Annotated in this window: 49 protein-coding genes and 1 pseudogene (2 of these 50 running past the window's edge); 17 read left to right on the top strand and 33 right to left on the bottom strand. The window is 54.1% G+C overall.

All coding sequences use genetic code 11. The features are described from left to right. The 5 genes from FD19_RS06370 to FD19_RS06350 form a co-directional block, all read right to left on the bottom strand. Window positions 1-543, bottom strand: partial view of an ABC transporter ATP-binding protein gene (locus tag FD19_RS06370; RefSeq protein WP_056969389.1) — the 5' portion only. 243 nt of this gene lie to the left of the window's left edge; only the first 543 of its 786 coding nucleotides appear in the window; its start codon is at window positions 541-543; the stop codon falls past the left edge of the window. Then, complete coding sequence (locus FD19_RS06365; protein ID WP_056969387.1) at window positions 540-1,493, bottom strand: branched-chain amino acid ABC transporter permease; 954 nt, start codon at window positions 1,491-1,493, stop codon at window positions 540-542. Before FD19_RS06365 ends, FD19_RS06370 begins: the two co-directional genes overlap by 4 nt. A 9-nt stretch (window positions 1,494-1,502) precedes the next feature. After that, window positions 1,503-2,381, bottom strand: a complete 879-nt coding sequence (locus FD19_RS06360; RefSeq protein WP_056969385.1) for a branched-chain amino acid ABC transporter permease — start codon at window positions 2,379-2,381, stop codon at window positions 1,503-1,505. 170 nt (window positions 2,382-2,551) lie between these two features. Then, entirely contained in the window at window positions 2,552-3,742 is a 1,191-nt protein-coding gene (locus tag FD19_RS06355; protein ID WP_054750484.1) for an ABC transporter substrate-binding protein, read from the bottom strand. Between the two features lie 382 nt (window positions 3,743-4,124). Beyond that, on the bottom strand, window positions 4,125-5,495 hold the full coding sequence (locus tag FD19_RS06350) for an amino acid permease (RefSeq protein ID WP_056969432.1): 1,371 nt from the start codon (window positions 5,493-5,495) through the stop codon (window positions 4,125-4,127). A 204-nt stretch (window positions 5,496-5,699) separates the two neighbouring features. On the opposite strand from FD19_RS06350, the gene mmuM reads away from it, so the two are divergent. Then, window positions 5,700-6,626 carry a homocysteine S-methyltransferase gene (gene mmuM / locus FD19_RS06345; RefSeq protein WP_054750483.1) on the top strand — a complete coding sequence of 309 codons (927 nt, stop codon included), beginning with the start codon at window positions 5,700-5,702 and terminating at the stop codon, window positions 6,624-6,626. Between the two features lie 180 nt (window positions 6,627-6,806). Further along, the gene (locus FD19_RS06340) at window positions 6,807-7,496 is read left to right on the top strand and encodes an aspartate/glutamate racemase family protein (protein WP_054750482.1); all 690 of its coding nucleotides are present in this window, start codon (window positions 6,807-6,809) and stop codon (window positions 7,494-7,496) included. A 58-nt stretch (window positions 7,497-7,554) separates the two neighbouring features. Here FD19_RS06340 and FD19_RS06335 read toward each other — a convergent pair whose 3' ends face one another. Further along, on the bottom strand, window positions 7,555-8,172 hold the full coding sequence (locus FD19_RS06335; protein ID WP_056969383.1) for a LysE/ArgO family amino acid transporter: 618 nt from the start codon (window positions 8,170-8,172) through the stop codon (window positions 7,555-7,557). Window positions 8,173-8,473: 301 nt separating this feature from the next. Between FD19_RS06335 and FD19_RS06330 the strand changes: the two genes are divergently transcribed. After that, the gene (locus FD19_RS06330) at window positions 8,474-9,103 is read left to right on the top strand and encodes a histidine phosphatase family protein (RefSeq protein ID WP_054750480.1); all 630 of its coding nucleotides are present in this window, start codon (window positions 8,474-8,476) and stop codon (window positions 9,101-9,103) included. A gap of 61 nt (window positions 9,104-9,164) precedes the next feature. Here the strand turns inward: FD19_RS06330 and FD19_RS06325 are convergent, their stop codons facing one another. From FD19_RS06325 to FD19_RS06290, 8 genes are all read right to left on the bottom strand, one after another. After that, a complete protein-coding gene (locus FD19_RS06325; protein ID WP_156639652.1) occupies window positions 9,165-10,232 on the bottom strand; it encodes a dipeptide epimerase in 1,068 nt (355 codons plus the stop codon). A 198-nt stretch (window positions 10,233-10,430) separates the two neighbouring features. Continuing rightward, window positions 10,431-12,266, bottom strand: a complete 1,836-nt coding sequence (locus FD19_RS06320) for a cation:proton antiporter domain-containing protein (protein ID WP_056969382.1) — start codon at window positions 12,264-12,266, stop codon at window positions 10,431-10,433. Window positions 12,267-12,459: 193 nt separating this feature from the next. Further along, window positions 12,460-13,581 carry an NAD(P)-dependent alcohol dehydrogenase gene (locus FD19_RS06315; RefSeq protein WP_054750478.1) on the bottom strand — a complete coding sequence of 374 codons (1,122 nt, stop codon included), beginning with the start codon at window positions 13,579-13,581 and terminating at the stop codon, window positions 12,460-12,462. A gap of 93 nt (window positions 13,582-13,674) precedes the next feature. Beyond that, complete coding sequence (locus tag FD19_RS06310; RefSeq protein WP_054750477.1) at window positions 13,675-14,457, bottom strand: metal ABC transporter permease; 783 nt, start codon at window positions 14,455-14,457, stop codon at window positions 13,675-13,677. Beyond that, window positions 14,450-15,148: a metal ABC transporter ATP-binding protein gene (locus FD19_RS06305; protein WP_056969381.1), complete on the bottom strand. Its 699-nt coding sequence runs from the start codon at window positions 15,146-15,148 to the stop codon at window positions 14,450-14,452. The genes FD19_RS06310 and FD19_RS06305 overlap by 8 nt, the downstream gene beginning before the upstream one ends. 30 nt (window positions 15,149-15,178) lie before the next feature. Next, window positions 15,179-15,634 carry a MarR family winged helix-turn-helix transcriptional regulator gene (locus tag FD19_RS06300; protein WP_054750476.1) on the bottom strand — a complete coding sequence of 152 codons (456 nt, stop codon included), beginning with the start codon at window positions 15,632-15,634 and terminating at the stop codon, window positions 15,179-15,181. Window positions 15,635-15,658: 24 nt separating this feature from the next. Next, window positions 15,659-16,564: a metal ABC transporter solute-binding protein, Zn/Mn family gene (locus FD19_RS06295; RefSeq protein WP_054750475.1), complete on the bottom strand. Its 906-nt coding sequence runs from the start codon at window positions 16,562-16,564 to the stop codon at window positions 15,659-15,661. 232 nt (window positions 16,565-16,796) lie between these two features. Further along, the gene (locus FD19_RS06290) at window positions 16,797-17,657 is read right to left on the bottom strand and encodes a metallophosphoesterase family protein (protein ID WP_056969380.1); all 861 of its coding nucleotides are present in this window, start codon (window positions 17,655-17,657) and stop codon (window positions 16,797-16,799) included. A gap of 343 nt (window positions 17,658-18,000) precedes the next feature. Here FD19_RS06290 and fba point away from each other — a divergent pair, with 343 nt between their 5' ends. After that, on the top strand, window positions 18,001-18,882 hold the full coding sequence (gene fba / locus FD19_RS06285) for a class II fructose-1,6-bisphosphate aldolase (RefSeq protein ID WP_054750472.1): 882 nt from the start codon (window positions 18,001-18,003) through the stop codon (window positions 18,880-18,882). 184 nt (window positions 18,883-19,066) lie between these two features. Here fba and FD19_RS06280 read toward each other — a convergent pair whose 3' ends face one another. Continuing rightward, complete coding sequence (locus tag FD19_RS06280; RefSeq protein WP_056969428.1) at window positions 19,067-19,840, bottom strand: ABC transporter permease; 774 nt, start codon at window positions 19,838-19,840, stop codon at window positions 19,067-19,069. A gap of 17 nt (window positions 19,841-19,857) precedes the next feature. Beyond that, window positions 19,858-20,799 (bottom strand): ATP-binding cassette domain-containing protein, encoded by a 942-nt coding sequence (locus FD19_RS06275; protein ID WP_056969379.1) that lies wholly within the window; start codon window positions 20,797-20,799, stop codon window positions 19,858-19,860. Between the two features lie 142 nt (window positions 20,800-20,941). On the opposite strand from FD19_RS06275, the gene FD19_RS06270 reads away from it, so the two are divergent. After that, window positions 20,942-21,448, top strand: a complete 507-nt coding sequence (locus FD19_RS06270; protein WP_056969378.1) for a MarR family winged helix-turn-helix transcriptional regulator — start codon at window positions 20,942-20,944, stop codon at window positions 21,446-21,448. 150 nt (window positions 21,449-21,598) lie between these two features. After that, window positions 21,599-21,940: a thioredoxin family protein gene (locus FD19_RS06265; protein WP_082383852.1), complete on the top strand. Its 342-nt coding sequence runs from the start codon at window positions 21,599-21,601 to the stop codon at window positions 21,938-21,940. 68 nt (window positions 21,941-22,008) lie between these two features. On the opposite strand, the gene FD19_RS06260 is transcribed toward FD19_RS06265, so the two are convergent. Both FD19_RS06260 and FD19_RS06255 read right to left on the bottom strand, forming a co-directional pair. Continuing rightward, complete coding sequence (locus FD19_RS06260) at window positions 22,009-22,593, bottom strand: hypothetical protein (RefSeq protein ID WP_054750471.1); 585 nt, start codon at window positions 22,591-22,593, stop codon at window positions 22,009-22,011. Window positions 22,594-22,750: 157 nt separating this feature from the next. Further along, window positions 22,751-26,479, bottom strand: a complete 3,729-nt coding sequence (locus FD19_RS06255; protein WP_056969377.1) for an MMPL family transporter — start codon at window positions 26,477-26,479, stop codon at window positions 22,751-22,753. A 410-nt stretch (window positions 26,480-26,889) separates the two neighbouring features. Between FD19_RS06255 and FD19_RS06250 the strand changes: the two genes are divergently transcribed. The 6 genes from FD19_RS06250 to FD19_RS06225 all read left to right on the top strand — a co-directional run bounded on the left by FD19_RS06250 (window position 26,890) and on the right by FD19_RS06225 (window position 35,246). Next, entirely contained in the window at window positions 26,890-27,996 is a 1,107-nt protein-coding gene (locus FD19_RS06250; RefSeq protein ID WP_056969376.1) for a low temperature requirement protein A, read from the top strand. A gap of 134 nt (window positions 27,997-28,130) precedes the next feature. Next, window positions 28,131-28,970 (top strand): alpha/beta hydrolase, encoded by an 840-nt coding sequence (locus FD19_RS06245; RefSeq protein ID WP_156321889.1) that lies wholly within the window; start codon window positions 28,131-28,133, stop codon window positions 28,968-28,970. A gap of 264 nt (window positions 28,971-29,234) precedes the next feature. After that, window positions 29,235-30,416, top strand: a complete 1,182-nt coding sequence (locus tag FD19_RS06240) for an MFS transporter (RefSeq protein WP_056969375.1) — start codon at window positions 29,235-29,237, stop codon at window positions 30,414-30,416. A gap of 223 nt (window positions 30,417-30,639) precedes the next feature. After that, on the top strand, window positions 30,640-32,037 hold the full coding sequence (locus FD19_RS06235; protein WP_056969374.1) for an MFS transporter: 1,398 nt from the start codon (window positions 30,640-30,642) through the stop codon (window positions 32,035-32,037). A 283-nt stretch (window positions 32,038-32,320) separates the two neighbouring features. Then, window positions 32,321-33,796 carry a UbiD family decarboxylase gene (locus FD19_RS06230; protein ID WP_056969373.1) on the top strand — a complete coding sequence of 492 codons (1,476 nt, stop codon included), beginning with the start codon at window positions 32,321-32,323 and terminating at the stop codon, window positions 33,794-33,796. 70 nt (window positions 33,797-33,866) lie between these two features. After that, window positions 33,867-35,246: an SLC13 family permease gene (locus FD19_RS06225; RefSeq protein WP_056969372.1), complete on the top strand. Its 1,380-nt coding sequence runs from the start codon at window positions 33,867-33,869 to the stop codon at window positions 35,244-35,246. 117 nt (window positions 35,247-35,363) lie between these two features. Here FD19_RS06225 and FD19_RS06220 read toward each other — a convergent pair whose 3' ends face one another. The 3 genes from FD19_RS06220 to FD19_RS06210 all read right to left on the bottom strand — a co-directional run bounded on the left by FD19_RS06220 (window position 35,364) and on the right by FD19_RS06210 (window position 37,072). Then, window positions 35,364-36,257: a LysR family transcriptional regulator gene (locus tag FD19_RS06220; RefSeq protein WP_054750467.1), complete on the bottom strand. Its 894-nt coding sequence runs from the start codon at window positions 36,255-36,257 to the stop codon at window positions 35,364-35,366. 34 nt (window positions 36,258-36,291) lie between these two features. Further along, on the bottom strand, window positions 36,292-36,702 hold the full coding sequence (locus FD19_RS06215; RefSeq protein ID WP_054750465.1) for a peptide deformylase: 411 nt from the start codon (window positions 36,700-36,702) through the stop codon (window positions 36,292-36,294). A gap of 154 nt (window positions 36,703-36,856) precedes the next feature. Then, window positions 36,857-37,072, bottom strand: a complete 216-nt coding sequence (locus FD19_RS06210) for a P8 family protein (RefSeq protein ID WP_420836030.1) — start codon at window positions 37,070-37,072, stop codon at window positions 36,857-36,859. Between the two features lie 325 nt (window positions 37,073-37,397). Between FD19_RS06210 and FD19_RS06205 the strand changes: the two genes are divergently transcribed. Further along, window positions 37,398-38,264 (top strand): DegV family protein, encoded by an 867-nt coding sequence (locus FD19_RS06205; RefSeq protein WP_054750461.1) that lies wholly within the window; start codon window positions 37,398-37,400, stop codon window positions 38,262-38,264. On the opposite strand, the gene FD19_RS06200 is transcribed toward FD19_RS06205, so the two are convergent. Next, complete coding sequence (locus tag FD19_RS06200) at window positions 38,261-38,944, bottom strand: EAL domain-containing protein (RefSeq protein WP_056969371.1); 684 nt, start codon at window positions 38,942-38,944, stop codon at window positions 38,261-38,263. The genes FD19_RS06205 and FD19_RS06200 overlap by 4 nt on opposite strands. A 681-nt stretch (window positions 38,945-39,625) precedes the next feature. Between FD19_RS06200 and brnQ the strand changes: the two are divergent. Beyond that, window positions 39,626-40,996: pseudogene (gene brnQ, locus FD19_RS06195) on the top strand (branched-chain amino acid transport system II carrier protein); the annotation flags it as partial. 455 nt (window positions 40,997-41,451) lie between these two features. Beyond that, entirely contained in the window at window positions 41,452-42,558 is a 1,107-nt protein-coding gene (locus tag FD19_RS06190; RefSeq protein WP_056969370.1) for an SLC13 family permease, read from the top strand. A gap of 47 nt (window positions 42,559-42,605) precedes the next feature. Here FD19_RS06190 and FD19_RS06185 read toward each other — a convergent pair whose 3' ends face one another. Continuing rightward, a complete protein-coding gene (locus FD19_RS06185; protein ID WP_056969369.1) occupies window positions 42,606-43,184 on the bottom strand; it encodes a uracil-DNA glycosylase family protein in 579 nt (192 codons plus the stop codon). A 603-nt stretch (window positions 43,185-43,787) separates the two neighbouring features. On the opposite strand from FD19_RS06185, the gene FD19_RS06180 reads away from it, so the two are divergent. Next, on the top strand, window positions 43,788-44,927 hold the full coding sequence (locus FD19_RS06180) for a GGDEF domain-containing protein (protein WP_054750457.1): 1,140 nt from the start codon (window positions 43,788-43,790) through the stop codon (window positions 44,925-44,927). A gap of 117 nt (window positions 44,928-45,044) precedes the next feature. Beyond that, entirely contained in the window at window positions 45,045-45,359 is a 315-nt protein-coding gene (locus FD19_RS06175) for a SemiSWEET family transporter (RefSeq protein WP_054750455.1), read from the top strand. 86 nt (window positions 45,360-45,445) lie between these two features. Here FD19_RS06175 and pepI read toward each other — a convergent pair whose 3' ends face one another. The 10 genes from pepI to FD19_RS06125 all read right to left on the bottom strand — a co-directional run. Beyond that, a complete protein-coding gene (gene pepI, locus FD19_RS06170) occupies window positions 45,446-46,324 on the bottom strand; it encodes a proline iminopeptidase (RefSeq protein WP_054750453.1) in 879 nt (292 codons plus the stop codon). A gap of 108 nt (window positions 46,325-46,432) precedes the next feature. Further along, the gene (locus tag FD19_RS06165; protein WP_056969368.1) at window positions 46,433-48,367 is read right to left on the bottom strand and encodes an elongation factor G; all 1,935 of its coding nucleotides are present in this window, start codon (window positions 48,365-48,367) and stop codon (window positions 46,433-46,435) included. Window positions 48,368-49,202: 835 nt separating this feature from the next. After that, window positions 49,203-50,840, bottom strand: coding sequence for a peptide ABC transporter substrate-binding protein (locus FD19_RS06160; RefSeq protein ID WP_054750518.1), 1,638 nt, complete (start codon window positions 50,838-50,840; stop codon window positions 49,203-49,205). Between the two features lie 251 nt (window positions 50,841-51,091). Next, window positions 51,092-51,763, bottom strand: coding sequence for an ABC transporter ATP-binding protein (locus FD19_RS06155; protein WP_056969367.1), 672 nt, complete (start codon window positions 51,761-51,763; stop codon window positions 51,092-51,094). Between the two features lie 5 nt (window positions 51,764-51,768). Continuing rightward, window positions 51,769-52,824 carry an ABC transporter permease gene (locus tag FD19_RS06150; RefSeq protein ID WP_056969366.1) on the bottom strand — a complete coding sequence of 352 codons (1,056 nt, stop codon included), beginning with the start codon at window positions 52,822-52,824 and terminating at the stop codon, window positions 51,769-51,771. A 21-nt stretch (window positions 52,825-52,845) separates the two neighbouring features. Continuing rightward, window positions 52,846-53,352: a TetR/AcrR family transcriptional regulator gene (locus tag FD19_RS06145; protein ID WP_054750451.1), complete on the bottom strand. Its 507-nt coding sequence runs from the start codon at window positions 53,350-53,352 to the stop codon at window positions 52,846-52,848. A 150-nt stretch (window positions 53,353-53,502) separates the two neighbouring features. Then, window positions 53,503-53,982: a 23S rRNA (pseudouridine(1915)-N(3))-methyltransferase RlmH gene (rlmH, locus tag FD19_RS06140; protein WP_056969365.1), complete on the bottom strand. Its 480-nt coding sequence runs from the start codon at window positions 53,980-53,982 to the stop codon at window positions 53,503-53,505. Window positions 53,983-54,062: 80 nt separating this feature from the next. Beyond that, window positions 54,063-55,163: an SLC13 family permease gene (locus FD19_RS06135; protein WP_056969364.1), complete on the bottom strand. Its 1,101-nt coding sequence runs from the start codon at window positions 55,161-55,163 to the stop codon at window positions 54,063-54,065. A 679-nt stretch (window positions 55,164-55,842) separates the two neighbouring features. After that, window positions 55,843-57,159: a S1C family serine protease gene (locus FD19_RS06130; RefSeq protein ID WP_054750517.1), complete on the bottom strand. Its 1,317-nt coding sequence runs from the start codon at window positions 57,157-57,159 to the stop codon at window positions 55,843-55,845. Between the two features lie 175 nt (window positions 57,160-57,334). Continuing rightward, on the bottom strand, window positions 57,335-57,671 hold the final stretch of the coding sequence (locus tag FD19_RS06125; RefSeq protein WP_420836031.1) for an MBL fold metallo-hydrolase. The gene runs 482 nt beyond the window's last position; only the last 337 of its 819 coding nucleotides appear in the window; its start codon lies beyond the right edge, outside the window; the stop codon is at window positions 57,335-57,337.

Genomic DNA, 57,671 nt, shown 5'->3' with positions numbered 1-57,671 from the left:
ATCCAGGAAGATGATCTGGGGCTTCGTCGCCAATGCACGCACGATTTCCACGCGCCGTTGCTCACCATATGGTAGGTTACCCGCACCGGTGTCCGCAAACGGTGTCAGGTCAAAGTCGGCCAGTAAGGCATCGGCCCGGGCCCGTACCTCCGCCTCCTGCTTGTAAAATGACGGGAGCCGCAGCATGGTCGCCACAAAACTTTCGCGGTAACTCGTGGTCATACCCACGGCCACGTTGTCGCGGACGCTCATGTCGGCAAACAACCGGATGTTTTGGAACGTTCGCGACAGGCCCAACTTAGCCACTTTGTACGCGGGCAACTTGTTCAGCTCCACCGTTCCCTCCTGGGTATGGAGCAACACCTGTCCACTAGTGGGCGGTACCACGCTGGTGATGGCGTTAAACAGGGTGGTTTTGCCCGCACCGTTGGGGCCAATCAACGCAACCAGCGCCCCCCGCTCAACGTCGAACGACACGTTGTCCACTGCGGTCAGGCCGCCAAAGACTTCACTGACGTGCTGTAATTCCAGAATCGTACTCATTCGGCACCTCCCGCCTTCCGTTTCTTACCAACCCAGCGGAACGTCAACTCGTGCCGTCCCAACAGACCGGATGGCTTGAAGACCATCAGCAGAATCAGTGCCAACGCGTAAATAACCATCCGCAGCGTACCAAAGTTCTGGAGCACGGTATCGATCACGCCGAGCACCACGGCCGCCACGACGGTCCCGGTCATACTACCAATGCCACCGAGCACCACGATGATGAGGATAGCGATGGTGTTCATGATACCAAAGTCACTGGGGGCAATCATTTGGATATAGCTAGCGTGCAGTGAGCCCGCCACCGCCGCCGTGGCCGCGCCAAAGACGAACGTGGATAGCTTCCACTTGGTCGTGTTCAGTCCCACCGCTTCGGCTGCGATGTCATCTTCCCGCACGGACATCACTGCCCGTCCGGAGCGTGCATGGATGAAATTAACGGTCATGATGACCACGATACACATCACCACGTACACAACCGGCCAGGTCGCGTACATCGGAATGTTGAAAATACCTGAGGGGCCGTTGGTAATTTTGAGGTTGTTAATGACAACGCGGATAATCTCGGACGCCCCCATCGTGGCAATGGCCAGGTAGTCACCCCGTAGCCGGAGCGTCGGTACCCCGATGATGATGGCCGCAATAATAGCAATCACCACCCCCACGACGACCGACAGCCAAAAGCCCACGGCCGTCGTGGCGTACTCAGTGATGATTCCGGTGGCGTATGCCCCAATGGCCATAAACCCGGCGTGGCCCAGGCTGAACTGGCCGGTAAAACCGATGATCAAGTTCAGCCCCGTCGCGAGGATGACGTTGATGCCGATGGTTACCAATGCGTTTTCAATGAAGGTGTTGATCAGGCCGGCGAACTCACACGCATCGATGAGGGCAAAGCCGGCGACCATTATTAATAGCCAAATCGCATTTGCTTTGATATTTCTTTGCATAGTGTCCCCCTAAACCTTTTCCTTCTTGTTCTTCCCGAATATTCCTGACGGCATGACCAGCAGGATGATGATCAGTACCACGTACACCGCTGCGTCCTTGTATGCGGACAGGCCCACCGCCTGCGTGGCCGTTTCCAGGATGCCGATAAGAAAGCCACCGATGGACGCACCGGGGATGGACCCAATGCCGCCAACCACCGCCGCCACAAAGGCTTTGATCCCGGGCGTCATGCCCATGAGCGGGTCAATAGAATTGTAGTAGAGGCCAATGAGCACCCCACCAGCACCCGCCAGGGCAGAACCAATGGCAAAGGTGAAGGAGATCACGTGGTTCGGGTTGATGCCCACTAACTGCGCCGCGTCCGGGTCGTTGGCCACGGCCCGCATGGCCTTGCCCATCTTGGTCTGTTTGATGACCAACTGCAGAGCGACCATCAGGAAAATGGCGGTACCCAAAATAATGAGTTGAATGTTGGAAATGGTGATCCCCGCCACGTGGTAACTATGTTGCTTGATTACCTGGGGGAAGTTACGGGCACTCGCGCCATACAGGTAGGACATCCCGTTTTCCAGGAAGTACGACACCCCGATGGCGGTAATCAGCGCCGCCACACGCGGCGCGTGCCGTAGTGGCCGGTACGCCAGAAACTCGATGATGACCCCCACCAATGCGGTAATAGCCATGGTGGAGATGAGGGCAAAGATAAAGTTAAAGTGCCAATAGTTAATGACATAGTAGCCCCAAAACGCCCCCAACATGTACACATCACCATGCGCAAAGTTGAGTAGTTTGATGATCCCGTAGACCATCGTGTAGCCTAACGCCAACAGCGCGTAAATACTGCCCAGCGAAATACCGTTGATTAATTGTTGCATGACTGTGTGCACAATCAAACCTCCTCGTGATTGCTACCTGGGTGGCTGCCGCCGCGCTGTATGCGCAGGACACCACGCCCACACGTGATTAACTACACGAACGTATAAGCAGTCCCGAGCCGAAACCGACACCGTCGATTCCCGCCCGGGACCACCGATACTGCGTGTTGTGTCGGGCGCTACTACTTAACGGAGTAGGCCTTCACGATCTGCCCATTGGTCATCTGCTCAATGGAAACCGTCTTTTCAGGGTTGTGCTTACTGTCAATACTCATTGTCCCGGTGACACCCTTCATGTTCTTCAGCTTGCCCAGTGCCTTGGCGATATCGACGGAGTTCGTCGAGTTGGCCTTTTCAATGGCAGCTTTGACCATGTAGACCGAGTCGTAAGCCAGTGCGGAGAACGTTGGGGCTTCGGCGTTGAACTTCTGCTTGTAATCAGCCATGAAGTTCTTGACGGTCGTGTTCGTGTCAGCGGACTTAGTGGAGAATGGCGTGCTGTAGTAAACGTTCGTGGCGTTATTGCTACCAGCGATCTTGGGCAGCGACGGGTCACCCATACCGTCAGCCCCAATAATTGGCGTCTTGATGCCCATCTGCCGTGCCTGCTTGATGATCAGGCCAACTTCAGAGTAGTAGCCCGGAACGTACAGAGCGTCAAACTTCTTGTTCTTCAGGCTGGTCAGCGTAGCGTTGAAGTCCTTGTCACCCGCCTGGAAGTACTGGGTGGAGACCACGTCGCCCTTGAAGGTCTTCTTAAAGGCCTTGGTCAGGCCGGTGCCATAGTCACTGGCGTTGTCAGCCAAGATGGCAACCTTCTTCACCTTCAGCGTGTTGTAGGCAAATTTAGCAGCTGCCGTCGCTTGGAAACTGTCCGTGAAGCAAGCGCGGAATGCGTATGGCTGGACCTTGCCGTTCTTCTGTAGCGTGTAGCCAGCATCCGTAGCGGATGGTGTGATCATCGGTACGGACGCCTTAGTCACGTTCGGAATGGCCGCCGTCGAATCGTTGGTCGTGGCCGGCCCGACCACTGCCACCACTTTGTCGTTGTTCACCAACTGGGCGGCAACGGAAGCGGCACTGGTGGTCGATGACTTGTTGTCACGGTAAACCGGCTTGAGCTTCATCTTCTTGCCCTTGACCTTAACGCCACCAGCCTTGTTGATCTTCTCAAAGGCCAGCTCGATCCCCTTCTTTTCCTGCTCACCATAACCAGCCGTCGAACCAGAAAGTTCCATGTTGACCCCCACTTTAATGGTGTTGCCACTGGCACTATTGCCTTTGGCCTTCGCGGAACTGGAACAGCCTGCCATGATGGTCACCATGGCCGCGGCGGCAAATCCCAGTGCGATACGTTTGAAAGTTTTCTTCATCGTCCTAATCTCCTTCTAATCTATTCCCACACTCAATATGTGTAAAACCAACCACAGCAACCTATGTGCGCATCCATCCCGCAAAAAAACGGTGGACCTTCATGCAGCAACTGCTACATCAGGGTCCACCGTTAACTTACCGGATGAGCCCCATTGCCAAAGTGAATAAGGGCTCAATTGACGGCCTATCGCCGTAACCGGGTCCTTTACCTCAACAACAAGGCTAGCAACGCAAAAGCAGGCATCGTCACGGATGTTGTACCGTTAGTAATAATCATGGCGATTCCTCCTTTCGCGCTACCGATTCAATATGGCTATCTTATTAGCGATAGCCATATTTGTCAACACATTTTACAACCTTTCTTTAATTTAACGCACAGAATTAATGCTGGGAACGTGAAAATTTACTGCCACGGTGCCGCCGCCACGCCTCGCGGCCGTAATAGAAACCGTAACAAAGTGCGATAAATGGCAACATGTAAAACAGACTACTACGCTGATTAGGGTCAAAGATAATCAGCACGCACGACAGCAAGCTCATGATCAACGCGGCCCACGGCACCACCGGGTAGCCCGGTGTGCGGAATTGGAGCTCACTGACCGTGTGGCCCTGGGCCAGCCACTGCCGCCGGAAGTTGATTTCGGAGAGCGCAATGGCCATCCAGACGATGACGACTGCCAGTCCTGATACCGACACGAGGACCAGGTAGACGGTGTCCGCCGCCACAACGCTGGACGTGAGAGCCAGGATCCCACCGATCATGCTGACGGCTAGTGCCAGTAGCGGTACACCGCGGCGACTGGTATGCGCAAAGCGGCGGCTGATCATACCCTCATGGGCTAGCGACCACAGCATGCGCGTCGACGCGTACAAACCAGAGTTGGCCGCCGATAGAATCGCGGTCAACACCACGAAGTTCATCAGGTCACCAGCAAATGGTAGCCCAATCTGGTTGAAGACCAGCACGAAGGGACTCTGGTTGACCCCCGCATGCTGCCACGGAATCAGTGCGGCCATCACGAAGATACTGCCGATGAAAAAAATTACCAGCCGCAAGAGTGTGGTCCGAATGGCTTGGGGGATATTGTGGGCCGGGTCCTTCGTCTCCCCGGCGGTGACACCGATCAGTTCGGTCCCAGAAAAAGCAAAGTTAACCGTCAACATCGTCGTGAAGACACCCTTAAAGCCCGTGGGGAACCACCCATCTTTGGTCAGGTTATGCAGTAACGGTGCGTGCTGGGTACCGTTCAGGTGAATGACCCCGATAATCGCCAGGCCACCCAGGATGATGAAGGCAATGATGGCCACGACTTTGATGCTAGAAAACCAAAACTCGGTCTCCGCAAAGAAACGCACGGACAGCGCGTTGGACACCACAATTACCACCATAAACAGCAGGCTCCACACCCACGTTGGTGAATCGGGGAACCATTTGCGCATCATTAGCCCCGCGGCGGTGAACTCCGAACCCAATGCTACCGTCCAGGTCAGCCAGTAGAGGATGGCCACCGTGAACCCGGTGCCCGGGCCGATAAAACGGTCAGCGTAGACGTGAAACGAACCAGTTTCGGGCATCGCCACGGATAATTCGCCCAGGCACAACATGACCAGATACACCACGACCGCCCCAATGGCGTAGGCGAGAATGGTGCCAATTGGCCCCGCTTCATGAATGGTGTAACCCGAACTAAGGAAGAGTCCCGTCCCAATGACCCCACCCAGTGAGATCATCAGTAGGTGTCGGGACTCCATTTTGCGTTTTAACGTTTCGTGCTGTGCCGCCAAGTTGCTACCTCCCAGTGTATGTACTGCCTGCACGCCGAATGCATCAGCGGGATGACACCGATATTACTACGGATAATTTTCAGGTGCCCGCTGGCGTGCTACAATGTCTTTAACGCGCTTGTGATTCACTATCTCACTTTGTGGGCCGAATATGCAAGCATGGAGGTATTTATGCAGAATCCACTAACCACTTTACTCAATCAACGTCACTACCTGGTCGACGACGGCGCCATGGGCACGGAGCTGGACCGGCGGGGTGTTGATACCAACAATAGTTTGTGGTCCGCGCTAGCGTTGACCACGGATCCAGAGGCAGTCCAGGCGGTACACGCGGATTACTATGCCGCGGGTGCCGACATCGCCACTACTGACACCTACCAGGCCACACCACAAGGCTTTGCCCAGCAGGGTATCGACCACGTGGTCAGTAGCAAGCTCATCACCAAAGCCGTCGCGTTAGCCCAAGCCGCGCGTGATCACGCCACCCGTAGCGATGAGCGTCTCGTCGCCGGTAGTGTGGGCCCTTACGGTGCGTTTCTGGCCGACGGGAGCGAGTACACCGGGAAGTACCAGCTGAGCGACACCCAGTATCATGACTTTCACCTGATGCGGATGCGTGCATTAGCTGCCGCTGGCGTCGACCTCTTTGCCTTTGAGACCCAACCAAACAACGACGAGGTCACCGCGTTGGTCGAGCTACTCAGTCAAGAGTTCCCCGACCTCACCGCTTGGGTCTCCTTCAGTATTAGTGACCCCCACCACCTCGCTGACGGTACACCGTTGGCCCGGGCTGCAGCGGCGCTGAACGATAACCCGCAAATTGAGGCCATTGGGGTCAACTGTACTAGCATGGAAACCATCACCCCAGCGTTGCGGGTACTACGTCACGCCACGGAAAAGCCACTGATTGTCTACCCCAACAACGGCGATACCTACGACCCCAGCTCCAAGAGTTGGGTGACCAACCCACACGCTGCCAGCTTCACGGACCTGGTGCCAGAATGGATCACGGCCGGTGCTGCCATCATCGGTGGTTGTTGCCGTACGACGCCGACCGATATCGGCACCATCCGCGTCGCCATTGACGAAGCGGAATAACAATAACATTAGTCTTTGAATTTAAAAACTAGGTGCAGCCAGTTTGGTGGCTACACCTAGTTTTTTGGTTGGCAGCACTATGAGCCCCCTAACTGGTCACGGAGAGTGGGCCCCCCACACTAAATTTTGACCACCCGTCAACAATTTAATGCTAGGATAGTGCCAAAGGAAGTGGTCACATTGAAAACAATCGGTTTACTGGGTGGCATGAGTTGGGAAAGTACCGTCACCTACTACCAGCTAATTAATACGTTGGTCAACAAACGCCTTGGCGGGGTCCACTCCGCCAAAATTCTGATTGCCAGCGTCGACTTTGACGAAATCGCCCGGTGCCAGGAACGCAACGAGTGGGATAAGAGTGCGGACATCCTCGGCCGCGCCGCGCACGGTTTGGAGTTAGCCGGGGCCGACTTTATCCTGATTGGCGCCAACACGATGCACAAAGTAGCCACGCAGATTCAGTCCTACATCAAGATCCCGTTGTTACATATCGCCGACGCCACCATTGCGGCTTTGCAACAACAACACATTACGCGGGTGGGACTGCTCGGGACCAAATACACGGTGCAAGAAGACTTTTACAAGCAGCGGATCGCAGCTGCGAGTATCGAGGTGCTCACTCCCAACGCTGCCGGCATTGATGAAGTCAACCGCATTATCTACGAGGAACTCGTGGTGGGTCAGAAGGAGCCGAGCTCTAAGGCCAAGATGCTGGCAACCATTGAACAGTTACAACAAGCCGGCGCCCAGGGACTGATTCTGGGTTGCACCGAACTGGACTTGCTCGTACAGCCAGCGGATACGGAATTACCGCTATTCGACACAACCCGAATCCATGCGGAGGCAGCGGTGGACTGGGCGTTGCGGTAATCACGGTTAGAGCGGCTGCTCGTTACTCGCGCCGAACAAATATTTCCCGGGAAATACCTCACACCACCATCAGTACCGCGTGTCCAACCAGCGTCACGCCATAGACCATCACAATAGCGCCTGAAATAATGTTGATCCACAACAGGAACCGCCGTGGTAGTCGGTTCTTGAGTATGCCGATAATTAGGGTGACACCAAAAAACCACAGCGCTGTGCTACTTAAAATGCCCAATAAGAACGGCAGCACCTGACTATTGCTGAGCGTACTGCGCATCGCCCCGAATGACACGCTGGTATCAATGATGGCTTGGGGGTTGGCAAAGGCCACCACCCAGGCGCCCGTAAACGCCTCCTTGAGCGGCATGGCGGTATCACCACCACCCAACGTGGTAGCGTTGGCGCTCCGTAAGATTCCCCAACCCATCCAAATTACCACTACGCCGCCGACCAGCAAAATCACTAACTTGAGCCATTGGTAATGGGTAATAATCGTGCCCACGCCCAAAAAGGCCACCACCGTTAACGTGGTATCCGCTACCCACACAAAAGCGGCGATCAACAAGGCCCGCCGGAGTCGGTTGCTCATGGCACTATTGAAGACAAAGAGGTTTTGCATCCCGATGGAACTAACTAGGGCAATGCTAATCAGCATCCCGCGCAAATAAACTGCTAACATGTTGGCCTCCTCACGCTACTATCCACAAAGAAAAAGGCACTCACCACACAATCTTCCAGCGCCATGCGCCGTGCCTACGATCGTGAAGTGAGTGCCTAAGCCAGTTGCCCGACGACAAACTGACCCAATAGCAATTTAACTTAACTAAGATTTTACCCGTGGTAATTGTGGCCGTCAAGTCGCCATCTTTGCCTGGTGTCCATACTGTTAAACACGCCACCGATAACTATGCCTGCTAACAATGGTCACTAATTTATGCCATAATGTGGCCGGACATAAATTGCACAGATGGAGGCTTGCTATGACCACCTTTTATTTTATTCGGCACGGTCAGACCACCGCAAACGCACTTGGCCTGAAGCAAGGCATCATCAATGACGCGCAAACCCACCTTAACACCGCGGGCCAGCAGGAAATACAGCGCTTGCACCAACAATTTGACATCAGCTTTGCCGACCGTATCGTCATCAGTCCGCTTGACCGGGCACGGGAAACCGCCAGCATTCTCAACGAAGATGCGCGCCTGCCCCTAACCACCGATCAGCGGGTCAACGAGATCTCATACGGCTCGTGGGACGGGCAACCTAACGCACAGTTGGAGGCCGAACACCCTTCCGTGTTTGACCCCGTTTTGCACGACGTGTTACCCGACTATGTCCAGTTAGCCAGTGACGGCGAGCAGTTCAGCCATGTACGCCAGCGCGTGGACGCGTTCATGCACGATGCCGCCGACCAGTACCCGGACGACAACATCATCGTGGTGTCACACGGATTCACCATTAAAGCGGCGGCGGTGGTCGCCACCAGTACGCAGGACATGATGAGCATCCCCGAGCCCGATAACTCCAGCGTCACAAAAATCACCCTGAGTGACGAAACCATGCGTTATTACCTGTGGTACTACAACCGTTTTAATACCACCGTATACTAGGAGCACATAAAAACACGCCCAACGCGTTCACGTTAGGCGTGTTTTTTATACCCAGCGGTGCTTAATCGGATACCGTGAGTGGCGTCAGGTAACTACCATCAACCGCGTACCCTGGCGTCTGGACGTTAGCCTCAGGCGCAATCATGTACGCCGCATCAAGGTCAACATACTGCACGTTGCGATGAGCAGACGCAAAGGCCACCGCCGCCGCCAAACTGATGGGGGCTTCAATCATACAGCCGACCATACAATCGATACCGTAGTCGGCGCACAGCTCAGCAATCTTGGTTGCCTGCGATAAGCCGCCCGTCTTCATTAACTTAATGTTGATCAGATCGCACGCATGCATCCGGATCAACCGTAGTGCATCACGGTAGGTGTGCACGGACTCGTCGGCCATCACGGGTAACGCCACGTTGGCCGTCACCCGTGCCAACCCATCCAGATCGTCGGCACGAACGGGCTGCTCAACAAACTGGATGTTCAAGTTGAGGTCGGCAAAACGGTTGATGGCGCTGATGGCCTGTTTCGGCGTCCACCCCTGGTTAGCGTCAAGCCGCAGTGGCGTGAGACCACCAACGGCATTGGCGATGGCCCGCACCCGTTCTACGTCGGTATCCAGGTCACCCGCACCAACTTTGATTTTAAAAGCCGCAAAGCCCTTATCCGCTAGTGCGCGGGCCATCGCCACCATGTGTTCAGTATCCGCAATACCAATTGTGTAGTCGGTCTGGATCGTCACGCCGGTGCCACCCAATAACTGCACCAATGAGGTGTCAAACTGCTGCGAGCGGAGATGATACAACGCAATTTCTACGGCCGCTTTAGCCGCAGCGTTGTGCTGAATGCTACTTTGTACCGTTGCCAATAAGTTCTCCCAATCATCAATGTCCGCACCAATAATGGCCGGTGTAATCCCCTCGCGCACAGCAGACTGCATCGTGCCCATCGTGTCGCCGGTCACCACGGCGTTCGGACTGGCCGCGCCAATTCCGGTGAGGCCATTATCCAACTGAATGCGTACCACCATTGCTTCCAGCTGTGTCACGGCGTGCTGCGACGTGGTAAATGGTTCTGCTAACGGTAACCGCTGGGAATCAACCGTAATACTCTCAATTTTATTACCCATAATGTAAGCCCCTTCACGTGTGTTTACCCTCAATGTACCATGACCGACAGGTAAAGTGAACGGAAAATGTGCTACTTGCACAGACAAACGGTCACGGCGCGCCACACCCTGCCCTGCAGAGAATAAAAAGCACTCACATCACCATGTCTCGGTGACGTGAATGCCAACTAAAAATTTGTTTCACGTGAAACACTGTATTTAGTTACGCGCCCCCAACTGCTGGCGGAGCGTCCGTGCGGCGTCTTTGCTCCCCGTAAAAATTAGGTGGTCGTTTGGCTCAATTAGCGTATCACCATGCGGCGCCACAAAGTGCCCGTTACGGTAGATTCGACTCACGGTAATGGCCCCAATGTCGGGCAAACTTTGCAACGTTTTGCCAGTATACCGGTGGTTGTGCACTTCAACTTCGTACAGGCCAGCTTCGGTATCCGTCAATAGTTTCAGCGTAGACGGTGATTCGATCATCCCGCGCAGCAAACTGGCGTTAACCGTAAAGGTGTTGAATAGCTCCACACCGTCAGCGGCCAGCTCCTCAAGGTGGTCATCACCCGCTTCACGCGTTTCAAAGCGCGCGACCACGCGGGCAACTTTGTGCTCGACGGCCATCCGGGCAATACGGTAGTTGCGGTCCGCGTCAAAGTAGCCGAGTACCAAGATGTCAGTATCAAACACCCCCGCCTGGGTGAGCGCATCATCGTCCAAAGCAGCTAGTAGCTTGACGTTCACCTGGCTGTTGTAAGTCCGGTAATTCTTTTCGGAATCAGTCACCATGGTAATGTCGTACATGCCTTTGGCCAACTGTTGCGCCACAGGAACCGTCAGAATGTTAGCCCCCAGAAAGGTGACGCGCGTCCGTTCCTCATCCTCTGGTTGCGGCCGGTACAACTTGTTAAACACAATGGGCGCAATCACACAGCTCAGAACGGCCGCCAGGGTGAAGGCCCCTGACTGGTCAGACGTAATCGCGTTCAGGTTCCGCGCGATGGTCAATGTAGGAATGACCAGCGTAATCGTCGTGGACGTCAGAACGGCCCCCGCCGCGGAATTCCGCGCGTTAAAGCGTTGGTGGAAGATAAAAAAAGGTATAAGTTTGGCCAGTGCAAAACAAACAAAGAAGACCGGAATCAACATTAATGCCTGTGGGTTCCCCATCATGGTGCGCAGGTTGAGTTTAGCACCCGTCATAATGAAGAAGATGGGAATGAAAAAGCCGTAACCAATGGACGTGAGCTTATCCCGCGTCACCTCGCTGGGCCGCAAGAGTTTCATGACGATGCCAGCTAGGAACGCGCCGAGGATGTTTTCAGCACCCACGTTTTCGGCGATGGTGACCAGCACGAAGATGAGGAAGAACGCCAGCCGAATGTCGAGCTGAGTTGTGGATTTGTCGATGCGGGCAAAGAACTGGTACACGGCTTTAAACCGGCGCAGCAGGATAATGGCGGCCAGAAAAATCAGTAGTACCAACCAAATCCGGGCAGCATGGCCCCCGTTAATGGTGGAGTATACGGTCAGTGCCAGCAACGGGATGATTTCGCCAAGCGCTGCGGTCAGCAGGATGGTCTGCCCTAGTGGCTTACTGAGTAATTCCTGTTCAGTTAGCGCAGCGATCACGACCCCAAGCGCAATGGTCGAAAACAGGATGGTAGCCAGCATGACGTCACTAAACAGGCCCAACATTTTCAGCACCACCGCCAGCACTAACGCGGTGATGACAACGCCCACAAAGGCACTACCCGCGAGAAAGACGGGCGAACGCGGCACCGTACCGTCGCGGTTAGCCCGCGGCTTTTGGACAAACAGTTCAAAGTTGATTTCCATCCCCGACAGGAAGATCAGAACGATCACCCCAAGGCTGGATAAGAAGGTCAGGTCGGTCGTGGTGGTCACGAACCGCAGACCGGTTTTACCCAACAGAATACCGACCACGATTTCGGCCACGGCGGTAGGAATCCCGTTGATTTTAAACCGGGCCATGAACAGCGGGATCATTAGCGCCGCGATCATGACGATTAACATTGAAAGTTGTGGCATAAGATACATCCCTTCACGTAATGTCTTAATTGTCATCAAGTATAACGCACCCTACCGCTGGATTTCATAACAAAATCGGTGGTGGTGACCCCAACCCTGCACCGCGCCAGCTCTGGCTTGCCGCCACCAACTGACAGCCAACCAGAAAAGGCGTGACCCATACAGGTCACGCCTTACTCGTTACGTTGTTAAATTACTTGCCCGGTACATAGTCGGGGTCGATGACCAAAACTGGCTTGATCGTCTTACCACTGCGTGAGTCCGCGTTGGCTTCGTTGATCTGATCGAACGGGTAGAACTTCTCGGTCTTGTCAAAGTCGAACATGCCCATCTGGTAGAACTTGATCAACCGGGGCACGTCGATCTGCGGAATCGAGTCACCCATGTTAACGCCGACAATCTTCCGGTCAGACGTGCACAGGTCGTTCCACGTATCCACGTCGATGTGGTGTGCCGTAACGGCAATAGTTGCGGTCGTACCACCCTGAGCCAAAGCCTGGATGGAACTTTCCATGACCGCCGTAACCCCCGTCGTGTCCACAGCCCAGTCAACACCGTAACCACCAGTCAAGTCGCGAATGGCCTTAACCGGGTCGGTCTCCTTACTGTTGATGGTGTCAGTGGCGCCGAGCTCCTTAGCCAGAGCAAGACGACTGTCGACAATGTCAACGGCAATGACTTTAGTGCAGCCAGAAATCCGGCCCGCCATCATTGCGGCCAGACCAACGGCACCAGTACCAAAGACGGCGATGGTGTCACCCGGATGTGGCTGCAACGTGTTCAGCACGGTGCCGGAACCAGTGACATAACCACAGCCCAAAGGACCGAGGGCCCGCAAATCCAACTCCTTGGGCACCTTCACGGCGTTACGTTCACGCACAACCGTAGTGGTGGTGAAGGAACTCTGGTCAAACATGTCCGCGACGTGCTTACCGTCAATGGTGAAGTGCGACGACCCATCTGGACGCACACCTGAGAGGTTATTGTGCGCGTAGTTCAAGCACTGCGTTGGAATCCCACGCAGGCAGTTAGCACACTGTCCACAAGCGTAGAAGCTCAGGACAACGTGGTCGCCCGGCTTAAACTGGGTGACTTCTGGACCAACTTTTTCCACGATCCCAGAACCTTCATGCCCCAGCACGATTGGATAGTCGATAGTCGCATCGCCAACCCGCAACGCTTCGTCGGAGTGGCAGATCCCGGTCGCAACCATGTGGATCTGCAAATCATCCGGCCCCATCGGACAGAGTTCGACGTCGTCGCGGATTTTAAAGTCCGCGCCCTGATGGTCCACAACTGCAGCAGTGATTTTCATAAAGAAAAACCCCCTCAATTAAAATAATTGCTTACAGGGGTCATCATGGCACTGTTAAGGCGAGAATGCAAAGGCTTACAGAAAATTCGCGTACTACCGGGCACTTGTCGACACAAAGTAGATGGCCGACTCGATCATCGCGATGAAGAAGCTGACCGGCACGTTGGTCCAATATGACAAGGCCAACGCCCCCCAGACCCCAATGAGTGCGAACAAAATTGCTAACCCGATCATCTGGGAGACGCGCCGACCCCAACGCATGGCCGCGCTAGCAGGTAACGTCATCAGGATGAAAATCAGTAGGGAGCCCACGACCTGGGCGGACACCGCCACGGTCGTCGCCATCAAGACAAGAAAGACAACGTCCACAGCTTTGACGTGGGGCAACGAATCCACCGCCGTCGCGTGGTCAAACGCCACGTGCCGTAGCGGCCGGTACAGCAACACGCCTACCAGCAGAACGGCCAACGTCAGTACGATTACATGCACGATGTTCTGATGGCTAATACTAAAGATCGACCCAAACAGAATGCTGGTAGCTGAGCTGGCATTCTTTTGCGATAGTGCAAGGAACGCGATCCCGAGCCCGATCGCCACCGAACTGACCGCCGATACCGTTGACTCGCTGCGCCGTTCATCACCCACGTCCAGTTGGCCAATGCTGGCTGACGATACCAGGGTAAAACCAAGCATCCCCAGTAGTGGCGACCACCCCATGAACAGGGCAAAGGAAGCCCCGGCAAAACCAATTTCACTGAGCACGTGTGCCAGGAAGGACATTCTGCGGGCCACCACAAACACACCGATAAAGCCGCTCACGATGGCAATCAACGTCCCTACCACGTAGGCATTTTGCATAAACGGATAGTTAAACATGGTCGCGTCCCCCTTCCTCAAGTTTGCTAGTATCCAGCGCGTCAATCGGCCCGAACTCGGCCCCATCCGGGCTGAGCAGCAAGTAGTTATCCGAGTACCGTTCCACGATGTCGAGGTCATGGCTCACCATGATGACACTCAAGTCGTGGTGGTCTCGATAATGTTTCACAACATCCATCAACGCAAACTTAGCCACATTATCCATGTTAGCCGTTGCCTCATCGAGAATCAGGACGTCAGGATCCTGGATCATGGCCTGGGCGAGAAAAGCCCGTTGCTTTTCCCCACCAGACGCGCGGTCGATCCGCTCGTTGGCGATTGCCGTTAGGTTAGCCTCCTCCAAAACGTGAGCGAGGTGCTCCTTTTCACTCCGCCGCAACCATGGTAGCAGACCACGGTCATAGCTGAGGCCCACAAAGTCGGCGATGTGCAACGGAAACGCCCCAATATCGTCATGGTACTGGGGTACGTAACCAATGCGCAGGTCCTGTGTGTGGTCATGGATAATTTGGCCCTCCGTGACCGTCCGTTGACCCATAATGGTCCGAATGAGTGTGGTCTTCCCCACGCCGTTATCACCAACTAGGGCCAGAATCTGACTACTATCAAGGTGGAAGTTTACGTGGCGGTATAACCACCGCTTATTGTCGGTAAACTGAATGCCGACGTCTTTGCCAGTAAGAATACGCACTTAAATACCTTCTATCTTCATTAACTTCGGTTACACATCGAGGCAAACGCTCAGTTCCTGGATAAACCGCCCAATGACGGCCTGTTCCGCCGCGGAAAAGTCATCAAGGACGGCCATGTACGCCTTGAGGGTGTCCTGATGGTTACGCGCGTGTGCGGCGGCCAGTTGCTGGCCAAAGTCGGTCAGGGACCATTGCTTACTACGTGCGTCGTCCGGATCCCTGGTGAGTGTCACCACCGCCGGCACCAACTTTTGCAGTCCCCGCATGGCTTTGGTCACGCCCGCCGCCGAAATATCCAGTTCTTTGGCTAACGTCGAGTTAGTCTGCGGTCCCTGCAACAACATCATCAACGCATGCCCCTGGGTGCCGGTGACCTGCCCGGTGCTGTCACCCAACAACACTTCCTGCTGGTTCTCGGGGACGACCCGCCGCACCTCGTTGAGTAATTTAGCTAACTGTTCCGCATACACCTTAGTGTCTGCCATGATTTGCCTCCGTCTTGCTTTCTACTATTGTTGCAGCGCTTTGAGTACCGCCCGCAACTCCTTGGTTTGCCACTGAATATACGTTTCACCAGCCGGCTTAGTCTCGGTAATGTTGACCACCGGTACCCCGTGCTGACGAGCGTAGGCGACGGCGGACTTCACCAGCCGTCCACTGTTCTGGGGGTTGTTGATGACAAAGGCCACCGTGTGGTTTTGGACATCGGTCTGCCACTGCCGAATTTCCGTGGCCGTGGGGTCATTTTCCGCATCGACAGCTTCCGCAAAGGCGTGAGCGTCATTCTGCGCCCCCAGCGCTGTTAGCATGTTGTCGTAGACGGGTTCGGTTGCCAGGTAGCGTTTGCCCGCTAATTGCTGACGGGCTCGGCGTTCCAACCGCCGCAAGCCTTTGAACTTGGCTAGGTACCGCTGGGCGTTAGTCGTGTATTGTCGCTTATGCTGGGGGTCAATTTTGATCAACTGTCGCTCGACCGCCAACACCACTTTGCGTGCCGTTGACGGCTTGTACCACAGGTGTTCGTTGCCCCCCGTCTTGTAGCCGGTCAGCTGCGCCACGGTAATGGCCTTGGCCCCGCTATTTTGCTGGGCGAACTGACTACTCCACTTATCGTAGCCACCACCATTGGAAATAATGATGTCCGCGGCCGCGTATTCCTTGGCCACATCCGAAGTGGGTTCGTAGTCATGGGGATCCACCTTGGTATTTTGAATGACCGAACTGACGCTGGCGTACTTGCCCGCCACGCCCTGCGCCATCTCACCATAAAAATCCAGGCTCGCCACGATGTGAATACTCTTTTGCGTCGTACCCTGTTGCTGCTGGGCTAAACCGCGGTTAATAATGAACCCCGTCACGGCAATAATCAAAACGAGCGGCACAATGACCGTCCACCAGGTATGTTTCTGCTGCATACGTCAATCTCCCTCAACCAGTACGAATTGGGTACCAAAATTTTAATTAACCGGTTAATTAACCAGTTAAATATAATCGAGCCGTGGTTGGCTGTCAACACTTACTAACCAAAAGATAGTATTTTTGCGCAAAAAAATTAACCAACGGTAGCACCGACTAAAATCTGGGTGAGAATAGTAAAGGAGCAACCACCGATCAATCACCCTGATTGCCGTAGTTACTCCTTTGCTTTTAGTGCCTATTCTGACTGTCGTTTGTGCTCAACGGAAAGTAATTCGTCACGTCTGCTGTGTAACCAAATTGCTCGTTAAACCGGCGTAACGTCGCCTCATCGTGGGTACTAGCCAAACCCGTCCGCCGCAATTTAACGTACAGGTCATAGTACGGTAGGGCCCGGGCCCGCGCCAACGCCAGCTCGGCATCCACATCGTAGTCGACGTGCCGCAAATCGATGTCGGTCAGCCCTTGGTTGCCCACCGTCAACAACATGTAGCGCGCCCGTTGATCGCGGCGTAACGGGGCGTATGGCGAGTAGGGTTGCCCAACGGCACCCGGATTAAGCACCAGCTGGCCAGCATCCCCATACCGTACCAACTGGGTATGAATGTGCCCGTATACCGCCACGTCCGTCTGGCCATCAGCAAAGAGGGCCTTAAAATTACTCTGTTCAGCGCGCGGATACAGCGTGTGCCCGTAATTAATATCGGGCAGGTTGTGCTGAATGCCAAAGTGCAGGCCCCCTAACATCCGCGTCATACATAGTGGCCACCTGCCTAAAGCCTGCAGATCTGCGGCTGGCATGCGCTCCAGCAGGTAGCGAACGTTCCGCGCGACAAAGATGTCCATCGGCCGTCGCGGGTGGTAACTCCCCCGCATAATGGCTGCGGCAAAGTCGTCCCAATTACCCCGCACGCGGATGGTGGGGTGCACCGCGTTAATAAGCGTCCACACGTCTTCGGCACCAGGGCCCGGCATGTAAATATCGCCGAGGCACCAATACTCGTCCACCCCCGCTTGCTGCGCATCGGCCAGGACGGCCCGTAACGCGGTCACGTTACCATGAATATCCGAAATAATGGCCACTTTGGTCATCACCGTCACCCCTATTACCATGTAAGTATATAGGGCTAGTATACCCCGGAATGCCTGACATTCCCTCCATCAAGCACCATTCGCTTCATAGCAGTCAGTAAGCTGTAGCGCGTTGTAACTTGTTACACTTGCACACGTAAAACTGTAAGTTCTTGTTGGGTTAGCTATGAAAGCGATGTCACGCAAAATTAAAACCAATTATCGTTGACCAGCATGTCACCTTGCTCGCTTGTGATGCCGAGATACAGCCAACGCGCGTGTAAACGGGTACGACAATCCTTGCAAACTATGTTAGAATGAACGAGTAAAAAAATTTGTTTTCAGTTTTTAGGAGGACTTTATAATGCCATTTGTTAACGGCACAGAACTGTTTGCTGCGGCTCGTAAGGGTCACTATGCTATCGGTGCTTTCAACACCAACAACCTTGAATGGACTCGTGCCATCCTTAAGGGTGCTCAGGAATTGAACGTTCCCGTACTTATCCAGACTTCCATGGGTGCTGCTAAGTACATGGGTGGTTACAAGCTTTGCAAGGCTTTGATCGAACTCGAAGCCGAAGCAATGAACATCACCGTTCCAGTTGTTATTCACCTGGACCACGGTAACTACGAAGCTGCTAAGGAAGCTATTGCTGCCGGCTACAACTCCGTTATGTTCGACGGCCACGACCTGCCATTCGAAGAAAACTTGGCTAAGACTAAGGAAATCGTTGCTTTGGCACACGCCAAGGGCATTTCCGTTGAAGCCGAAGTTGGTTCTATCGGTGGTGAAGAAGACGGTGTCATCGGTGAAGGTGAATTAGCCTCTGTTGAAGAAGCTAAGACTATCGCCGACACTGGCGTTGACTACCTGGCTGCTGGTATTGGTAACATCCACGGCCAGTACCCAGACAACTGGAAGGGTCTGCACTTCGACCGTCTCCAGGAAATCGCTGATGCTGTTGCTCAGCCACTGGTTCTGCACGGTGGTTCCGGTATTCCTCAGGAACAGGTTGAAAAGGCCATCTCCATGGGTATCGCCAAGCTGAACATCAACACTGAATGCCAGATGGCGTTCGCCAAGGCTACGCGTGAATACATCGAAGCCGGCAAGGACCAGCAGGGCAAGGGTTACGACCCTCGTAAGTTGCTGGCTCCTGGTACTCAGGCCATCACGGATACCTTCAAGGAAATCTGTGGCTGGATGGGCACTAAGTCCGTTAAGTTGGTTCCTGAAGAAGTTTAATGACTTCCTCACGTTAGCTATTAAAAAGTCCGTCAACATTTGTTGGCGGGCTTTTTTTACGCAGGCCCTTAGTGCTTTAGCACTTAGGGCCTGCTACTCGGAGGCTTCGCAACGCTAAGCCGAGAGACTGCTGCTCAATAGCTACAGACAAATACAGATCACCACTACCCAGAAGACTAACCGTTCACCGTAACCGCCGGTACGCCCACATGGTCAGCGGCACAAAGGCCAGCATCAACACCCCACCACTCACGAGCACGACGGAAGCGTCAATGCCCCAGGTGCCGGTGCCCATCAGGCCTCGGATAGCAGTCACCGCCATGCTGACGGGGTTGAGCTTGACCAGCGTCTGCATTAGCCGTGGTAACGTCCGGGTAGGAATGAAGGCATTCGAGAGAAAGGTCATCACCAGAATGATAATCATTGATAAGCTACCGATCATTTCCGCATCTTTGGCTAACAGCCCCACCAGTGCGAACACCCAAGAGATAGACCAACCAATGAAAATGGCGAGTAGCAATGCCGCTACAACTGCCGGGAAGCTAGCGGTGGACCGCCACCCCATCATCGTCGCCGTGAGGAGCGCCATCACGCCGGATACCAGTAGCCGCAGCACATCGCCCACCAGTTGCCCGGCTAGTGGGGCCAGCGGTGAAATCGGTAACGTCTTGAACCGGTCAAACACCCCGGAATTAATATCCGTCCGCAGTTGCTGCCCCGAGCCGGACGCCGCGTTCAGAATACTTTGCACCAAAATACCGGGTACTAGCATTGGCAGGTACGCGTGCACGCTACCCGCGATGGCCCCACCAAACAAATAACCAAACAGCAAAGTAAATATTATCGGTTGCACTACCACATCGCTGAGGCTGTCAGGATCATGCACGGTTTTAAGTAGATTACGGTGCGCTAACGTCATCGTGTTCCGCACCACGTGATTAGTAACTTCTGTTTTCATCATTTTTGCGTTGCTCCTTAATTCTTCCCCACGGTCATCCGCAGAAACACGTCATCCAATGAGGGTTCCTGCATGGCAAAGTTGCTCAGTGGCACGCCAGCAGCTTGTAATTGCTGCAAAATGGTGTTCACTGCGGGTAAACCATCCGGACCCAGGTCAGCGGTGACCGTGCGTTTTTCCACCATGACGGGTCCCGACAATACTTTCTGCACTACCGCTTGGGCCGGCGTGGTCCAGGATGCCGCTGGGACCTCCAGTGAGAGCCGTGACCCACCAATCTGCTGTTTGAGCTGGCTGGGCGTCCCCACCGCCACCATGCGCCCATGGTCAATCAACGCAATACGGTCGGCCAACTGGTCCGCTTCCTCAAGGTACTGGGTCGTCAGCACGACCGTTGACCCCTGCTGAACCAGGTCGCGGATGGTAGCCCACATCTGGGCCCGTGTCCGCGGGTCCAATCCCGTGGTGGGCTCATCAAGAAACAGGATACTGGGAGCACCAATCAGACTGACCGCCAAATCCAACCGCCGCCGCATCCCGCCAGAAAATTCGGATAGTCGCTGGTTAGCCGCGTTGGTCAAATCAAAGCTGGCAAGCAGTTCTGCGGCCCGTGCACGCGCAGCGCTGCGACTCAATCCGTTCAGGCGGGCAAAGATGACCAGGTTCTCCGTTGCGGTCAAATCCTGATCAATGGTGGCAGTTTGACCGGTGAGACCAAACTGCCGGCGCACCATCTGCGGCTGAGTTAAAGTATCAAAGCCGTTCACCGTGATGTGACCACCATCCTGGCGTAACAACGTGGTGATCATCTTGAGAGTGGTCGTCTTGCCGGCACCATTAGGCCCGAGCAAGCCGAACACTTCTCCTTGGCGTACCGCGAACGATACATCGTGCACCACCACGCGGTCACCGAACCGCTTCTGTACGTGTGCTACTTCAATTGCATTTTCTTTTTCCAAGCTAAGAGACTTCCTTTGGTTTTCTATCAGGGCCCCTGATTAAATATATAGTAAGGCCCCCTGATTAAAATGTCAACCACGCCGGTGCGCCCTCCTAGGGCGAATACTGTATACTAAAGAAAACGGGAATGGACTGATAGACGTGGCAGACGAAATTAAGGCTGAACTGGCCGCTGGCAAACTGGTCGAGTACGAACAGTTGAGTAAGATCTATGATGACATCGTCAAGCAACCCCGGCCGCGCTTAACGGTCGAGGGCCAGGGCAAAATATTACTGGCACTAGCCGACGAAGACCACCTATCCCAGCGACAGTTGGCGGAACGGTTAGGCATCTCGCCCCAGTCAACCAGCGAGTTTGTCGCCAAATTGGCCAAGCGCGGTCTGGTCAGCCTTTCGAAGTCGGCTACAGACAAACGGGTCAACCTGGTCAACTTGACCGACGCCGGGCGGACCGAGGTTGAATCGGCACCAGCAGAAGTACCACCATTCCTCAACGCCCTTTCCAACGACGACCTTGATCAGCTCTCCCAGCTGCTCGACAAGATCACGACGGCCATGTACAACGATATCGACGTGGCCAACCCCACGCTAGCGGTAAAGTTCCACAAGTTGTTCGCTAGCCGGTACTTGAAACGCTTTCAGCAGTAGTGGTGCGCCTTGGCGCGATACACGTACGCCGCAATCCCATCACCGTTACCAGCGGCCCAGCCAGACGGCTTACAATTTGTAAGCATGTATGCTATAATACTGAGTAAATCAGGTGGTGCTTGAGCACCCACACTTGGAGGTAATTGATTCATGGAAATGTACAAACCAACGGTAGTATCAGACGACGCGGTGCGTACCGAGCTCAACAAGCCCGGCAAGCAGGTCATGTTCATGACGGCCGACTGGTGTGGCGACTGCAAAGCCATCAAGCCATTCGTCCAGCAGATCAAGGAGCACGCCATGAGTAAGGGTGCTGGCTGGGTTGATGTTGACCGCGACGCCAACATTGAAATCGCTAAGGAACAAGGTCTGAAGGGCATCCCCGCCTTTGTTCTCTTCGAAGACGGTAAGCAGATCAACCACATCGGCAACGGTGAACGGCTGAACCCCAAGCAGGTAACCGACTGGGTTGACAGCAACGTCCTCGCCTAACTAAATCTGGATACACAAAACGGCCGCACGTTGAGTGCGACCGTTTTTTTGCGTGCAAATTTTATAACTTACTGGGCTAGCGCTGACTCCACGCTACTCAAGTCGACCCCCTGGCTGGCGGCCAACTGCTGCGCCTGCCGATAAACACCATACCAATTACCCTGCGCGATTTGCGCGCGAACGCCGTCAAGCGCGCTGGTGCTATAAATAGCGTTGGCTGCCGTGTTGGCCTGCGCACTGTCCATACCTTTACTCGTCAGCAGTGCCGCCAACGCCGACTCACTCTTGGCGGCCTGCATCACCGTCGACACACGTGTGGTCTTAATGGTATTAGCCACCTGGTCGATTGCGCCATCAACGGTACTGTTACCCGTTTTGGCTGAATCCAGCTTGCTGACCACCACACTCTTGACGGCCTTATCCGCCACCGTATCGTTGCCGCCCGTCGCCGTGCGCACGGTGTTGTTAATGGGAGTGAAGAAAACCACGCACAAGACCACCACTGCGATGACAATGGCCAGGATAGCGGCCACCCAGCGACCGGGATGGTGCCGCTTCTGGGCGACCGGTGCTGTGGTCCGCCCACGACGCCGAGTAACTGGGCCCGTACGCCGCCGTTGTTGCTGTTCCTGCTTACGTTGCATACGCCCCATGATGAGTACCTCCTCATATACTTACCCCATTATAGCTGACCGCCGCGCGGACACTGCGGCCACCACGATAAACAACAAAGATAATTTATATTTACCAACTAAAACGGCCACCTCCGCGTCCAGCAAAGGTGGTCGTCATTAGTTGATCAACGAATCGTTATTCGTCCTCTTCTTTAGTATCATCATCCGACAACTTACCCCGGTCATACGTCAGGTGAATAGCCGCCGGAATCAAAATTGGGATAATCAGCACTAGGATAATTAACCCGATGATCACGGCCAGAGCCACCTGAATTAGGGTCAGCACCCCTGACGGCATCAAGGCAGCAAAGGTACCGCCCAGAATCAGCGCGGCCGAGAGCACAACCGCCCCGATGACCTCGGAGGCCCGCACGATATTGACGCTTGGCCGCTCCCCGTCGGCACCAAATTCACGGTACTTCATCATCAGGAAGATACTGTAATCAACCCCAAGGGCAATCAGCATAACGAACGCGAAGAATGGTGTGTTCCACGTCAGCATCTTTTCACCCAGGAAGGCCCCACTGACCCAACGCGTAATGCTCAGGGACGTGAAGTAAGCCAGGACGAGCGTACCCAGAATGTACAGTGGCTGCAGAATTGAGCGCGTAATGAACATCAGCGCGAGGCCGATCCCGATGAGCATGATGACTGCGGTCCGCACAAAGTCGGAGGACGCGATGTCATGCGTGTCGGCAATCGTGGCGGTCTGCCCGCCAATGGCAACCGTGGCACCGTCCAAAGCGGTCCCCTTCAGCTCACTTTGTACTTCCTTCTTGATGGCCTTCACTTCCGCCATTGCTTTGGCAGAACTGGGGTTGTAACCCAAGACGATGGTAAGCTGCGTGGCGTGCTTATCCGCCGACATGTACTGCTTGATCGCCGGCTTGAAGGTCTTACTGTGTAGCGTCTTCGTTGGGATGTAGAACTCATCCGCTGCGGCTGACTTACGGAGCCCGGTCAGGTAACTGTTCGACTGGGCCACGCCCTTACTGATGGTATTCAGACCATCGCTGGCACTACCCAGCCCGTTTTGTAGTTGCTGCATCTGCCCCACGACACCCTGCAGGCTGGTGTACATGGTCTTCTGCCCGGCATTGACCTGAAGCAACCCACTTGTCAGCGCCGGCACGTTGTTGTTCAACGTCGTGGCGCCATTAGCTAACGTCGTCGAACCGTTAGCCAAAGTCGTCGCGCCACTAGCAAGCGAACCCGTGCCGGTAGCCAACGTGTTAGCACCATTGGTTAACGTACCCGCACCAGTGGCCAAAGTGGCAGCGCCGTTGGCTAAGGTATTAGCGCCGCCAGACAGCGCGTTAGAACCACTCGCCAAGCTGGACGTCGCCGTCTGTAACTTCTTGAGGTTGGTTTGTAGCGCCGTCATTTGGCTCCCAACCTGACCTAACTGTGAGGACATCGCGGATAACTGCTGGCCCTCACTCATTAAGCTGTTAACTGAGGACAACATCTTCTGCAAGCCCGCAATCTGTGCCTGAATGGCCTTGATCTTGTCTTTGGACGGTAACGCGCTGGCCACTGACTTCAAGCTATTGGCCTGACTAGCTAGCGTACTCATACCACTGACTTTAGAGTTCAACCCCGTCAGCGTACTGATGTTAGGTGCCAAGTAACTGGAAGAACTGGTTTGGGCGGTCGTAATGATCTTTTGCGCGGCTTCCTTAGACGCCACCGAAGCCGATGCGTCGTTGGCAATCGTCTTGGCCGCAGCTATCATCTGCACGTTGGCAACTTCAGCCTTAACATCGTTGCTCCCAACCGTTCCCAACGCAGTCTTCAGCGTATTAATAGTGTTAGTTAGATCACCCGTACCGTTGAGCGCGTTGACCAAACTGTTGATGTTGTCCTCACTGTCAGCCAATTGCCCCAACATGGTGCTCATGGAGGAGAGTTCAGCATTCAAATTAGAAGTATTACCTAACTGTTTTTGCAGGGCGCTCATCTGCGACTGCATGTTGGCCATGGCCGTTTGTGCCCGGCTTAACTGTGCCATTTGGTTGGCACTGCCCGCCACCGCGGCGTTCAGCTGCCCAACAGCGTTGTTGATGGAGTTAGCACCGCTCGCCAGCACGGTCGTCTTGCTGGCTAAGGTCCCCGCACCAGTTGACAGTGTTGTTGCCCCGTTGGACAACGTGGATGCACCATTGGCCAGCGAACGCGTTCCGCTATTCACGGTCTGTGCACCATTAGCGAGCGTCGTGACACCACCCGCTAACGTCGAGGCCCCACTGGCTAAAGTCTTAGTACCGCTTTGCAACGAGTTGGTCCCAGCAATCAGTTTGTTGGTCCCGGTAATCAGCTGGGTCACGCCGTTAAGCCCCGATTGCATGTTACTGTTAGCAATCTGGTTCTTGGCCGACAGCAGACCACTATTAATGGTGCCGAGGCCACGGTGGACCTTAGTTGAACCTTTAGTGACCGTCTGCAACTGGTTCTTGGCGTAAAGTGCGCTGACACGGGAACCCCCTGGTTGGGTGGCCGAGGCCACGGTCTTCACGCCGTCTTTGGCCTGCAGCTTACGCGTGACCCGGTCAATGATCTTCAGGTACTTTTCTTGATCGAGTTTCTTATTATTAGTTTTAATGTACAGGGTGGATGGTTCAGCCGTCCCCTTGGAGAAGTGGTCCTGAACCACAAAGAAGCCCTGCTTGGCCGGTAAGCTGTCGCTTAATTCAGCCAACGTATCGTAGTTCAGGTGGTTGTTATAGGTAAGGAGGAACGGTAGCGAAACCAACCCCACCAACAGGATCCCCAGAAGTGGCCGCAACACGGCGTTCTTGGACAAGAAACGCCAGAGCCGACTGCGGCTCCCACCGGTAAAATTCTTGGTTGGCCAGAACATCTTTTTCCCCAGCGTGGCCATGAAGAACGGGTTCAGGGTCAACAGTACCGCCAGTAACACGGCGACCCCCACGGCCACCCCGACCGCTGACTGGTAGATGGAAAACTTAGCCAAAGCCAACGCCGTAAACCCAATCAGGATGGAAGAACCACTAAACAAAATTGTGTGGCCGGCGATACGCCGCGCCTTGCGCGTGGCGTCAACCGCCGACAGTCCCCCGGAGAGCTCCTCCTTAAACTGATCGTACATTAAAATGTTATAGTCCGTACCGACCCCAAAGAGGACGACGACCATGAAGACCTGAGTAAAGGACGATAGCGGGAACCCGAGGTACTGGACCAGGTTCATAACCACGCTCAACGAGGCCAGCATGGCCACCCCAACGGTGACCAGTGAAATTAGCGGTACGACGGGCGACCGGAAGACGAGCACCAACACGACGAAGATAAAGATGGCCGCGATAATCTCGGTCTTCTTAATGCCTTCCTCGGTCGATTGCTGAAAGTTATCGTTGAGGATGTCACTCCCCGTCACGTACGTCTTCACACCCGCAGTCTTAGCTGCCTTTTTCACGTTTGCGGCCTGAACCCGCACACCCTGATGTTTGGACATATTCAACTGCAGTAACTCCGTGGTGCGGTCCTTGGACACTAACTGGGCCCGCGCCTGCGCGTTATCCTGAGCGGACAGCATCGACTTGATCTGATAATGCCCCTTGTTACGCCGCAAACGGTTAATTGTGGCGTTGATCCGCCGCTTTTGCGTAGCCGTCAATTTGTCGTTGCCGTTGCTAAAGACGACCACAACCTGGCGCGTATTATTCTTACCATGGCCCCAGTGGTTCTGAATCGTGTTAGCCACCTGACTCTGTGCGGAACTTGGAATCTTGGTTTGTCCGTACTTAGTTACTAAAGCCGAAGTATTGGGCATTAGTAACACCGCCGCCAGGACAACCACAATCCATGCAATCAACGCACCGACATGGCGTTCAGCAAATTTCTTCATTTACAAAATCTCCCCAGGTGTTTTCAGTAACTTATGAGTTATACAAGGCCCCATTTTAGTCGCCTCCACAGCATACGCAACCCACTGTTTCTAAGCTTGTGGCTTATGCCACACACGCGGCAAAATTGGTAATTAAATATGGCATGTACTCAACCATGACCAGCAACTTCAGTACGTGCAACCATCCCCACCATCCATCCGGGTGAAGGCCGACTAAGTGTAGGGCCAGCTGATATTTTCCACTTCAATCATTAAATAATCGGCACACCGTACGGGCATAGACCAGCACGCCATTGATGTAAATTAAATAACGTGTAATGGCGGCAAAACGTGCTATGCTGGGGGCATGGTAATTTGCAGCCAATTTTCGCGCGGAAATGCCAGCTGCCCAATGACCGGAGGAGGATACCATGTCAAAACCCGTCACCATGATTGAACTATTCTACGACCTGGTCTTCGTCTACATGATCTCCCGGGCCACCGCCCTCATTCACCACCTGGAGCACGGGGTGATTGCACCGTTAGCCCTGGTGGCCTTCGTCTTTGTGGTGATTGTCTTCATTAACTCCTGGATGGTACAAAGTGTCTTCATCAACCGTTTTGGGCAGTCTTCTTGGACCGACATCGGCTTCACCTTTGTCGACATGATGATTGTTTTATACATGGCTAACAGCTTTTCGGCCCACCTGCATGCCAACCTACAGCCCTTCTACATCGCGGCCGGCCTGCTCTCATTGACCCTTTGCCTGCAATATTTGATTGTCCTCGTACAAACTAACAATGCGGCTGACCGTAACATTGCGCGTGCCTTTGCCGCCATTTTAGGTGGCCGCACGTTAGCCTTCCTGATTGCCGGCTGGTTGCCTGGCCCCCTGGGTACCATCATCGCCGTAGTTGGTGTGGTGGCCAGCTGGATTGCACCAGCTTTTACGGGTCGTTACACCCACCAACACCCAATCATCTTTGGCCACTTACTGGAGCGGTTAACCGAGTTATCAATCGTGATGTTCGGCGAAACCATCGTCGGTATTGCGGGCTTTTTCACCCAGCAGCGATTTTCGATTACTTCCATCATCATTTTTGTCATCGTGGCCAGCCTGTTTTTTGCTTATATCGCCACGTTTGACCACCTAGTCGACGACGCGCGGACCGGTGAAACCGGCAATTTACTAATCTACCTGCACTACCCCATTATTTTTGGTATTAGCATGATCACCGTTTCACTTAACTTCATTACCTTGCCTACCGCCAAGCCGAACTTTGCGGTCACCTTCCTGTACGTCGGTATCACTTTGCTGTACTTGGGCTTACGTTGCGCGCGCCGTTACCAGCGCCCCGAGTTCCAGTGTGCTGACGGCACTTATGGTTGGATCGTGGGTTGCCTCATGGCGGGCTACCTGTTATCGCTAGTGCTTCCGAGCCGCTTTAGTACAATCGTCGTGACGGCCATCGCGACGCTGGCGAGTTGTGCTGCGCTCGTACGCCGGGTGTACCAAGCGCGCAACATAGCCTCATGAACATTCTGAGAAAATTTCATTTACACTATAATTATGCTAATTTCGGTCGCAAGTCCGAGCACCATCTCCGCGCCAACCGCTACAATGATGTTAGTGGGTATTAACAAAAATCATTGACCAAAGGAGGGGGGACCATGATGAACAAGCGTAGTTGGATCATTATACCCCTCATGTTGGTGGTACTGATGCTGGGTGCTGGTGGCCACAACCACGCTGCTGCCACTCAGGCCAGCACCACTGATGGTTACCACCGCCCCACGATTCTCATTCACGGTTTTCATGCTGGCGAGCGCACCTATGATAACTTCATTGACCTGGCCACCCACGAGCACCGCGCGCAGTACGCCCTCACGGCGGTCATTAACGGCCAGCAGATTCACTACTATGGTGACTGGACCCGGTCGATGCAGCACCCACTAATTAAGGTCGTCTTTGCTAATAACCGTGCCTCTTGGGACCGTAACGCTACCTGGTTAAACCACCTGCTGGACCAGCTGCGGTCGCAGTACCACGTACACAGCTTCGACGCCGTAGCCCATTCACGGGGGACGCTGGATCTACTGACGGCGTATAGTCACAGCCAACCGTTGCAACTTCGCCGGGCGGTCCTGATTGCCGGACCATATGACGGCGCATACCGTCGTGACGACTTCCCCCATGCCAACCACTTGCTGCAGAACGGCAAGCCGATGATCAAACATCCTGAATACCGCGAGCTCGTGCATAATGCGGCCTTTTTCCCGCGCGGGGTGCGCGTCCTCAACATCATGGGCGACGACCACTGGCACGGTACCAACAGCGACGGCAAAGTCGCCAATGTTTCCAGCAAGTCACTCTGGCCAGCAATGGGCCCACGCTTCAAGAGCTACCGGCAACTAACGGTGTACGGACACAACGCCAGTCATCACCGGATTATTCGTCATGACAACCAAGTGATGCGCGCAACCATGCGGTTCCTATGGCCAACATCTTAATCGGGATATTTCCCAGGAAATATTCGCTAACAAAAAAGCAACCATGCTGATGGTTGCTTTTTTATTTAGCTGGGCCAAAGATGGGTCACTATTGACCGGTATTACGGTCGCTGCGCGTCAGTACCGCGATGCTACCTGTACGCACCCGCACACGGAACTAATCGCACCACCGCGCACCCCCAGCTATTGCGTCCGGGCGCTCCTTCAACTAGTATAGATGGATAGCTTATTTTCTGTAACCTCTATACTAAGGAGTACGGTATTTTGAAAAATCGGACAATCTTCGTTTGGAGCATCATCCTGCTGGCAGTGAACATGCGGATTCCAATCACCGCCGTGTCGTCGCTGATCCCCGCTTTGCAAAAGCAACTGGGACTATCCACCAGTGCCGCAGGGATGATTACCACCATCCCCATGCTGACCTTTGCTGTTGCCTCCCCACTCTTCCCGCGGCTAGCACGCCGTTTCGGGATCGAGCGCGTAATTTTGTTCTTCACCGCCTTGCTATCCCTGGGGATGGCGCTGCGCATTCTGCCCAACGCGGCTGGTCTGTTCATTGGGACCTTTCTCATTGGGTTGGGGATCGATAGCGCCAACGTGCTCCTACCGGCATCAATCAAGGCCCACTACACGGGTGTGACCACCCGCGGAATGTCCTACTACACCACCACAATGATGGTTGCTGGGGCCCTGGCAACCGGGGTTGTGGGCATGTTCGTTGAAAGTGCATCCCTGACGGCAATTCAGGTTGGTTTATTCGTGGTTTCACTCATTAGCCTCATTGGTTGGCTTCCAGCCGCCACGGTTAAGTTACCCGACGCGGAACCTGAAGTAACTGAACAAGAGGTGCTGGCCGAGAGTAAACGCTCCGTTTGGACTACCAAGACCGGCTGGCTTATTACCATCTTCTTCTCCTTGCAGGCCATTATCTTTTACTCCCTGCTAACCTGGTTGTCATCCGCCTACATTAGCTTCGGCATGACTACCGGCCAGGCGAGCCTACTGGTAACGGTCTTCCAGCTCTGTGGGATGCCGTTCTCCCTCATCGTGCCGTTGATTGCCAACACCAAGTGGGGCGTACAAATTAGTGCCGCCGTCATGGGTGGTGGTCTGATCGTCGGCCTCATCCTGACATTAATTGCTGGCGATAACTACGCCTTCAGCATGATTGCCGCCATCATCATGGGGCTGGGCAACGGGGTCTCCTTTAACCTCGCCGTCGTCTTCTTTGCCCAAAAGTCCGCCAACCACCGCGAAACTGCCGCGGTCTCCGGCATGGCCCAATCGGCTGGTTACCTGATTGCCGCCGTGGGTCCCGTCCTTTTTGGGGTCATTGGTAGCCACCTTGACTGGCACGTCGCCCTAATTCTGGCCGCAGCCTTTGCCGCCCTGATGTGGCTCACGGGAATTGTGATTCACCACCAGAAGGGTCTATTCGTCCATTAAGACTGATCAAAAACGATCCTGCGGGGTCGTTTTTTTTGTCCATTTCTACCGTGACATGCATGGCCAAATTCTGCAATCACTGTTCTCCTTGCCCACAGTTGTCCGCACCGACACTCCGGATTACACTGATAGGTGGGATAACAACTGTTCACTGAACGGCAAATCCTGATCCTACCCGTAATTCGGCGCCCATAGCGCCATTAATGAATGAAGGAGTGATTTTATGGCCATCAATAACAATACTGCACCCATCCCGGTCCGTCACCGTACCGCGTTTATCGCCACGTTGCTTACCGGGACCTTTTCCATGTCCATCTCCCAATCGTCACTAAGCACCGCCTACCCTACGTTCATGCGTAGTTTCCACCTCGGGGCCAGCACCGTTGCGTGGCTGACGACGGGCTTCATGTTGGTGATGAGCCTGATGATTCCGGTGAGTCCCTGGTTGCTCAGCAACGTGAAGTTTAAGGCCCTCTTTCAGGGGGTTGTCAGCTTGTTCGCCGTGGGCACCGCCCTGTGCATCTGGGCGCCAACGTTTACCATACTGATGGTTGGGCGATTGCTCGAAGCCCTGGCGGTGGGAATCATCTTTCCCAGCTACCAAACGGTGCTGTTAACGATTACGCCGACCAACCAACGGGGTCGCGTGATGGGCACCGCTGGCCTGGTCATGGGTTCAGCCCTCGCGGTGGGGCCAATCATCTCGGGTGTCCTGCTCACATGGTTCCCGTGGCAAGCCCTGTTTGCCCTCTTCTTGGTGGTGGCCCTGGTTGTGTTAGCAACGTCCACGGCCACCATTAGCGACGTGATGACTCTGCATCTCACCCGGCTGGACTGGCTATCCGTGGTGTTAGCCGCCAGTTTTCCCGTCCTGCTCTACGTCCTGAGTGCTGCCACCAACGGCCACATGACCATCAGTCTCCTCCTGCTACTGGTGCTGGCCCTCTTAGCAGCCGTCTGGTTTGTCCATCGCCAATTACACCGTGACCAACCGCTCCTTCAACTGCACGTGCTGGCCACGCCCCTCTTCACGCAGTCTGTCCTGCTGACGGGGATTTCGTACATTGGTCTCATCGTAACCACCATCGTGATGCCACTGTACTTCCAGACGGTGCTGCACGTGTCACCACTTGTGTCAGGACTCGCACTCGTGCCGGCCGCTGTGGGCTTAAGTCTGCTCAACCCACGTACGGGGCAGATGCTCGACCGGATGGGCCCACGCAAAGTGGTGGTGATCGGGATGACCCTCATCGTTGGTGGTTTTGCCGCTATGGCGTTATTGGTGGGCCACCTACCACTATGGCTGGCCATCATTGGTGCCATGGTGACCGAGGCCGGGAACGCGTTCGTAATGATGCCCTCCGTCACGGCGGGGGCAAACGCCTTGCCGCCGGCACTCATTCCCGACGGCACGGCGGTCACCACCACCGTGCGGCAACTGCTTGGCTCCCTCGGTGTGGCTATCGCGACCATCGTTCTACAAACCGTTGAGCAGGTATCTGGTTCAGCAATTACCGGTTTTCGGGCTACCTTTGCCTGCTTTGCCGTCGTGGGTGTCATTGGCTGGTTATTGGGACTACGGTTACCGAGTAAAGCGGCGCGGGCCGGACGTTACGACTAGCGGTTCGGTGTGCACTTTACTAGATTAACCCCCAGTGTTAACTCATAGGCCGCTGTCATTGGTGTCATGACTTAGTCAGACACAACGTCAATGACAGCGGCCTTTTTGAATGCGCAGCATGCACCTGACCACGGGTGTTTCACGTGAAACACGCCCATCAACACTACCCCATCTTGTTCTGTGTTGTTATTCTATTCAGGAATAACGTTAGTCCGATTCAGAATTGAAGCGCCTCCAGCTTCCTCCTACAATTAATTTAGACAACAAAAGGAGGTTGTACGAAATGGCAGAACAACCATGGGATTTACGTCGAGTACTCGACGAAATTAAGGACGACCCAAAGAACTATCACGAAACTGATGTTGAGGTCGATCCTGACGCGGAGCTGTCTGGTGTTTACCGTTATATTGGTGCCGGTGGTACCGTAGAGCGGCCAACGCAGGAAGGCCCAGCCATGATGTTTAATAACGTGAAGGGCTTCCCCGGTGTCCGCGTACTGATGGGCCTGATGGCTAGCCGTAAGCGTGTGGGCAAGATGTTCCACACCGACTACAAGACGTTAGGCCAATACTTAGCTAAAGCGGTGGAAAAGCCCATCGCCCCTGTTGACGTCGCTGAGGCCGACGCTCCAGCGCACGAAGTCGTTTACAAGGCTACCGACCCGGACTTTGATATCCGTAAGTTAGTGGCTGCACCAACTAACACCCCACAGGATGCTGGCCCGTACATTACCGTTGGTGTGGTTCTTGGTTCCAACATGGACAAGACCATGAGTGACGTCACGATCCACCGGATGTGCATTGAAGATAAGGATAAGCTGGGCATTTACATCATGCCCGGTGGCCGGCACATTGGCGCCTTTGCTAAGGAATACGAAGCTGCCAACAAGCCGATGCCAATTACGATCAACATTGGTCTGGACCCTGCCATCACCATTGGGGCAACCTTTGAACCACCTACTACCCCGCTTGGTTACAACGAGCTGGGCGTGGCCGGTGCTATTCGTCAGCAGGCCGTACAGTTGGTTCAGGGTGTGACGGTGGACGAAAAGGCCATTGCGCGTTCTGAATACACACTGGAAGGCTACATCATGCCAAACGAACGGATTCAAGAAGACATCAACACCCACACGGGTAAGGCGATGCCAGAATTCCCAGGCTATGATGGTGACGCCAACCCTGCTTTGCAGGTCATTAAGGTCACGGCGGTAACCCACCGCAAGCAGGACCCAATCATGCAAAGTGTAATCGGACCTAGTGAAGAGCACGTTTCCATGGCCGGTATTCCTACTGAAGCCAGCATTTGGGAATTGGTTCAGAAGGCCATCCCTGGCAAGGTTACTAACATTTACAACCCGCCAGCTGGTGGTGGTAAGTTGATGACCATCATGCAGATTCACAAGGACAACCCGGCTGATGAAGGGATCCAGCGTCAGGCAGCATTGCTCGCCTTCTCCGCCTTCAAGGAACTCAAGACCGTCTTCCTGGTTGACGAAGACGTGGACATCTTTGATATGAACGATGTGGTTTGGACCATCAACACCCGGTTCCAAGCCGATGAAGATATCATGGTGCTCTCCGGCATGCGTAACCACCCACTAGACCCATCCGAGCGGCCACAGTATGACCCGAAGTCCATCCGGACGCGGGGCATGAGTTCCAAGCTGGTCATCGATGGTACCGTACCGTATGACATGAAGGACCAGTTCGAACGGGCCCAGTTCATGAAGGTGCCAGATTGGGAGAAGTACCTCAAGTAAACTGTCAACATTGTCAATTAATAAGCGGGCCACATTTCGTGTGACCCGCTTTACATAGGAGATGTAACCCATGAATAAGAAACGTATTGGCTTCATCGCCGGTATCTTGGTGTTCATCGCCATTGAACTCATCCCGTTAGGCGGTCTGTCAGCTAAGGGCAAAACTGACCTAGCCTTGAGTCTAATGACGGTGGTCTTCTGGGCGTGCCAAGTCGCCCAGCCCGCCTTCACCGGTGGTTTATACCTCATGTTGCTCATCATCATGAACGTTGCCACCCCAGCCCAGGTATTTTCATCATCCTGGACTGGTTCCACCATGTGGCTGGTAATTGGGGCTTACCTGATTGCCGGCGCCGTGCGTGATTCCGGCCTGGGTGAACGCATCGCGTATGCGTTCATCATCCGGTTCGTGCGGTCGTGGAATAGTATCATTATTTCGATTTTCGTCCTGACTGGGATCTTGTCACTGCTGATTCCACACCCATGGCCACGGGCCTTCCTCATCATGTCCGTCATGGGCGTGGTGGCAGAAAGTGCACACATGCCGGACGTGGACAAAGCCAAGTTGGGTTTGGCCACCTTCGCGGCTTCCTGCCCGTTGTCAGGGATGTTCCTGACTGGTGATACGTCACTGAACCCACTGGCCGTGCAGGACTCCGGCGTCAGTGTCAGCTTCCTCCGTTACTTTGAAATTATGAGTGTGCCGATGATCATCGCGGCCATCATTACCATGGTGCTGATCATGGTGCTCTTTAAGCCCACGAAGCCCGTCAACATCAACATGGAAGTCCTCAAGAAAAAGCAGCAGTCATTGGGCAAGATGTCCGGTAACGAAAAGCGCGTTATCGTTTGGCTGATCATCGCCATCACCCTGTGGTTGACAAGTAGCCTGACCGGCATCAACGTTGGTTGGATCACGCTGGGCGTGGCCGTACTGATGAGTATGCCTGTCGTTGGTGAAGTGCTGACCGCCGACTCCTGGTCGGGTGTACCAATTAACGTGCTCGTCTTCTTGACGTCCGCCATTGCCATTGGGACCGTCGGTGGTGTCACCGGGATGAACAAGTGGATTGCCAACACCATTCTGCCAAGTTCACTGCCACACAACTTGTTCCTACTGGCTATTCTGATCACTGTCTTTGCCATGATCATTCACATGTTCATGGGGTCTGTCATCGCGGTTATGGGGATCACCATCCCCGCCATTGTGGCGGCAACCTCCAGCATGGGCATTAGTCCGCTAGCTGTCTCCCTCCTGGTCTTCTCCGTTGTTAACCTGCACTACATCCTGCCATTCCACAACCTGGCAGTCCTGGTGGGCAGTGACCCGAAGACCGGCGGTGGTTACACGCAAAAGGACGTCATGCGCCTAGGCATTCCGCTCACTGGCGTCATGTTCATCGTCGCCGTCGTTGAAATTGCCTGGTGGTACATTATCGGTTTAGTTTAACGCTGAACCATCGTTACAATATAAATAAAAGTGCCGTATCCGGCGCCCATGACTTATGGGCGTACCGAATACGGCACTTTTTTAGTGGCTATTACACGTTAGTTACGGGTTACTGGCTCACACGCCAAACTGCTCACGCACGTAATCCACAAAGTCGGTGACGGCCTTACTGCGATTTTGCATCTTGTAGACCATCTGGAGTTCGGTGGTAACGGCCGGCTGCAATGGCCGCGACACCACGGCATCGGTCGCAAACGGGGCAAAAGAACGCCCAAACAGGAAGCAGACCCGGTCGGATCCGGCTAGCATCCCCACCAATGTCTCGATGTGGGGGCTACTAAACACCACTTTGGGTTCGTACTGCGCCTGCTGGTAAAACGTCATCATGGGCTCATACACCCCCGAGCCGGGTAACAACGACACGACGTCGTGCCCACGTAATTCCTTAGCCGTGACCGTACGGTGCCGTCCCAACGGGTTCGCCGCATCCATGATGGCCACCAGCTGGTCACTGGTCAACGGCACCTTGACGTAAGTCGCATCGTGCAACATGCCACTCTGGGAACTGCGCAGAAACGCTAAGTCCAACTCGTTGCCCGCTAACTGGTTAATCAGGACACTGCCCTCCTGCTCAAATACACGCAGGTTGAGCCGGGGATACTGCTCCCCAAAGTGATTGATCATTTGCGTCACGCCGTACTGACTCAACACCGGCACCGCACCGATTCGCAGGGTACCGACGTTGAGGTCATGTAAGTCCACCATATCCTGCTGAAGCCGGTCCACCTCGCGACTAATAACCAGGGCGTGTTCGTACAGGTGCTCGCCCGCCTCGGTAATATGAATATGCCGCCGGTCGGTCGTATCAATGAGTTGAATATGTAGTTCCTCTTCCAGCCCGTGCATCCGCTTCGAGAGGGCCGATTGCGACAGGTGCACGGCCGCTGCGGCGTTGGAGAAGCTTTTGAGCTGGTGTAAAACCACAAATGCGTGTAAATCATCAAAGTTCATGTTGGCTGCCTCACTGCTTTAGTTGCACTACGTACTAAATTAACCGCCCTTGCGTGTGGTCGACCTCATGTTGAATGATTTGGGCCACCCACCCCGAAAAATGTTGGTGTTGGGGTCGCCATTGCGCATCCAGATAATCCACGTCCAGTGACTGATAACGGACGGTCTCCCGTTCACCATCCAGCGACAAGCACCCCTCTTTGGTAGTAAACGGCCCGTGTAGGTGAGTGAGCCGTGGGTTGATCATCGGCACCGCCACCGGGCCCATCCGTACGACGATCACGTTCTTATTGACCCCGATCATGTTCGCCGCCATGCCCACGCAGCGGTCACTGTTGGCGGCTAACGTATCGAGGAGATCAGTCACCACCTGCTGGTCTGCCCGGGTCGCCGCCACCGCGGGCTGGCTCAGTAACAACTGGTCCCGATTAATGGCTCGTTCCATGTCTTGGTCCTCCGTAGGTCACTACTATTACCCGGGAAATATTCCGGGCCAAACCCTATTGTCAGTATAGCTTACTCAAACAACGCGAACAAAGGGGCCAACCTCAACTGCGGTCAGCCCCTCTGTTAATGTTATATTATGTGGAACCGCCAGTTTAGTGCAGTTCCTTTTCAGCCAGTTCCTTCACCTGATCGTCGGTGTAGTCCAGGACAGGCTTCATCTGCTCTTCAGTCTTGATGGTGTCGTGATTGTTGGCTTCCATGTAGTGGTTCCACAATGCGTCACGCACCGCGTCCTCACTGTCGCTCCAGTCAAAAACATCTTTCATCGGTGTGTCTAGCACTAAAGTCTTTTCAGCTTCTGCTGCCATGATCATTACCTCCATATTGTTTGACTTGGTACACCTACATTATAGGGCAGTTATTTCATGATGGCACACTTCATTAGCAGTTTTTTAAACGAGTGCTAATTATTACTGTGATCGGCAGCACCAATTGTAAATCCACGTCCCTGCGGCCGCCCTGGCGTGACACCATTATTGACAGCTGTCACACGTGAACCCAAAACTATTTACGCCGGATACAGGTTGGGATAGAGTTTGCTTACATAACAACATGCTGCTGTAATCAAAAAAGCGTCCGTACGTACTGCTAAGTGTAGACGCCGGCGCCCTGCCATGAGAAAGTAGGCTCCTTATGTTCAAATTAATGACTGATTCCGCCTGTGATCTGCCACAGGCAACTTTACGTGACCACGATGTTGACGTAGTCGCCCTGCACGTCCTGGTCAACAATCAAGAAGTTTACCTCACCACTGATAACGTCGCCGGTATGCACGACTTTTACCAGCAACTCGGCGCCGGCCACACCGCCACCACCTCCCAAGTGAGCGTGGGCGAATTCGTGGCCGCCTTTGAACCATACGTGCGCAACGACACCCCGGTATTGTACCTCGCCTTTGATAGCGCCCTAAGTGGCACCTTTGCCGGCGCCGTCCAGGCTCGCCGAGTGATCCAGGAGGATTACCCCCATGCCGACATCACGATTGCGGATTCCCGCGCCGCTAGCTGCGGGCTAGGCATGATGCTGCTGGACGTGATCAAGCTCCGGGACCAGGGCCAACCGGCGGCCAGCGTCGCCGCCTGGGTGCAACAGCACCGCCACGAGTACCACCATGTAGTCACCATTGACGACCTCCACTACCTGGTCGCGGGCGGCCGACTCAAAGCCAGCGCCGCCAAAATCGGGGCACTGTTGAACCTGCACCCAATTCTTGAGTTGCAGGAGGACGGGGCCATCGTGGTCCGCCACAAGGTCCGCACCTTTGGTAAATCCTTGCGCTTCCTCGCTCAGCAAGCCGGTGACGCCCTCGGTCATACGCCGCACCCCACCGTCATGATTGTCAGCAGCGCGGATGCGACCACAACGGCAAAGTTGGCAGACGCCGTACGCCAAGTTCTACCTACGGCACAAATCACCAGTATGCCCGTGGGCACCGTGCTGGCAAGCCACACCGGGCCGGGTTGCTGCGCCGTCTTTTTCCGGACACCAGCTACAGCTTAATTACTATTTTGGGCCCGACTGAGCAAGGCTGGGTGACCCAACAGGTAGCCCTGCACCACGTCATAGTCGTAATGGGCATCGATTTCCGCCAACTCAGCAGCGGTTTCCACACCCTCAATAGCCAACATCTTGTGCTCACGCCGCGCCAGGTGGTACCAAAAATTGAGTTGCGGTTCAATTTCCTGGATGTTGTGGTACGGCCGAAAGTCCTGGAAGGCGAACTTGAACTCATCCACCGAATCATTCATGCGTAGCACCATTTCGGGGGTATTCTCACCGGTACCAACATCGTCAATGCAGACCAAGAGGCCACGATGGTGGAACTTAGCGGCCGCGTCCACCAGCGAATCCTCACTAATACCCGGAGCGAGCCGCTCCGTCAACTCCGTAAAGAGGTTAATGCGGGTGTGGTCCTGCACGTAGGTCACCATGTCCAAAAAGGCGGGATCCACAAACTGATTCTGCTCCAGATTGAACGATAGCATCTCGACCGATTCGTGCATAGTGAGCACGACGTCCATCAATAAGTGTTGTAACGTGTCTGCGGTAATCCCGTTAAAGTCTTGCGGCAGTAGCCAACGACCATCAACATATTGGCGAATAAACAATTCGTACCCAATCAGATTACGCGTGGTGTTGTTGGTACCAGCATACTTGGGTTGCCCAAAAAAACGGTACATACAAACCAGCCTCCTTCGTAATTCGACCCTGAAACGAAAACAACCCGCACATGACTTTCTCATGTACGGGTCGTATGCCCTAAACTTCCGGGCTTGAGCATTGAACATATATGCGTTGAGTTATCTCTGACGCTATAGTATACCCCTGACACTAAAAATCCAATACTTCAGTGCAAAAAATTGTATTTTTAATCGCGACGATGCCTACCAAGTCGCACCAGGTACCGATAACCGTTGTTATCACCAGCCAAAAATGAGATTTTTTGTATTTATTCTCTTGACTTTCACATTTATTTAATTTAAGGTAATCACAACATCAATTGAAACAAAGACGAAGAGTAGCAGAGTAACCGGTAGCGCGTGTCAGTGAGTCGTGATCAGTGTGAAGCGACCACGTTAACCCGGTGAAAGTAGGCTATGAGTCGTCGCTGCGACCGTACGGGAGTGGCGACTGGGATTGCGCCCATTACAGCAATGGAGTATCACCGTGCACCGGTCACGGCCGTACTCTCCGAGGTTTATTCGGTGACGGATAGACGAACTAAGGTGGTAAAGCGCAATGGCGCCCTTGGCAAACGTAAAGTTTGCCAGGGGCGCTTTTTTCGTCCCCGGTCCGACCCCGGCCAAGGTTGGACCGCCCCCCTTTGTTGCAATTAACCATTATTTTTGGAGGACATACCTATGGAAATGAAAGCAAAATCAACTCATCTCACTAAAAAACAATACTTAACCCTTGGTTCCATGCTCTTTGCACTCTTCTTTGGGGCTGGCAACCTGATTTTCCCGATCCATTTGGGCCAGGCCGCCGGCGGTAACTGGATTCCGGCTACTTTTGGCTTTATTATCACCGCTATCCTGCTACCACTGCTCGCTATTCTGGCCATCTCCATGACCGAAAGTGACAGCATGTACCAGTTGGCCCGCCCCGCGGGTAAAATTTTCGCCCTCTTCTTCCTGATTGCGACCCACGCCACGCTGGGATTGCTGTTTGCCTCCCCCCGTACGGCCGCAACGTCCTTTGAAATCGGAATTCTCCCCTTCATTCCCAAGGGCTCCGACCAAATCGCACTCCTGATATACTCCGCTATCTTCTTCGGCCTCACGTACTTCCTGTCCAAAAATCCGAACAAGATGCCCAACTACGTGGGTAAGTTGCTCAACCCGTTACTGCTGATCTTGCTGATTGCGGTCTTCATTGCGGCCTTTCTCATCAAGGGTGACGGTGCGACGCTGGCTGCCACAACGCACGCTACCAAGGCCGGTAGTAACTTTACTTACGGTTTCCTGCAGGGTTACAACACCATGGATGCACTCGCCGGACTGGGCTTCGGGGTGACGATTGTGGCCGCACTGAAGCACTTTGGCATTCTCAAAGCTGGGCAGCGGTCCCGTGACGTGGCCAAAGTTGGTGCCATGTCCATGGGGCTCGAAGCCGCCATCTACTTAGGTTTGATCATGTTGGGCGTTATTTCCCTTAAATTCACGCAGGTTTACTCCAACGGTGGCCCCGCCTTTAGTGCCATCATGACGCATTACACCGGTATGATTGGAACGGGCATCCTGGCTGCCATGGCCATCATCGCCTGCCTCACCACCTCGATTGGACTGGTTACCTCATTCTCCCAGGACCTTGGCCGGCGGTTCCCGAAGATTGGTTTCAGCAAGTTCCTCATCTTCACTTGCACCTGCTCCTTCCTGATTGCCAACTTCGGTCTGGATACCATCATCGCCCTGTCCACGCCGATTCTGATGCTGCTGTACCCATTGGCCATGGCCATGATTCTCCTGGGCATGCTGCACCCATTCATTGGCAAACAACGTACCATTTACCGCACGACGATTGGCTTTACCTTAATTCCCGCCATTCTGGATGCTATCCACGCGCTACCGCCGTTCTTAGCCAACCTGGCCTTCTTCCAGGCCATCGACAACTTCGCCACTAAGTACATTCCTATGTTCTCCATCTCCATGGACTTTGTGCCATTCCTGGCCGTGGGTCTGATTGGCGGCGCCATTATCGCCAAACTGACTGGCCAGTCCTTCAAAGCTGATGACACCGCTGAACGTGCCATTGAAGCCCGCGAAGACAGCGGCGCAGCAGTGATTGAACCAACCACGAGCGCTAGCGAAATGTCGGCAACCAACGACTAAGCACATCCGTTAGCAATATCAATAAGTGCCGCCAGGATTATTCCTGACGGCATTTTGTATGGTTACTGCTATTCATCAACCCTGAGCGCACAGTTCATAAAAAGTCACCGATGCTGTGCAGCCTATTTGTTGCAAACCCTGGCCCTGTGCCGTTGTCTCCCGCGGCGCTACCCCCGTAGAGCCGTATGTTGGACGCTCGCCACACGCCCTACTGGACATTATTTCCCGGGAAATATGCCGGTTTGTAAACATTCAGTCCCCGATATTTACGAGAGTTTTACACTAGTCCGATAGTAGGCCACCCTTTTTAAGTGCAAAATATTTACGTTGAGTCAATTTTCGAAGAGGGTTTATTCATGACCGTAATCAAAAACGTTGCTAAGGACCACGTGCTGCAAATCACCGTGGTTTTGGCATTGATTAGTTTGTTCTTTGCGAAACCGCGTCTCGCAGATATCAACTTTTCTACACTGTTCTCCATTCTGGCGATGATGACCATCATCCAGATTTTTGAGTACCTGCATATATTGGATTACTTTACCTACCGTCTGACCAGTCTGGCCACCACTACGCGCCAGCTGACATGGATGTTTGTCCTCCTCGCCGTCGTAGCGGCAATGTTTATGACCAATGACGTGACGGTCATTACCTTAGTTCCCCTCTATCTCCGTATTGCCAAGAAATTCAAGCTTCCCGAGATTTTACCTGTGACGTTGATCGGGATGGCCGCCAACTTTGGCAGTGCCTTTACACCCTTTGGGAACACCCACAACATCTTCCTGATGAACCACTACCACATCCACGTGGGCACCTTCTTTACCTGGTCGATCCCGTTACTGATTGCCAGCATGATTCTCCTCACCCTCTTCATCTTTACCATCAAGAAAACCCCTTTACCGTCCGTCCCACCCCGGGACATCCGTATTCAACGGCGCCCGACGATCGTTACCTGCATTGTGGCGCTGATCATCTTCATCGGGGTCCTTGGCTTCATCCCCTCATGGGTCGGTGCCATCGCCGCCATCGTGCTCGCACTAGCCTTTGATCCGCACATCATGCTCCACGTGGACTACGCCATCGTGCTCACCTTTGGCGGCTTCTTCGTCATTGTCAGTGTGCTGCGCCAGATGCCATGGGTCGTCACCCTCGTCTCGGGACTCATGGCCACCCGCCACTCCGTCTACTTGACCAGCTTGTTGAGCAGCCAAGTAATCTCCAACGTCCCGTCAACGGTCTTAATTGGAAAGTTTACCAGCTTCTCGGAGGCCCTCTTCTTGGGGTCCAACATCGGTGGCCTGGGCACGGTGGTTGGCTCCATGTGTAACTTGCTCGTGTTCAAGGAGTACACTGACTTTGGTAACCACAACCAAGTCCGCTTCTTTCTCGGCTTTTCTGCCTTTAACTTTTTGGGCCTCGCTATCCTGGCCGTGATGGGCTGGCTGATTCTCGATTTCATTTTGTAAATATGATTCCATACCAAAGGGGGGCAACTATGCGTTGCCCCCTTTTACTATGCATCCACCAATACCCGCACCGGCCGTTGCAGCGCGGGCACTACGCGTTCTTCAAACCACGGATTCTTGTGCATCCATCCGTAATTGAGTGGCGACGGGTGCACAAGCGGAAAGTATGGTGCGTAGTCCGCGTAATGCTGCACTGTGGCCGTCAACGTACGCCGGCGTTGCGGTAGGTAGTAACGTTGAGCGTACGCGCCGATCAATAGCGTCAATTGCACGTTCGGCATCAGCTTTAATAGCGGCGCGTGCCACTTTTCAGCAAATCCCCGCCGCGGCGGGAGGTCGCCACTTTTGCCCTTGCCCGGATAGTAAAAATCCAGGTTGAGGACCGCAATGCGGCCAGAGTGGTAAAATTCATCCGCATTAATGCCCATCCACTGGCGCAACCGGTCGCCGCTCGGGTCGTGCCAGTATGTCCGCGCTAACTGCGCCTGGCGACTGGGTGCCTGACTGATAATGAGGATGGTAGCCGTGGGCTCCACGTGAAATAGCGGCTCGATTCCCGCCGCCGTGTACTGCTGGTTGGCGGGATCCGCCATAATTGCCCGAGAAATTTCCTCTACCGTCTGCATGCTGACCTCCACTAGTGCTTGTTTACCAATACTATAACGCACCTTATGCAGCTCGTCATGATGTCTGCCAGCTTGATGGCAAGCTACAGGCGCAGTGTCCCGTCATTATCGGTCCATTGCGACCGTGAAATGGACAGCTGACCCGCTAACTCGTCGTATGATCAGTTACGTAGGGTGCAAAAATTCCTTAATCGACCAGCAAACTGCAGGGTTCATGTTTCCTCCCCTCGATACACCATTATTATGCCCGGGGGTACCAATACATGCCAGCAACGGCTAGGCACTTTCCCCTCACTAATCATCCTTCATTGCCGCCACCCAGAGTGCACACAGCCCATAACCCATTAGTATAGCCAACAATGACCGATAACTAAGGACCACAATTATTGCCAGTAAAATAGCCCGTGCCAACGACACGGACTGTGCGCAAAATGCGTCAATATCAACCAAACACGCCAATCCGAACCAATCGTCTGCAGATATCTTTAATAACTCTGTATAATAGAGGTAAAAGCGATTGACCAATCGCTAAATGTGGCCTATGTTGAAGTCAAACCCGGTACTTTCCAGTATCACACTTCGACCGCCAAGGAGGTCATTCTAATGAACGTTGCATCATACGTGACCACGTTCTTCATCGTCGTCATCAGTATGCTCGGCTTTACGTCCGTTTACAGTCAAATTGAAGCTGGTACCAGACAACGGGTCGCGCACATGCGGATGTTGGCGCGGGTCCAAGCAGTGTACCCACTGCTTATTTACATATGCCTGATGCTGATACTGTTACGGTACCTGTATGGTCATTCCAGCAACCTCATGCTCTTTTGGGCGTTCGTCAACATTCAAAGTACCATTCTCATCTACTCCAACCTGTTGACCACCAGCCTGGTGGGTTTTGCCATTATTCAAACCGTGGGGGCAATCACCTACATTAGTACGGGCGCCATGTCGATTACTAATTGGATCTTGTTTCTTTTTGCGTGCCTTGTCATCTACGCCGAGCGTTGGTATGGCCAGCTGTTGCATCAGCAACGTTGGGTGTACTTCTTGCCCGCCCTCTTCGTGGGGACGCTCTTCTGGGTCAATATGTACTTGACCGCGCCCCGGCCCCTGCCGTTAGGGTTGGCCATTGCCAACCTCATCTCGTTTGGTTGGGCTTACTTTGCCCTCTGGGACTTTGACCAGTACTTGCAGCATGACCAACAAGTGTTGGCCAAGCTCACCCACGAGGCCCAATATGACGCCCTCACCCGTGCGCGCAACTGGGCAACCTTTCGCCATGATCTCAACAGTGAATTTGCCGACCAGGACCGGCAACCGTTGGCGTTGGTCGCGATTGACCTGGACCACTTCAAAAGCATTAATGATACTTACGGCCACCTGATGGGTAACCAGACGTTGATCGCGTTCTCGCGCCAAATACAACAAATACTACGCGAACAGGACGATCACTACGGGTTTTACCGTACTGGCGGTGAGGAATTCGCACTCCTACTGCCTAACACCAACTTGGCCGCCGCTCAGGAAATAGTGGCTGAGTGTCAGCGGGGCTTGAAAAATATGTATATTCCGTTAACACAGGGCGAGCTCCAAATTACCGCCTCCTTTGGTTTGGCAATCGCCCACCCACAGGATAATAACGCCACTAATTTCTTTAAACGTAGCGACCGTTATTTATACCGATCCAAGCATGACGGCCGTGACCGGCTCACGGACGAAGCTGACGGAACGGACGATTTTTAACATTCAGCAACGGGTATCGTGTTATTTTTGTGATGACAAACGCCCGTTTTGTTTGCTTTCAGGTATCACCCGTGTTATGCTTGTCCCCAATCAATGCTTGAGGAGGCAGATATTTATATGCGTATTGACACGTCCAAGTATCCAGAAGGCAAAGACGCGGTGAATCCAAAACGGGTGCGGCGGCTCAAAATTTTGAGCAAGGTCGCAACCATCATGTGTATTTCCATGTATATCTCCTACATTCCCGAAATTATTGCCAATTTTTCGGGAAGTCCCGTTTCACCCCTGCAGCCGCTAGTGGCCGCCGTTAACGCCACGTTATGGGTGGCATACGGCTGGACTAAAACCTATAGGGACTGGCCAGTCATTATTTCGAACCTACCCGGGATCGTCTTTGGTCTCGTTACGGTCATTACCGTTTACATCCATTAATTAATTAAAAAATGGGCGCGTCCCGTTCACCTCGCGTTGAGGTGGTCGGTACGCGCCCTTTAGTATCACTTATCACTTATCACTACTTAATCGTTGGCAGCCAGCCAGTGGTCCAAGACATCGATAAATTCATCGTGCTGATCCAGTAGTGCTAGGTGCCGGCTGTTGGCAAACAGGTGCCACTTCGCACCCGGAATGTGGTCGTACACGGACTTGGCAATCAACGGGGTGCACAGGTCATCCGTACCGCTGGTAACCAGGACCGGCACGTGAATCTTGTGCAACTGGTCGGTCACGTCAAAGTCGCTGATCGTGCCGTTTTCGGTGAACTCATTCGGCCCCTCAGCAATCCGGCTAGCCCGTTGCCCGTTCGTTGGCCGGCGCAGTGGCTCCGGCGAGTTCTCGTCGGGGTCATCCCAGCAATACCGCTCCATGTAACGGTCATTGGCGGCCAGGTACTTAGGACCAGTAAAGTCACCGGTGCGTTCTGCTTCAGCAATCGCCTCACGGTCCTCATAGCTCAGGTAGGAAATCAAGCGATGTTGCTCCTGCGTCCACAGCTTGATCGATGCAGGCGAACCATCAATCATCACACTCTTGATGCCCTGGGGATCAAAGCTAGTGAGGTAGTACATTTCGAGCATCCCACCCCATGATTGACCTAGCATGTGGATCTGGTCGAGGTGGAGGTACTTACGTAGCGCAATCAGTTCGGCTGCCCAGGTCTCCTTCACGTAGACGGACTCATCTTCAGGTAGGGAGGATTTCCCACAACCAACCTGGTCGTACATAATCAGCTGGCGCCCGGTATTAGCGTAGTCGTCCATCAATTCAAAGTAGTTGTGTGAGGAACCGGGGCCACCGTGAATCAGCAGCAATGGTGCTTTGTCTGGGTTCGGCTCACCCACGATGCGGTAGTACGTCTTGTAGCCACGAAACGGCATGTATCCTTCTTCAATATGCATATGTAATGCCTGTCCTTTACTAAATATTTGGCCTTATGGGCGATTGTACTCCTGACTGGCAGTGAGCTCAACGCTATGCGGATGGCAATGTTTCACGTGAAACATTGGTCAGCTCAAATACGCCACGTGGGCCATCCGTGGCACCTGGTCCCAGGGAACCGGGTAACCAGCCCCATGCGCACAAAAAACCGAATCAGGCGTGTTCTCTAGATCACTAACCGGCGCATAATCCGCGGCCGCCACTACCACTTCCTCATTGTGGCACGGCTGGTATCCCGCCACCACGCAGTCCAATTGGCCCTGCCTGTGCGTGTAGGCCCGTATCCGCTGACTGTAGTCCCGCATCGTCGCTACGGGGGCGTGTCCAGTAATTGTTACCATCTGCGCAGCCGCCGCTGGGGCGGCGAAGTCCCCGTCCATCTGTTGAATATCGTTCAGCGCACGCCCAACCTGGTCAGCGCCCACCGTCAACTGGAAGGCATACCACGGCTCCAGTAACTGACACTGTCCCTGAGTGCGCGCCATCATTAAGCCCTGACGCACCGCGCGCCACGTGGCCTCGCGGAAGTCGCCACCAACCGAATGCACATTGCTGGCGCGCCCGTTGACTAGCTTGATCTCCATATCCGTAATGGGCGCACCCGTCAGCACACCACGATGTTCCTTCGCGGCTAGGCTCGTTAGCACCTGGTGCTGCCAATTACGCGGAAGAACGTCGACGGAACAATCGCTGGTGAAGTGCAACCCGGCGCCCCGTGGTAGTGGCGTGAGGAGCAAGTGTACCTCCGCGTAGTGCCGCAGGGGTTCAAAGTGGCCCACGCCCTCAACCGGTGCGGTAATGGTCTCTTGGTAGAGAATGCTTCCCTGCACAAAGTCGACCTGTAGGCCAAAGCGGTCCGCCAATAACTGCTGCAAAACTTCTAACTGAATCGTACCCATTACCTGAACGTGAATTTCATTCAGTTCTCGCAACCACTGCACGTGCAGCAACGGATCTTCATCCGCCAGTTCTTCCATGGCCTGCAAGCAGGTATGGATATCTGCGGTACCCGGCGCCAGTGTGTACGTCAACACCGGTTGCATCAGCGGCGTGACTGCAGCTTTGGCCGTACCCAGACCTTGACCCGGCGTCGTGTGCACGAGTCCCGTGACGGCGCACACATCACCGGCACGCACTGCCGGCACGACCGTATACTTGGCGCCGTTGTAAACGCGGAGTTGGTTCGCCTTTTCCCCGTCTACCAGCGCGTCTTTGGCCCGCAACGTCCCGCCAGTGACACGTAACCACGTAAGTCGCTCGCCGTGTGCATCATGGCTAACCTTAAAGACCCGCGCCCCAAAGTCAGCGGCCCACGCCGTTGGTCGCGCCCACCGTGCGATACCGGCGAGCAACGCATCCACGCCGCGCAGCTTCAAAGCTGCACCAAAGTAGCACGGAAAGACCCGCCGTTGCTGCACCAACGTTTGGACGGTCGTATCCGAAAGCGTGCCCTGCTCCAGGTAGTCCGCCAACACCGTATCATCCTGCACGGCCACCTGCTCAACCGCGTCGTCATGCAATTGCCCGTTCGCCTCGGTGAAGTCCACGCACCCAGCACCTAAATCCCGCTGTAAGGCCGCCATGATGGCCGCACGGTCCGTGCCTGGCGCGTCCATCTTGTTCACAAAGATAAATGTGGGCACCTCATACCGTTGCAAGAGGCGCCACAACGTACGCGTGTAGCCCTGCACCCCATCCGGCGCGGCCACCACCAAAATAGCGTAATCCAGCACACTGAGGACCCGTTCTGTCTGCGCAGCAAAGTCCACGTGCCCTGGCGTGTCGAGGAGCGTCAAAGCCAGATTGTGGTAGTGTAACTGGGCCTGGTGGGCAAAGATGGTGATGCCACGCCGCTTTTCCAGGGCATCAGGATCGAGGAACGCATCCCCTTTGTCGACCCGACCCAATTGGCGCACCGTCCCCGTCCGGTATAACAAGGCCTCTGATAAGGTGGTCTTACCCGCATCCACATGGGCAAGAATTCCTGCGGTAATACTGGTCACGATGATTGCCTCCCCCAAAAATATCTATGTACACCAACCACCCATTACTAACGCCCCTGACGGATTACTAGCTGGCTGTTCGTTGGTACCACGTTGCTTACTGATAAATAGTATACCGCTGTCAAGGCGCGCGTTACTAGTGTCGTGATGCTGGTACGGCTGGGCGTAACCAACACGTAGCACAACCGCGCCAGTGCCAAAAAATCGCCCTCCGCGAATTACACACGGAGGGCGCTGAGGGAGGGGCAACCGGCTTCTGGGCAAGTCGGCCACCAATTTATGAAGAAGAAGTTTGTGGGTAGTAACGAGGTCTGGGTTCCTCGCTGCTATGTAAATGATTATGCCCATCACCCATGAAGAAAGTGTGTCGTCACAATTACGGTTTCGCGAAGTTTATGCAACGGCTTTGTGCCGATTACAGTTACAGCATCACTATCACTTACCCCAACTACTTCACCCAAATTGGCCAAACAAAACGGGCTCCGTTTTGTTTGGCACTCCAGCACGTTCTGTTTGCCGCATTCAACCTTCTTCACCTCACCCACAACAACCGCCCACCAATATTGACCGTTATTTTAACGCAACATCGATAACTGTTAATGTTATTAAATCAACCATTGGCACAGCTTTACCAGCACGTCAAGTGTTGATGACGCGTAATTTATTTGCTAATGTGGAATGGTTATGAAAATCAATTGAGGAGGGCTGGCGCTACTACGCGCCACAATCTAAGTGAGCGTCCTGGCCACTTTATTTCCCGGGAAATATATTGCCCCATAAAAATGACGACCCATCAACAAGTGGTGGGCCGTCATTTTGTCGACAACGTGCAACCTTACTTAGCAATGTACGTTGTCTTCCAATCATAAGGTACCCCAGACGGGTTGTAGTTGACATTCTTGACCTTGGAGTTCAGCAGCTGCATGCTGTTGGACTGGAACAGGGGTATCGTTGCCTGCTGCTTCATCAGCAAACGCTCTGCCTGCGCGAGCGTTTGCCAGCGCTTCGTCAGTTGGTTACCGTACTTGTTCTCCGCATCTGCTAATAACTGATCGAACTTGGTATCGTGCCACTGACTGCTGTTGTAGCTGGACTTGCTGCCCCAAATCTGCAGGAAGTTGATTGGGTCACCAAAGACGGACTGCCAGCCGGTCACCGTCAGGTCGTAATCTCCCTTGTTCTGTAACTGCAGTTCTTGTGCCGCCGGAATGGCCTTGACGGTCACATGTACGTTGGGCAGCTTTTCAAACTGGCCCTGCAGGTATTCAGCCAAAGTCTTGCTGGAATCAGCGTCACTCGTCAGGAGTGTGAGGTTCAGACTCTTGGTGCTCGTCGCCGCCATTCCTTTACTCAACAGCTTTTTAGCGGTCTGGAGGTTGTAGTCGACCCCGCTGGCTACCTTGCTGGCGCGGGCAAAGTCCTGACCGTTCGGCCCGGTTGCTAAGCCCACGGGGGTAAAGCCAATCGCCGCACGGGAGCCGTTTTGCAGGACCCGCTTGACTAGTTGCTGCCGGTCAACGACCAGCGAGAAGGCCCGCCGCACGTTCACGTTACTGAACGCGGGCACCCGCTTCTCGTTCATGTCCACGCGCATCATGTTAGCGCTCAAGCGGTCAACACGGTGCCGGTTGTGCGCTTGTGCTACTGCAGTGGCCCCGGACAGTGATACCGCGTCCACTTTGCCCGTATCAAACAGGTTTAGGCCGGTATTGGCATCCTTGACGACCTGCTCCTTGATCACGCTCAGCTTCACGTGCCGCCGATCCCAGTACTGCTTGTTCTTCACCAATTGCCACGAATCGTTAGTCCCGTTCCACTTAGCGAGCTTGTACGGACCGCTATATACTTGAGCACCAGCTTTGGTACCGTAATGCTGACCGTACTGCTTCACCACCTCAGGGTTTTGCGGGTAGAAAAGCGGCCAGGCTAACAGCTTCTTGAAGTACGCCACGGGCTTATTCAGCTTGATTGTCAGGTGCCGTTGCCCCTGCGCCGTAATGCCCAGCGTGGATAAGGATTTCTTGCCGGTATTAATGGCCTGCGCATTTTCGACCGGATAGAAGTAGAAGGCGTCTGGCGACTTAGTCTTAGGGTCAACGACCCGCCGCCAACCGTAGACAAAATCCTGCGCCGTAATCGGCTCGCCGTTACTCCACTTGGCCTTGCGTAACGTCACCTTATAGGTCTTGCCGTTGGCACTGATCTGCACCCGCTTAGCTAACGCCAGGTTCATCTTCTGGCCGTGGTTAGACGCGCGATACAGTCCCTCCTGCGTATTCAGCAAGACGTTAAAGCTAAGCGTATCAACCGCCTGGGCCGGATCATCGGTCGCCAACTGCGTCGTTTCTGTCCACCGTAACACCTGTTTAGGGGCCACCTGTTTGGCCGCCGGTTTATTTGCACCCCACGCGCTCAGCATGAGTGCGCCCAGCGTCAGCGCGCTGGCAAACATCAGAACCCTCTTCCTCATCATAATTTTGCCTCCCAGCAAGTATTCCACAATCAACAGGCGCGCGCCATCAAGCACGCAAAGGGGCCACCAATCATCACCTGATGGTTGGTGGCCCTAGTGATATTGCCGCTCATTTGGCCCTACGCCACCGCCATGTGGTTCATACAGGATAAATTATGGCGAACGGTGTAAACGCTGTCAACTGGTAATGCCAGTATTATCACTACACTTTAATATCATCACATTTTCCTCAATGATGCCACCACTGTCGGTCATTCACGCGTCATCCGGCCATCCTGGATGGTGTACCGCTCATCAGCAAAGTCAATCAGCCGCACGTCATGAGTCACCACCACCACAGCTTTGTGATGCGTCAGGGCGAGATCCTTCAAGAGCTGGCCGACAATCTGCACCCGGGCACTGTCTAGTGCCGCCGTAGGTTCGTCCGCCAAAATAATTTCGGGATTCGGGTACAGTGCCCGCGCAATGGCCACACGTTGCTGCTGGCCGCCGGATAATTCATCGGGGTACTTATTGACCAGGTCCGCAATGCCCAACTGATCAAGTACATCCGTGAGGGCCGCGGGGCTCAGATTGCCTTGAGGCTTCACTTTGTCGACCAACCGAAACTGGTCCGCCACGGTCAGGTACGGTAGTAGTCGGTATGCCTGCAACACGAAGCCGATTGCATCCAGGCGTAACCGGTCACGCTCCTTTTTTGACCGGCCCGAGTACTTCTTGCCGTCCACCGTAACCTCACCGATGGTCGGCGTCAGTAGCCCACCAGCAATGCTGAGAAAGGTGCTCTTACCGGAACCCGAGGGCCCCATGACGAGGCTTAGCGTGCCGGTAGCGGCCGCAAAGTTGACGTCGGTCAGCGCTTGGACCTGCGCGGTACCACTACCAAAAACCTGATTCACGTTCGTTAACGAAATTGCCGCCATGTTGTTTAGCCTCCAATCACACTTACCGGGTCAACGCTCACGACACTCTTAATCGGGATCAACGCCCCGAGTACGGCCATGACCACTAAGCCCGCGGCCACCCCAGCCAAAGCCGGGATGTCAAACGCCATCGGTACCGCCGCTGGCAAGGCCAACGCGGTGACCGCAGTCAGAAGTGCACCCAGCACAAGCCCGCTAATTACCAGTAGCAGGGACTGACTGATGGTGGCGCCGACCAACATCCGACTAGGAATGCCTTGCGCCCGCAAAACGGCGTAGTTCGGCAGCTTTTGCATCGTCAGGATGTACAGGAAGACCGCGATGATCACTAGCGAAATGACCATCAGAAAGCCAATCATCAGGCCAAAGGTCATGTTCTGGGCCGAGTACCCGGGCAGTTTGGCGATGATTTGCTTAGTCGTGTACGTCTTGGTGCCCGTATGCCCATTGTGGTAGTGCGCGTTCCGTGAAACCACGGCGCTGGCTACCGGACCTGCAGTCATCCCCCGCAGCGACCGCCACGTTGCCAGTTGCCCGTAAACTACCGGTGCAATGTTCAACTTAGCGTTTTTGGTAAAACCGACAATGGTGTACTTGGTCTGATCGTCGTTGAGTTTGAGGCGGCTGCCCAGCTTGTATCCGGCCAGCTTAAACGCTTCGTCAGCCACAATTTCGTGGCTGGCCCGGACGCGGTGCCCACTGGTTAAGCGCACACCTTGCGCCACAAACTGGTTGGCTTTGAGCCCCACAAAGACGGCCGATAACTGCTGACGGTGCGGCGCTTTCGCCACCACACTGGTCTCACCCATGTAGGCCTCATCGTTGGTCAATTTGCCCGCCTGTTGCTGGCTAAGAAATGACTGCCGCATATCCACGTTAGCATCAGCATTCAGCGTGACCCGCTCAACGTGCCACGAGTTAATGGCATCCGTATTTTCACGGGCGAGGCCTAACGCTAAACTAGTCAAAATAAAAATGAGGTAACTAATTAGTACGATCATGGCCACAATGAGGGCCGAACGTAACTTTTCCTTCTTAATTTCCCTGAGTGCTAAAAACATGTTACTTGCCCCTTTGTAATACTAATCCCCTAACGCCTGTTGCAACTGCGTTAACCGCGCCTCCGCTTGGTCCGGATCCAACAACACATCACGGACGGTCTGATGACATAGCACCGCCACGGCCCAGCGCCGGGGTCCATCGTCACCTTCCAGTATCCGCGTGGGCCGCACGCCGACGACGCTCTCGTTGTGACGGTAGTACATCGTGATGAACGCACGGTAACCGTGCGTATCCACCGCTTCAACGAAGTGGCGCACCGCCGCCACGTAGTCCGCCCCATTGTGTGATGTGACCTGACGCGGGACGCCGCTATGAATGACCCGCATGACGTCGGCGAAGACGTATTGATAGGCGTCCGTCAGGTCAGCAAAGTACTTGTAGAACGCCCCGCGCGCAATCCCCGCGGACTGCACAATGCGGGCCACTTGTGCTTCCGCTAACGGGTGGTGCGTAAACTCGTCCATTAATGCGGCCCGCACGCGCGCTTGCTTGGCCGCGGGGATGTGGTCAAACGTACTTAAAACCATAACCGCCCTCCTTTCGGTGACATCGTGTCACCAGCTGACTAACTCCAGTATAGTTGACGGTGACACGGTGTCAACTTAGTGGTGAAAAAAATACGGCGCAGGTAACTCCCGGCCGCACGAACTTATAAACTCATGATTGATGTTGACAACCTACTTGTGGTACGGCCGCCCCGCGTTGATCATAAAGGCCCGGTAAATCTGTTCCATCAGCACCAGGCGCATCAACTGGTGTGGCAGCGTCAGCTTGCCGAAACTCAACGTATCGTTGGCGCGTTGCATCACGGCTGGGCTCAGGCCCAGGGAACCACCAATGACAAAGGTGATGTCTGGGTGCCCGTACGTGCCCAGATCCGCAATTTCCTTGGCGAAGACCTCACTGTCCCGCTGCTTACCCTCAATGGCCAGGGCAATCACCCAGTCACTGTCCTTAATTTTTTCCAGGATGCGTGCACCCTCAACGGCCTTGACCTGCTCCATTTCCGCCGCCGACAAGGATTCAGGTGCCTTTTCGTCGCGTACCTGCACCAAATCCACCTTGGCAAACGCGCGCAGCCGCTTCTGGTACTCCGCAATGCCCGCGGTAAAGTACTTTTCTTTGATTTTACCGACACCAATGACCTTAATATGCACGTTGTTCACCTCGCACCGATTATACCAAAAGAGGCTGTGACAAGGATTCCTGTCATAGCCCCATTGCAAGCACAATTTAACTAGCGCACTAACAACCACCAGCCCAGCGCGCCCATGATGGCCAACGCCACAAAGTTGATGATGGTAAAGAACAGGAGGAAGCGCCCCTTGGACCGCCGGCTGTACAAACCGTACTGTTTGAACGATAGCAGGTTACACAGGCTCGCCACCAGCGTGCCCAGGCCACCAATATTAGTCCCATAAAACAGGGCGGCCACCTGGTTGCTAAATCGCGCTACCAGGACGGTGGACGGCACGTTACTGATCACCTGCGAGGTCACGATACTCGTGAGGTACACGGAGACCGGATTGGTTTCCAAATGCTTCAGCGTGGTGACCACCGCCGGAATCTGGCTAATGTCGCTGACGATGATGAAGAAACCCACAAAGGTACAAATGATCCCGTAATCTACCTGCCCCAGAATCCGGTGGTCCATCATGGCGGCCAGGGCCACCACGACGACGGCAGCGACCCACTGAGGAATAACCCCAAAAACAGCCACGAACACTAACAGCGCCGCAATACAGGTAATCGTGGTGGGCCGCGGATTAATCCGGATATCCACTACCGGTACGGTCGGCACGGTACGCTTGGGTACCAGCGAACTGAGCAACGCGAGGAACACAACGTCGGCGATGACCAGTGGCCACACCCACGCCCCGAATTGACCCAGACTGATGTGGAACTTAGACATCAAGAAAATGTTGTGGGGATTACCAAACGGCGTCAGTGCGCTCCCAAAGTTAGCGGCAATGGCAATCGCCGTAACCGGGATAATTTCCGGCAGGTCGTACTTCCGGGCAATGCGCAAATATAGCGGAATACACGTCAACACCGCCATGTCGTTGGTTAAGAACATCGCGCCCACGAACGACAAGAGCACAAAAAACCAGCTCAGTTGCCGCGAATTGGTTGCGTGGCTCGTGAGGCGGTACGTTAGGTAATCCAACACGTGTAAATATTCAAATATTTGGATGATGGTCATCATTGCGAGTAATGACCATAATGTGGAGAAATTAATATCGGCCAGATGCGGGCGCGCGAAAAACAGGCTCAGTATGGCGATAATCGCCGTAATCTGAAATACCCGGTCCTTACCGATGTTTTTGACAACGGTCATGTGCAGGAAAACATCCTTTCAGAGACTTACCGCTAACTATTGTGCGCCTTATTCGCCGCCACGACAACACCTAAGCAAATATTTGCTTCATATAAGGGCAAAATGCCACCCAATTTTCAGCAAGTCTCATTAACACTCAGGCACGCGCCACAGACGGGAATATTTACATTATCGCCGCTATCCCATCCGGGTCACGGTGGGGCAAAACGAATAATACACTGGCAATACACCCCGAAACACAACTTGTCCCCAGCACTTATGCACACGGGGGATAACTCCACACCCAAATATTGCGCACACGCCGCCACCCCCACCCCACATTTTGCGGTGTCAAAATGCAAGGGTAAATTCGTTTTGTGCCGTTTATCCACAAAAATTGATTATTCGTCAACACCCTGAAAGCGGGGACAAAGCCTATAGCGGCGGGCCCCGAACACCCATTCGCACCTAATGTAAAAGTTTTATCCACAGGAATTCCCGGAATGTGCAAAACCCGCGCAAACCCACTTATTAACACTATCCACAGAGTTATCCACAGAAACGCGCTGGCTTTGTCCCCAAAAACAAACGTTTGCCCCTCAATAATACCCGAACTTTTTAGCCATTTCGCTTTAAAAAGTACACAAAAAACGACCATCCGGCCCCATTTGGGCCGTAATGGTCGCATAAATTGCTTAATTTACTTGCTGGAACTAGTGCTAGTGGATAACGATGCGTCCGTTTGGGTCAACTTGAGCGAAACGGTCTTCTTAGTGCTCCCGTGGTAATACGTAATCTTCACCGTATCCCCAATCTTGTGCTTGTACAGGGCAGTGTGGAGATCCGCTACGTCTGTGATCTTGGTGTTATCCAGGCCGACAATCACGTCGTACTTAGATAAACCGGCGTTCTTAGCAATGCTGCTCGAAGTGAATCCAGCAACCACCACCCCACTCTTAAGGGATCGTGGCGTGTTGAGCAGCTCGCTTTGTTGATCCGAGCTGATGTCCGACAGGCTAACCACCGAAATGCCCAGGGCTGGCCGGACAACTTTGCCGTTCTTGACCAGCTGGTTAATGATGGACACAACTTCATCACTCGGAATGGCAAAGCCCATCCCCTCAATCGTCGCGCTGTCACTACTGCTACTCGAGGAGCCGGATAGCTTCATGGAGGTAATCCCAATGACTTGCCCACTCAGATTAATGAGGGGCCCACCAGAATTACCGTTGTTAATCGCCGCATCGGTTTGGATAACCGTGGCTTCGTTAGTCGTGTTGCCGCTTTCGTCAGTCACATCAACGGTCCGCTTCTTGGCCGACACGATCCCCTGCGTTACCGAGGTCGCATACTGGGTGCCCAGTGGTGAACCAACGGCCAGCACGGTTTGACCAGCGCTGATCTTGTTAGAGTTACCAAAGCTGGCCACGGACTTAACCTTACTACCATTGATCTTGAGTACCGCCAGGTCGGTCACGGAGTCCGTGCCGACTTTGGTGGCGGTGAGTTTAGTCCCATCACTCAAAATAACTTCCAGCTTATCCGAACCGGACACCACGTGGTTGTTGGTGACGATGTACGCGTAGCCATCCTTCTTCTGGTAAATCACCCCAGAACCTTCAGAATATTCAGTCAGCGTGCTGCTCTGACTGTTACTCGAGGACGAACTAGTCTCACCAAACAATTCGCCCCAACCGTTGTCGCTATCCGTGCTGGAACTTTCCTTCTGCAGGTTGATGACTGACACCACGGCGCCCTTGACCTTCTTAAAGGCCGCCTGACTAGCGCTACTCGTGGTCTTGGTCTTAGTCACGGCGGTAGTACCAGCCGTGCCCGATTTACTGGTTACACCCATGTTATCAGCAGACATCCGGGAAAAGCCGTAATAGGCGAGCCCACCGCCAGCGCCACCACCAATCAAAGCCGCGACCACCACAATAGTCGCCGTTTTTCCCAGGCTGTTGCCCTTTGGCCGGGTGTTAGCTTCTGGTTGTACACCATTATTTTGCTTATCCATATCAATATGTGGCTAACGCCACTCAAGCCTCCTTTGCATACGTGCTAATACCACTTATTTTATGGTTTAATGCTAACGAAAATTTATGACGAAAATATGATGGTACGCGTAATTTTCTCGCGAACCATATAAAATGGCCAGATGCCCGTCAACCAGGTATCTGGCCACACCTTAATTATACCGTAAATAACGCTTCGGGTGTTTCACGTTCGGTGTCCAATAGCTGGAAGTCGTGCCCCACTGGCAAACCTTCTGCCAGCAACATATCCGCCACGGTTTGGTGCGCTAGTGGCTTGGTGTTGTTGTTAGCGGACCGGTGACCCAGGTAGATACGCTTCGTCCGCGGACCAATAACATCCATTAGGGCCGCTGCCCCATCCGCATTAGATAGGTGCCCCTCAGCACCCATAATTCTTTGCTTCAATCCCCACGGATACGGGCCCTCACGCAACATGGTGAGATCGTGGTTGGCCTCCATTAGGTACGCATCACTGTCACGGATAGTTCCCGCC

The organism is Lacticaseibacillus thailandensis DSM 22698 = JCM 13996 (genome assembly GCF_001436135.1).
Taxonomy (GTDB): domain Bacteria; phylum Bacillota; class Bacilli; order Lactobacillales; family Lactobacillaceae; genus Lacticaseibacillus; species Lacticaseibacillus thailandensis.
The sequence above is the reverse complement of the archived record's forward strand: the minus strand, read 5'-3'. Positions and strand labels throughout refer to the sequence as shown.

What these genes read in the sequence shown, in the direction of transcription:
- FD19_RS06225 (WP_056969372.1), top strand. Translation starts at nt 33,867, where the DNA reads ATGAATAAGAAACGTATTGGCTTCATCGCCGGTATCTTGGTGTTCATC.
- FD19_RS06160 (WP_054750518.1), bottom strand. Translation starts at nt 50,840, where the DNA reads ATGATGAGGAAGAGGGTTCTGATGTTTGCCAGCGCGCTGACGCTGGGC.
- FD19_RS06355 (WP_054750484.1), bottom strand. Translation starts at nt 3,742, where the DNA reads ATGAAGAAAACTTTCAAACGTATCGCACTGGGATTTGCCGCCGCGGCC.
- FD19_RS06315 (WP_054750478.1), bottom strand. Translation starts at nt 13,581, where the DNA reads ATGAAAATCACTGCTGCAGTTGTGGACCATCAGGGCGCGGACTTTAAA.
- FD19_RS06210 (WP_420836030.1), bottom strand. Translation starts at nt 37,072, where the DNA reads ATGGCAGCAGAAGCTGAAAAGACTTTAGTGCTAGACACACCGATGAAA.
- FD19_RS06350 (WP_056969432.1), bottom strand. Translation starts at nt 5,495, where the DNA reads ATGGAGTCCCGACACCTACTGATGATCTCACTGGGTGGGGTCATTGGG.
- FD19_RS06235 (WP_056969374.1), top strand. Translation starts at nt 30,640, where the DNA reads ATGGCCATCAATAACAATACTGCACCCATCCCGGTCCGTCACCGTACC.
- FD19_RS06335 (WP_056969383.1), bottom strand. Translation starts at nt 8,172, where the DNA reads ATGTTAGCAGTTTATTTGCGCGGGATGCTGATTAGCATTGCCCTAGTT.
- FD19_RS06290 (WP_056969380.1), bottom strand. Translation starts at nt 17,657, where the DNA reads ATGACCAAAGTGGCCATTATTTCGGATATTCATGGTAACGTGACCGCG.
- FD19_RS06310 (WP_054750477.1), bottom strand. Translation starts at nt 14,457, where the DNA reads ATGTTTAACTATCCGTTTATGCAAAATGCCTACGTGGTAGGGACGTTG.
- FD19_RS06230 (WP_056969373.1), top strand. Translation starts at nt 32,321, where the DNA reads ATGGCAGAACAACCATGGGATTTACGTCGAGTACTCGACGAAATTAAG.
- FD19_RS06295 (WP_054750475.1), bottom strand. Translation starts at nt 16,564, where the DNA reads ATGCAGCAGAAACATACCTGGTGGACGGTCATTGTGCCGCTCGTTTTG.
- FD19_RS06245 (WP_156321889.1), top strand. Translation starts at nt 28,131, where the DNA reads ATGATGAACAAGCGTAGTTGGATCATTATACCCCTCATGTTGGTGGTA.
- FD19_RS06250 (WP_056969376.1), top strand. Translation starts at nt 26,890, where the DNA reads ATGTCAAAACCCGTCACCATGATTGAACTATTCTACGACCTGGTCTTC.
- FD19_RS06320 (WP_056969382.1), bottom strand. Translation starts at nt 12,266, where the DNA reads ATGCCACAACTTTCAATGTTAATCGTCATGATCGCGGCGCTAATGATC.
- FD19_RS06200 (WP_056969371.1), bottom strand. Translation starts at nt 38,944, where the DNA reads ATGTACCGTTTTTTTGGGCAACCCAAGTATGCTGGTACCAACAACACC.
- FD19_RS06185 (WP_056969369.1), bottom strand. Translation starts at nt 43,184, where the DNA reads ATGCAGACGGTAGAGGAAATTTCTCGGGCAATTATGGCGGATCCCGCC.
- FD19_RS06325 (WP_156639652.1), bottom strand. Translation starts at nt 10,232, where the DNA reads ATGGGTAATAAAATTGAGAGTATTACGGTTGATTCCCAGCGGTTACCG.
- FD19_RS06145 (WP_054750451.1), bottom strand. Translation starts at nt 53,352, where the DNA reads ATGGTTTTAAGTACGTTTGACCACATCCCCGCGGCCAAGCAAGCGCGC.
- FD19_RS06155 (WP_056969367.1), bottom strand. Translation starts at nt 51,763, where the DNA reads ATGGCGGCAATTTCGTTAACGAACGTGAATCAGGTTTTTGGTAGTGGT.
- FD19_RS06330 (WP_054750480.1), top strand. Translation starts at nt 8,474, where the DNA reads ATGACCACCTTTTATTTTATTCGGCACGGTCAGACCACCGCAAACGCA.
- FD19_RS06190 (WP_056969370.1), top strand. Translation starts at nt 41,452, where the DNA reads ATGACCGTAATCAAAAACGTTGCTAAGGACCACGTGCTGCAAATCACC.
- FD19_RS06205 (WP_054750461.1), top strand. Translation starts at nt 37,398, where the DNA reads ATGTTCAAATTAATGACTGATTCCGCCTGTGATCTGCCACAGGCAACT.
- FD19_RS06280 (WP_056969428.1), bottom strand. Translation starts at nt 19,840, where the DNA reads ATGAAAACAGAAGTTACTAATCACGTGGTGCGGAACACGATGACGTTA.
- FD19_RS06135 (WP_056969364.1), bottom strand. Translation starts at nt 55,163, where the DNA reads ATGACCGTTGTCAAAAACATCGGTAAGGACCGGGTATTTCAGATTACG.
- mmuM (WP_054750483.1), top strand. Translation starts at nt 5,700, where the DNA reads ATGCAGAATCCACTAACCACTTTACTCAATCAACGTCACTACCTGGTC.
- FD19_RS06220 (WP_054750467.1), bottom strand. Translation starts at nt 36,257, where the DNA reads ATGAACTTTGATGATTTACACGCATTTGTGGTTTTACACCAGCTCAAA.
- FD19_RS06175 (WP_054750455.1), top strand. Translation starts at nt 45,045, where the DNA reads ATGCGTATTGACACGTCCAAGTATCCAGAAGGCAAAGACGCGGTGAAT.
- FD19_RS06180 (WP_054750457.1), top strand. Translation starts at nt 43,788, where the DNA reads ATGAACGTTGCATCATACGTGACCACGTTCTTCATCGTCGTCATCAGT.
- FD19_RS06260 (WP_054750471.1), bottom strand. Translation starts at nt 22,593, where the DNA reads ATGGGGCGTATGCAACGTAAGCAGGAACAGCAACAACGGCGGCGTACG.
- pepI (WP_054750453.1), bottom strand. Translation starts at nt 46,324, where the DNA reads ATGCATATTGAAGAAGGATACATGCCGTTTCGTGGCTACAAGACGTAC.
- fba (WP_054750472.1), top strand. Translation starts at nt 18,001, where the DNA reads ATGCCATTTGTTAACGGCACAGAACTGTTTGCTGCGGCTCGTAAGGGT.
- FD19_RS06300 (WP_054750476.1), bottom strand. Translation starts at nt 15,634, where the DNA reads ATGGCAGACACTAAGGTGTATGCGGAACAGTTAGCTAAATTACTCAAC.
- FD19_RS06255 (WP_056969377.1), bottom strand. Translation starts at nt 26,479, where the DNA reads ATGAAGAAATTTGCTGAACGCCATGTCGGTGCGTTGATTGCATGGATT.
- FD19_RS06150 (WP_056969366.1), bottom strand. Translation starts at nt 52,824, where the DNA reads ATGTTTTTAGCACTCAGGGAAATTAAGAAGGAAAAGTTACGTTCGGCC.
- FD19_RS06365 (WP_056969387.1), bottom strand. Translation starts at nt 1,493, where the DNA reads ATGCAAAGAAATATCAAAGCAAATGCGATTTGGCTATTAATAATGGTC.
- FD19_RS06215 (WP_054750465.1), bottom strand. Translation starts at nt 36,702, where the DNA reads ATGGAACGAGCCATTAATCGGGACCAGTTGTTACTGAGCCAGCCCGCG.
- FD19_RS06130 (WP_054750517.1), bottom strand. Translation starts at nt 57,159, where the DNA reads ATGGATAAGCAAAATAATGGTGTACAACCAGAAGCTAACACCCGGCCA.
- FD19_RS06265 (WP_082383852.1), top strand. Translation starts at nt 21,599, where the DNA reads ATGGAAATGTACAAACCAACGGTAGTATCAGACGACGCGGTGCGTACC.